Source organism: Streptomyces sp. NPDC002680 (genome assembly GCF_042889145.1).
In the GTDB taxonomy this organism is placed as follows: Bacteria; Actinomycetota; Actinomycetes; order Streptomycetales; family Streptomycetaceae; genus Streptomyces; species Streptomyces adonidis.
The window spans coordinates 113,467-171,137 of the sequence record NZ_JBIAQP010000021.1; the positions used below are offsets into that span (position 1 = coordinate 113,467).

General features: G+C 71.0%; 48 protein-coding genes (2 of these 48 only partly in view). 28 read left to right on the plus strand and 20 right to left on the minus strand.

Going from position 1 to position 57,671, the window contains the following annotated elements; translation table 11 throughout:
• Positions 1-663, plus strand: partial view of a DMT family transporter gene (locus ACFYXF_RS41660; RefSeq protein ID WP_389357838.1) — the 3' portion only. Its footprint begins 285 nt before the window's first position; 663 of the gene's 948 nt are visible here — the last part of the coding sequence; its start codon lies off the left edge, out of view; the stop codon is at positions 661-663.
• Between the two features lie 213 nt (positions 664-876).
• Here ACFYXF_RS41660 and ACFYXF_RS41665 read toward each other — a convergent pair whose 3' ends face one another.
• The 4 genes from ACFYXF_RS41665 to ACFYXF_RS41680 all read right to left on the minus strand — a co-directional run bounded on the left by ACFYXF_RS41665 (position 877) and on the right by ACFYXF_RS41680 (position 6,668).
• On the minus strand, positions 877-2,037 hold the full coding sequence (locus tag ACFYXF_RS41665; RefSeq protein ID WP_389357633.1) for an MFS transporter: 1,161 nt from the start codon (positions 2,035-2,037) through the stop codon (positions 877-879).
• 40 nt (positions 2,038-2,077) lie between these two features.
• Complete coding sequence (locus tag ACFYXF_RS41670) at positions 2,078-3,520, minus strand: CitMHS family transporter (RefSeq protein WP_389357635.1); 1,443 nt, start codon at positions 3,518-3,520, stop codon at positions 2,078-2,080.
• Positions 3,521-3,642: 122 nt separating this feature from the next.
• Complete coding sequence (locus tag ACFYXF_RS41675; protein WP_389357637.1) at positions 3,643-5,898, minus strand: molybdopterin oxidoreductase family protein; 2,256 nt, start codon at positions 5,896-5,898, stop codon at positions 3,643-3,645.
• A 152-nt stretch (positions 5,899-6,050) separates the two neighbouring features.
• Positions 6,051-6,668: a TetR family transcriptional regulator gene (locus ACFYXF_RS41680; protein ID WP_389357840.1), complete on the minus strand. Its 618-nt coding sequence runs from the start codon at positions 6,666-6,668 to the stop codon at positions 6,051-6,053.
• 163 nt (positions 6,669-6,831) lie between these two features.
• Between ACFYXF_RS41680 and hmgA the strand changes: the two genes are divergently transcribed.
• Genes hmgA through ACFYXF_RS41695 form a run of 3 tightly spaced genes read left to right on the plus strand, consistent with a single transcriptional unit; the run spans position 6,832 to position 10,138 of the window.
• Positions 6,832-8,157 (plus strand): homogentisate 1,2-dioxygenase, encoded by a 1,326-nt coding sequence (gene hmgA, locus ACFYXF_RS41685; protein ID WP_389357842.1) that lies wholly within the window; start codon positions 6,832-6,834, stop codon positions 8,155-8,157.
• 27 nt (positions 8,158-8,184) lie between these two features.
• Complete coding sequence (locus ACFYXF_RS41690; protein ID WP_389357639.1) at positions 8,185-8,934, plus strand: GntR family transcriptional regulator; 750 nt, start codon at positions 8,185-8,187, stop codon at positions 8,932-8,934.
• 28 nt (positions 8,935-8,962) lie between these two features.
• Positions 8,963-10,138 carry a type ISP restriction/modification enzyme gene (locus ACFYXF_RS41695; protein WP_389357641.1) on the plus strand — a complete coding sequence of 392 codons (1,176 nt, stop codon included), beginning with the start codon at positions 8,963-8,965 and terminating at the stop codon, positions 10,136-10,138.
• Between the two features lie 65 nt (positions 10,139-10,203).
• On the opposite strand, the gene ACFYXF_RS41700 is transcribed toward ACFYXF_RS41695, so the two are convergent.
• The gene (locus tag ACFYXF_RS41700; RefSeq protein ID WP_389357643.1) at positions 10,204-10,917 is read right to left on the minus strand and encodes a TetR/AcrR family transcriptional regulator; all 714 of its coding nucleotides are present in this window, start codon (positions 10,915-10,917) and stop codon (positions 10,204-10,206) included.
• Between the two features lie 64 nt (positions 10,918-10,981).
• On the opposite strand from ACFYXF_RS41700, the gene ACFYXF_RS41705 reads away from it, so the two are divergent.
• The 3 genes from ACFYXF_RS41705 (at position 10,982) to ACFYXF_RS41715 (ending at position 14,166) form a co-directional block, all read left to right on the plus strand.
• Positions 10,982-11,926 carry an ATP-binding cassette domain-containing protein gene (locus tag ACFYXF_RS41705; RefSeq protein ID WP_389357645.1) on the plus strand — a complete coding sequence of 315 codons (945 nt, stop codon included), beginning with the start codon at positions 10,982-10,984 and terminating at the stop codon, positions 11,924-11,926.
• Positions 11,927-11,949: 23 nt separating this feature from the next.
• The gene (locus ACFYXF_RS41710) at positions 11,950-12,735 is read left to right on the plus strand and encodes an ABC transporter permease (protein ID WP_389357844.1); all 786 of its coding nucleotides are present in this window, start codon (positions 11,950-11,952) and stop codon (positions 12,733-12,735) included.
• Positions 12,736-12,963: 228 nt separating this feature from the next.
• A complete protein-coding gene (locus tag ACFYXF_RS41715) occupies positions 12,964-14,166 on the plus strand; it encodes a CaiB/BaiF CoA transferase family protein (RefSeq protein ID WP_389357647.1) in 1,203 nt (400 codons plus the stop codon).
• 69 nt (positions 14,167-14,235) lie between these two features.
• Here the strand turns inward: ACFYXF_RS41715 and ACFYXF_RS41720 are convergent, their stop codons facing one another.
• The 3 genes from ACFYXF_RS41720 to ACFYXF_RS41730 form a co-directional block, all read right to left on the minus strand.
• Positions 14,236-14,505, minus strand: a complete 270-nt coding sequence (locus ACFYXF_RS41720) for a hypothetical protein (RefSeq protein WP_389357649.1) — start codon at positions 14,503-14,505, stop codon at positions 14,236-14,238.
• Positions 14,506-14,620: 115 nt separating this feature from the next.
• Positions 14,621-15,481, minus strand: a complete 861-nt coding sequence (locus tag ACFYXF_RS41725; protein WP_389357651.1) for an anti-sigma factor domain-containing protein — start codon at positions 15,479-15,481, stop codon at positions 14,621-14,623.
• Positions 15,478-16,020, minus strand: a complete 543-nt coding sequence (locus ACFYXF_RS41730) for a sigma-70 family RNA polymerase sigma factor (RefSeq protein ID WP_369032863.1) — start codon at positions 16,018-16,020, stop codon at positions 15,478-15,480. The genes ACFYXF_RS41725 and ACFYXF_RS41730 overlap by 4 nt, the downstream gene beginning before the upstream one ends.
• A gap of 281 nt (positions 16,021-16,301) precedes the next feature.
• Here ACFYXF_RS41730 and ACFYXF_RS41735 point away from each other — a divergent pair, with 281 nt between their 5' ends.
• From ACFYXF_RS41735 to ACFYXF_RS41750, 4 genes are all read left to right on the plus strand, one after another.
• Positions 16,302-17,840 carry a DUF4331 domain-containing protein gene (locus ACFYXF_RS41735; protein WP_389357654.1) on the plus strand — a complete coding sequence of 513 codons (1,539 nt, stop codon included), beginning with the start codon at positions 16,302-16,304 and terminating at the stop codon, positions 17,838-17,840.
• Between the two features lie 126 nt (positions 17,841-17,966).
• Positions 17,967-20,066: a tetratricopeptide repeat protein gene (locus ACFYXF_RS41740; protein ID WP_389357656.1), complete on the plus strand. Its 2,100-nt coding sequence runs from the start codon at positions 17,967-17,969 to the stop codon at positions 20,064-20,066.
• Positions 20,066-21,820, plus strand: coding sequence for a sulfite exporter TauE/SafE family protein (locus ACFYXF_RS41745; RefSeq protein ID WP_389357658.1), 1,755 nt, complete (start codon positions 20,066-20,068; stop codon positions 21,818-21,820). The genes ACFYXF_RS41740 and ACFYXF_RS41745 overlap by 1 nt, the downstream gene beginning before the upstream one ends.
• A gap of 106 nt (positions 21,821-21,926) precedes the next feature.
• Entirely contained in the window at positions 21,927-23,588 is a 1,662-nt protein-coding gene (locus ACFYXF_RS41750; RefSeq protein ID WP_389357660.1) for a serine/threonine-protein kinase, read from the plus strand.
• A 19-nt stretch (positions 23,589-23,607) separates the two neighbouring features.
• On the opposite strand, the gene ACFYXF_RS41755 is transcribed toward ACFYXF_RS41750, so the two are convergent.
• Complete coding sequence (locus tag ACFYXF_RS41755) at positions 23,608-24,414, minus strand: SGNH/GDSL hydrolase family protein (protein ID WP_389357662.1); 807 nt, start codon at positions 24,412-24,414, stop codon at positions 23,608-23,610.
• Positions 24,415-24,725: 311 nt separating this feature from the next.
• On the opposite strand from ACFYXF_RS41755, the gene ACFYXF_RS41760 reads away from it, so the two are divergent.
• The 7 genes from ACFYXF_RS41760 (at position 24,726) to ACFYXF_RS41790 (ending at position 34,568) form a co-directional block, all read left to right on the plus strand.
• A complete protein-coding gene (locus tag ACFYXF_RS41760; protein ID WP_389357664.1) occupies positions 24,726-25,937 on the plus strand; it encodes a S8 family peptidase in 1,212 nt (403 codons plus the stop codon).
• A 219-nt stretch (positions 25,938-26,156) separates the two neighbouring features.
• Positions 26,157-26,594 (plus strand): hypothetical protein, encoded by a 438-nt coding sequence (locus tag ACFYXF_RS41765; RefSeq protein ID WP_389357666.1) that lies wholly within the window; start codon positions 26,157-26,159, stop codon positions 26,592-26,594.
• Positions 26,595-26,631: 37 nt separating this feature from the next.
• Entirely contained in the window at positions 26,632-27,735 is a 1,104-nt protein-coding gene (locus ACFYXF_RS41770; protein WP_389357846.1) for a GNAT family N-acetyltransferase, read from the plus strand.
• A gap of 414 nt (positions 27,736-28,149) precedes the next feature.
• Entirely contained in the window at positions 28,150-28,989 is an 840-nt protein-coding gene (locus tag ACFYXF_RS41775; protein WP_389357668.1) for a glycosyltransferase family 2 protein, read from the plus strand.
• On the plus strand, positions 28,986-29,984 hold the full coding sequence (locus tag ACFYXF_RS41780) for a glycosyltransferase (protein WP_389357670.1): 999 nt from the start codon (positions 28,986-28,988) through the stop codon (positions 29,982-29,984). Before ACFYXF_RS41775 ends, ACFYXF_RS41780 begins: the two co-directional genes overlap by 4 nt.
• Positions 29,981-30,778, plus strand: a complete 798-nt coding sequence (locus tag ACFYXF_RS41785) for a polysaccharide deacetylase family protein (RefSeq protein WP_389357672.1) — start codon at positions 29,981-29,983, stop codon at positions 30,776-30,778. Before ACFYXF_RS41780 ends, ACFYXF_RS41785 begins: the two co-directional genes overlap by 4 nt.
• Positions 30,771-34,568 (plus strand): lipopolysaccharide biosynthesis protein, encoded by a 3,798-nt coding sequence (locus ACFYXF_RS41790; protein WP_389357674.1) that lies wholly within the window; start codon positions 30,771-30,773, stop codon positions 34,566-34,568. The genes ACFYXF_RS41785 and ACFYXF_RS41790 overlap by 8 nt, the downstream gene beginning before the upstream one ends.
• Before the next feature lie 26 nt (positions 34,569-34,594).
• Here the strand turns inward: ACFYXF_RS41790 and ACFYXF_RS41795 are convergent, their stop codons facing one another.
• A complete protein-coding gene (locus ACFYXF_RS41795; RefSeq protein ID WP_389357676.1) occupies positions 34,595-36,019 on the minus strand; it encodes a xylan 1,4-beta-xylosidase in 1,425 nt (474 codons plus the stop codon).
• Between the two features lie 101 nt (positions 36,020-36,120).
• On the opposite strand from ACFYXF_RS41795, the gene ACFYXF_RS41800 reads away from it, so the two are divergent.
• Positions 36,121-37,215 carry a DUF5925 domain-containing protein gene (locus tag ACFYXF_RS41800; RefSeq protein WP_389357678.1) on the plus strand — a complete coding sequence of 365 codons (1,095 nt, stop codon included), beginning with the start codon at positions 36,121-36,123 and terminating at the stop codon, positions 37,213-37,215.
• 107 nt (positions 37,216-37,322) lie between these two features.
• On the opposite strand, the gene ACFYXF_RS41805 is transcribed toward ACFYXF_RS41800, so the two are convergent.
• Positions 37,323-37,691, minus strand: a complete 369-nt coding sequence (locus ACFYXF_RS41805; RefSeq protein ID WP_389357680.1) for a GntR family transcriptional regulator — start codon at positions 37,689-37,691, stop codon at positions 37,323-37,325.
• 71 nt (positions 37,692-37,762) lie between these two features.
• Here ACFYXF_RS41805 and ACFYXF_RS41810 point away from each other — a divergent pair, with 71 nt between their 5' ends.
• Together ACFYXF_RS41810 and ACFYXF_RS41815 are read left to right on the plus strand one after the other, a co-directional pair.
• Positions 37,763-38,692, plus strand: coding sequence for a GNAT family N-acetyltransferase (locus ACFYXF_RS41810; protein WP_389357682.1), 930 nt, complete (start codon positions 37,763-37,765; stop codon positions 38,690-38,692).
• Entirely contained in the window at positions 38,673-39,173 is a 501-nt protein-coding gene (locus ACFYXF_RS41815; protein ID WP_389357684.1) for a DUF402 domain-containing protein, read from the plus strand. Before ACFYXF_RS41810 ends, ACFYXF_RS41815 begins: the two co-directional genes overlap by 20 nt.
• Before the next feature lie 6 nt (positions 39,174-39,179).
• Here the strand turns inward: ACFYXF_RS41815 and ACFYXF_RS41820 are convergent, their stop codons facing one another.
• A complete protein-coding gene (locus ACFYXF_RS41820) occupies positions 39,180-39,767 on the minus strand; it encodes a class I SAM-dependent methyltransferase (RefSeq protein WP_389357686.1) in 588 nt (195 codons plus the stop codon).
• Positions 39,768-39,904: 137 nt separating this feature from the next.
• Between ACFYXF_RS41820 and ACFYXF_RS41825 the strand changes: the two genes are divergently transcribed.
• Positions 39,905-40,039 carry a hypothetical protein gene (locus ACFYXF_RS41825; protein WP_105972665.1) on the plus strand — a complete coding sequence of 45 codons (135 nt, stop codon included), beginning with the start codon at positions 39,905-39,907 and terminating at the stop codon, positions 40,037-40,039.
• Positions 40,040-40,239: 200 nt separating this feature from the next.
• Complete coding sequence (locus ACFYXF_RS41830; protein ID WP_389357688.1) at positions 40,240-41,220, plus strand: lytic polysaccharide monooxygenase; 981 nt, start codon at positions 40,240-40,242, stop codon at positions 41,218-41,220.
• 63 nt (positions 41,221-41,283) lie between these two features.
• On the opposite strand, the gene ACFYXF_RS41835 is transcribed toward ACFYXF_RS41830, so the two are convergent.
• Both ACFYXF_RS41835 and ACFYXF_RS41840 read right to left on the minus strand, forming a co-directional pair.
• A complete protein-coding gene (locus tag ACFYXF_RS41835; RefSeq protein ID WP_389357690.1) occupies positions 41,284-42,168 on the minus strand; it encodes an esterase/lipase family protein in 885 nt (294 codons plus the stop codon).
• Positions 42,169-42,280: 112 nt separating this feature from the next.
• Positions 42,281-43,192, minus strand: a complete 912-nt coding sequence (locus ACFYXF_RS41840; protein WP_389357692.1) for a hypothetical protein — start codon at positions 43,190-43,192, stop codon at positions 42,281-42,283.
• A 391-nt stretch (positions 43,193-43,583) separates the two neighbouring features.
• Here ACFYXF_RS41840 and ACFYXF_RS41845 point away from each other — a divergent pair, with 391 nt between their 5' ends.
• The 3 genes from ACFYXF_RS41845 to ACFYXF_RS41855 all read left to right on the plus strand — a co-directional run bounded on the left by ACFYXF_RS41845 (position 43,584) and on the right by ACFYXF_RS41855 (position 47,954).
• Positions 43,584-45,842, plus strand: a complete 2,259-nt coding sequence (locus tag ACFYXF_RS41845; protein ID WP_389357694.1) for an MMPL family transporter — start codon at positions 43,584-43,586, stop codon at positions 45,840-45,842.
• A 142-nt stretch (positions 45,843-45,984) separates the two neighbouring features.
• Positions 45,985-47,301 carry a sensor histidine kinase gene (locus tag ACFYXF_RS41850; protein WP_389357696.1) on the plus strand — a complete coding sequence of 439 codons (1,317 nt, stop codon included), beginning with the start codon at positions 45,985-45,987 and terminating at the stop codon, positions 47,299-47,301.
• Positions 47,298-47,954 carry a response regulator gene (locus ACFYXF_RS41855; protein ID WP_389357698.1) on the plus strand — a complete coding sequence of 219 codons (657 nt, stop codon included), beginning with the start codon at positions 47,298-47,300 and terminating at the stop codon, positions 47,952-47,954. The genes ACFYXF_RS41850 and ACFYXF_RS41855 overlap by 4 nt, the downstream gene beginning before the upstream one ends.
• Before the next feature lie 52 nt (positions 47,955-48,006).
• On the opposite strand, the gene ACFYXF_RS41860 is transcribed toward ACFYXF_RS41855, so the two are convergent.
• From ACFYXF_RS41860 to ACFYXF_RS41870, 3 genes are all read right to left on the minus strand, one after another.
• Positions 48,007-48,654: a response regulator gene (locus tag ACFYXF_RS41860; RefSeq protein ID WP_389357700.1), complete on the minus strand. Its 648-nt coding sequence runs from the start codon at positions 48,652-48,654 to the stop codon at positions 48,007-48,009.
• The gene (locus ACFYXF_RS41865; RefSeq protein WP_389357702.1) at positions 48,651-49,817 is read right to left on the minus strand and encodes a sensor histidine kinase; all 1,167 of its coding nucleotides are present in this window, start codon (positions 49,815-49,817) and stop codon (positions 48,651-48,653) included. The genes ACFYXF_RS41860 and ACFYXF_RS41865 overlap by 4 nt, the downstream gene beginning before the upstream one ends.
• Positions 49,818-49,879: 62 nt before the next feature.
• Complete coding sequence (locus ACFYXF_RS41870) at positions 49,880-50,398, minus strand: hypothetical protein (protein ID WP_389357704.1); 519 nt, start codon at positions 50,396-50,398, stop codon at positions 49,880-49,882.
• A 161-nt stretch (positions 50,399-50,559) separates the two neighbouring features.
• Here ACFYXF_RS41870 and ACFYXF_RS41875 point away from each other — a divergent pair, with 161 nt between their 5' ends.
• Together ACFYXF_RS41875 and ACFYXF_RS41880 are read left to right on the plus strand one after the other, a co-directional pair.
• A complete protein-coding gene (locus ACFYXF_RS41875; RefSeq protein ID WP_389357706.1) occupies positions 50,560-51,192 on the plus strand; it encodes a TetR/AcrR family transcriptional regulator in 633 nt (210 codons plus the stop codon).
• The gene (locus tag ACFYXF_RS41880; RefSeq protein ID WP_389357708.1) at positions 51,189-52,844 is read left to right on the plus strand and encodes a CocE/NonD family hydrolase; all 1,656 of its coding nucleotides are present in this window, start codon (positions 51,189-51,191) and stop codon (positions 52,842-52,844) included. The genes ACFYXF_RS41875 and ACFYXF_RS41880 overlap by 4 nt, the downstream gene beginning before the upstream one ends.
• A gap of 54 nt (positions 52,845-52,898) precedes the next feature.
• Here the strand turns inward: ACFYXF_RS41880 and ACFYXF_RS41885 are convergent, their stop codons facing one another.
• The 3 genes in view from ACFYXF_RS41885 to ACFYXF_RS41895 are tightly spaced (at most 57 nt apart) and all read right to left on the minus strand, a layout consistent with a single transcriptional unit that may run on beyond the window.
• Positions 52,899-56,426 carry a S8 family serine peptidase gene (locus ACFYXF_RS41885; protein ID WP_389357710.1) on the minus strand — a complete coding sequence of 1,176 codons (3,528 nt, stop codon included), beginning with the start codon at positions 56,424-56,426 and terminating at the stop codon, positions 52,899-52,901.
• A 53-nt stretch (positions 56,427-56,479) separates the two neighbouring features.
• A complete protein-coding gene (locus tag ACFYXF_RS41890; protein WP_389357712.1) occupies positions 56,480-56,632 on the minus strand; it encodes a hypothetical protein in 153 nt (50 codons plus the stop codon).
• Between the two features lie 57 nt (positions 56,633-56,689).
• A protein-coding gene (locus ACFYXF_RS41895) for a LuxR C-terminal-related transcriptional regulator (RefSeq protein ID WP_389357714.1) crosses the window boundary here: on the minus strand, positions 56,690-57,671 show its 3' end. It continues 2,081 nt past the right edge of the window; only the last 982 of its 3,063 coding nucleotides appear in the window; its start codon lies beyond the right edge, outside the window; the stop codon is at positions 56,690-56,692.

A 57,671-nucleotide genomic window follows, 5' to 3' on the forward strand; every position in this document is an offset into this window, starting at 1 on the left:
GTCGTCCTCAACTGGGGCGAGCAGCAGGTGGACGCCGGGACGGCCGCCCTGGTCGTGAACGTCGGTCCGATCCTCATAGCCCTGCTCGGCACCCGGCTGCTCGGCGACCCGATGCCGCCCAGGCTGCTCGCGGGGATGGCGGTGTCGTTCGCGGGCGCAGTGACCGTCGGACTGTCGATGTCGGGCGGGGGCGGTACGTCCGTGCTCGGGGTGGCGTTGTGTCTGCTCGCGGCGGCGACATGGGCCACGGGTGTCGTCGCGCAGAAACCGGCGCTCGGCAGGGCGAGCGCCCTTCAGGTGACGACGTTCGGCTGTCTGGTCGGGGCCCTGACCTGTCTGCCGTTCGCCGGGCAACTGGTCGGCGAGGCGGCCGACGCGCCGCTCTCGGCCACCCTCAACATGATCTACCTGGGCGTCTTCCCGACTGCGCTGGCCTTCACGACCTGGGCCTACGCCCTGGCCCGCACGACGGCCAGCCGCATGGGCGCGACCACGTACGCGGTCCCCGCACTGGTCGTCCTGATGTCCTGGCTGGTCCTGGGCGAGGTGCCGGGGTTGCTCACGCTGGCGGGCGGGGGGTTGTGTCTGGCGGGGGTGGCGGTGTCGCGGTCGCGGCGACGGGTGGCAAAGCGGGTGCCCGCGGCGGCTGGGGAGGTGCCGTAGCTTTCTTCGCCCCCGCCGCCCCTACCCGTCCCATCCTTCTGGGGGCTGCGCCCCCAGGCCCCCCTTTCGGCCTGAACGGCCTCGTCCTCAAACGCCGGACGGGCTGGTTAGTCAGCCTCTCCGGCGTTTGAGGAGCGGGGGTTCGGGGGCAGCGCCCCCGAGGATGGGACGGGTAGGGGCGGCGGGGGCGAGGAAACCCATACCCAACCCCCCTCAGCTCCGGACCCGCGAAACCCCCGACGACACCACCAACAACACCCCCAGCATCACGAACGGCGCTCCCACCCCCGTAAGCCCGGCCACCATCCCCGCCGTAGCCGGCGCAGCCACCTGGCCGAGGCGGTTGCCCGTCAGGCGTAGCGCGAGGGCGGTCGAGCGGGCGCCCGCCGGAGCCGCCTGGACGACCGTCGTCATCGACAGGGGCTGGCCCACCCCCAGGCAGAACCCCAGCGCCGCGAGCATCAGCGCCAGCCCCCACACCGGCACCGGCACCGCGATCCCCGCACACAGCACCGCCCCCAACAGACAGGTCAGAGTGAGGAGTCGGCGCCGGCCCAGCAGCCGTACCAGAGGCGTCAGCACCAGCCGGCACGCGATCGTCGCCGCCGCCCGCAGTCCGAGGAGCACGCCGATCACGGCCGGTGCGATCCCCCGGTCCTCGCCGACCACCGGAAGGTACGCGGTGAGGATGTCGGTCGCGGACAGCACGGCGAGGCTGATGAAGATGCCCGCCGGTACGCCCCGCGTGCGCAGTATGCGGTGCACGGGGACACGATCGCCTTGCTCCGTACGGGACTTGACGACCGTACGATCCTCGACTCGCCACAACGACGTGAACGCGAACGCGGCGACCGCACCCGCGACGAGCAGGGCGCGGGCGCTGCTGGCCGCCATGTCCTCGCCGCCGATCAGCAGGCCCGCCGCCATCGGCCCGATGAACTGGCCGAGCGAGACGCCGATGGTGAAGTAGCCGAAGTTGCGGTCCTGTTCGTCCGGGGCGGACCGGCGGGCGACGAGCGACTGGCCGCCGATGACGAAGCAGAGGTGGCCGAGGCCGGTCACGCCGCTCCACGCGGCCATCGCCGCAAGGGAGTCGGCGGTGGCGCCCAACGCGCAGCCGCCCGAGATGAGGAGCGCGCCGACGGTCAGCAGGGGCGCGCAGCGGCCGTGGTCGGTGCGGCGGCCCAGCGGTACGGCGGCGAAGAGCGGGAGCAGGGCGAACGCGGCGGCGATCACGCCGATCGCCCGTTCGTCCGCGCCCAGCGCGAGAGCCCGGTAGGAGACGGCGGGCCGGGCCATCGACACCGCCCCTTGCGTGAAGCTGAAGGCGATGACGAGGCGGAGCAGCCAGCCGCGGTTCCCACCGGGCCTCATGTTCGTGTCCTTCCGGACGAATGTGCGGTTCGCGTGCGGATCAGATGATGCCGAACAGGATTCCCGCCCCGAGGATCGCCAGCGAGGTCAGGATCGCCCACTTGACCACGAACTTGGTGTGGTCGCCGAACTCGACCTTCGCCATGCCCACGAGAACGTACACGGCCGGGACGAGCGGGCTGGACATGTGCAGGGGCTGGGCGATGAGGGAGGCGCGGGCGATCTCCAGCGGGGAGACGCCGTGTGCCGCACCGGCTTCGGCGAGGACGGGCAGGACGCCGAAGTAGAAGCCGTCGTTCGACATGAAGTAGGTGAGCGGGATGCTCAGCAGACCGGTGACGAAGGCCATGTGCGGGCCCATGCCGTCGGGGATGTTGTCGACGAGCCAGCGGGCCATGTGGTCGACCATGCCGGTGCCGGTCAGGACGCCGGTGAAGACGGCGGCGGCGAAGACCATGCCGGAGACGTTGAGGACGTTCTCGGCGTGGGCGCCGAGACGGGCCTTCTGGTCGGGCATGTGCGGGAAGTTGACCGTCAGGGCGAGCGCGGCACCGAGCAGGAACAGCACCGGGATCGGCAGCCACTCCATGATCATGGCGGTGAGGAGCGTGACCGTGAGCAGCGCGTTGAACCAGTAGAGCTTGGGCCGCAGGGTGGTGCGGTTGGGGTCGAGGACCTTCAGCATCCGGTCGTCGTCGTCATCGTCGCTGTCCCCGGCCGTGGGGGCCTCGGCGGCCGAACCGCCGGTCGGCGCGGCCGAGTTGCCCGCACCGGAGCCCACGGCCGACTTGACACCCGAACCGGCACCGGCGAGGACCGTCTCCGTCTCCTGCTCCGGCTCCTCCACCAGGACCGCGTCCAGCGTCAGCACGCCGAGCCGCTTGCGCTCGCGGCGGCCGAGGACGTACGAGAGGGCGATGACGAAGGCGAGGCCGGCGGCGAGGGCCGGGATCATCGGGACGAAGATGTCGCTGGCGTCGAGCTTCAGGGCCGTCGCGGCGCGGGCCGTCGGGCCGCCCCACGGCAGGGTGTTCATCACACCGTTGGCCATCGCGGCGACACCGGTCATCACGACGAGGCTCATCTTCAGGCGCTTGTACAGGGGGTACATCGCCGAGACCGTGATCATGAAGGTGGTCGAGCCGTCGCCGTCGAGGGAGACGATCGCCGCGAGCAGGGCCGTACCGACGACTATGCGCAGCGGGTCCGCCTTGGCGAACTTGAGGATGCCTCGGACGATCGGGTCGAAGAGGCCGACGTCGATCATCACACCGAAGTAGACGATCGCGAACATGAGCATCGCCGCGGTGGGGGCGAGGCTGGTGACGCCGTCGATGACGTAGTCACCGAGCTTGGCGCCCTTCCCGACGAAGACGCAGAACAGCGCCGGGATCAGTACGAGCGCCGCGATCGGCGACATCTTCTTCATCATGATCAGGACCAGGAAGGTCGCGATCATCGTGAAGCCCAGGATGGTCAACATGAGTGGGTTACCTAACGTTCGCCCTTGAACTCCCACCGGAGTCGGCAGTGCGATGACGTTAGGGCGCCCACGCAAGTCTTAACAAGATGTTGACGTGCGAGCAATAAGCGCAAAACTCCAGGTCACAGCGTTGTGCCTGCTGGCGCGAGATCGATGGGTACACCATTCAGTACGGCGTTGCCCGACAGCGGGTCCAGCAGACTGCCGTCGAGGAGCTGGTTGACGTTGACTCCGGGGTCGACGGCGGCGTGCCCGAGCCGGGTGCCGGGCCGGTCGTGCCCCCACCCGTGCGGCAGGCTCACGACCCCGCGCCGGACGACGTCGGTGATCTCCGCCGGGGCCACCACCTCTCCTCCGGCGCCCTTGATCCGTACGGGAGCGCCGTCCTCGACTCCGAGGCGGGCGGCGTCCTCGGGGTGGATGTGCAGGGTGCAGCGGTTGGTGCCGCCGGTGAGGGCGGGCACGTTGTGCATCCAGCTGTTGTTGGAGCGCAGGTGGCGTCGGCCGATGAGTACGATCCCGGCGGGTCGCTCGCGGAGGGCCTGGCGGAGGCGGGGGAGGTCGTCGGCGATGGGCCCCGGCAGCAGTTCGATCCGTCCGCTGCGCGTCTTCAGGGGCTGCGGCAGGCGTGGCTTGAGTGCTCCGAGGTCGATGCCGTGCGGGTGGGCGAGCAGTTTCGTGAGGCTCAGGCCGTCCGGTCGTACGCCGAAGCCGTCGCCGTACGGGCCCAGGCGCAGCATCAGATCGAGGCGGCGCTCGGGGCCGGTGTCGCCGTCGAGCGACTTGGCCAGCTCCTGCGGATCGCGGCCGTGGACCGGGGAGTGGGGTTCCTTGACGGCCTTGCCGAGGGTCTGGTCGATGACCATGGCGTCCACGGCGGCGGGGTCGGCGCCGTGCATTCCGGTCGCGGCCAGGATCAGCCGCGCGAAGATCTCGGTCTCGGCCATCCTGCCCGGCTCCAGGGGGACCGCGGGGCGGTTGTAGCGGACCTGGTTGCGGACGGCGAGGGTGTTGAGGGCGAAGTCGTGGTGCGGGCTCTGCGAGGGCGGGGGCGGCGGCAGGACGACGTGCGCGTGGCGCGAGGTCTCGTTGAGGTAGGGGTCGACGCTGACCATGAAGTCGAGCGAGTCCAGCGCCTTGTCGAGCCGGTTGCCGTCGGGCGCGGAGAGGACGGGGTTGGCGGCGACGGCGATGAGCGCCCGGATCGGTTCGCCCTCCGCGGTCGCGGTGTCGATCTCCTCGGCGAGCGCGGAGAGCGGCAACTCACCCTTCGCCTCCGGGTGTTGACCGACCCGCGAACGCCACCGGCCCAGCGCGAAGCCGTGGCTGGGCCCGGCCGGCCGGGGTGTCCTGTCGGTGGCCGCCTGCGGGAAGAGGGCGCCGCCGGGACGGTCGAGGTTGCCGGTGAGGATGTCGAGGATGTCGACCAGCCAGCTGGCGAGGGTGCCGTGCGGGACGGTGCAGCTGCCGATGCGGCCGTAGACGGCGGCGGTGGGCGCGGCGGCGAGTTCCCGGGCGAGGGTACGGATGGCGTCCGCGTCCACATCACACGCTTCGGAGACAGCCTCGGGAGTGAAGTCCCGTACGGACTCGGCGAGTTCGTCGACCCCGACGACATGCGGCGCCAACTCGCCCAGGTCGACGAGGTGTTCGTCGAAGAGGACGTTCGTCATCGCGACGAGGAGCAGGGCGTCCGTACCGGGGCGGATCGCGATGTGCCGGTCGGCGAGCTTGGCCGTGCGGGTACGGCGCGGGTCGATGACGGTGAGCGTGCCGCCGCGCGCCTTGAGGGCCTTGAGCTTGCCGGGGAAGTCGGGTGCGGTGCACAGACTCCCGTTGGACTCAAGGGGGTTGGCGCCGATGAGCAGCAGATGGTCGGTGCGGTCGAGGTCGGGTACGGGGATCGCGTTGGCGTCGCCGTACAGCAGCCCGCTGGAGACGTGCTTGGGCATCTGGTCGACCGTCGAGGCGCTGAAGATGCTGCGGGTGCCGAGGCCGGCGAGCAGCACGGTCGGGTAGAGCGCCCCGGCCACGGTGTGCACGTTCGGGTTCCCGAGGACGACACCGACGGAGTTCGCCCCGTACCGCTCGACAGTGCTCCGGATTCCGGCGGCGACGGCGTCGAAGGCCTCCGCCCAGGTGGCCTCGCGCAGCTCGCCGTCGCGTCGTACGAGGGGGGTGCGCAGCCGGTCGGGGTCGCTGTCAAGGGCCCCGAAGGAGGCGCCCTTGGGGCAGATGAACCCCTGGCTGAACACGTCGTCGCGGTCACCGCGGGCCCGGGTGACCCGGCCGCTCTCGATGGTGAGCGTCAGTCCGCAGGTGGCCTCGCACAGGGGGCACACGCGCAGGGCGGTACGGGAGTCGGTGGGGCTGGACACGGGTCCTCCCGGAGGGTGGCGGCAGCGTTGACGCACGGCTGGAGACTGAGGCCGAGCATACCGACCGGTACGGATGGAGGGGAGGCCTTCAACGGGGTGAGGTCGCAAACCCGCGAGCCCGTCCGCCCGACGCCCACGTGAGTGCGGGTGCGTCAGTCCAGCACGCGCGCCAGATACGCCCGCAGCAGCTCCCGCATCTCCCCGATGATCCGCTCGTCCCCCTCCGGAGCGACCCGGAAGGCCAGGTGGACCAGGGTGTCGGCGGTCTCGACGGCGACCAGGAACGTACGGCGCAGGTCGTCGTCGGGTGCGCGGCCGATGACGTCGGCGAGGAGGGTGGTGAGGGTGTCGGCGACGCGGTGGTTGGGTTCGGCGTCGCGCTTGCCGACCGGGATCTGGTTGCCGAAGTCGACGAGCGAGAACCCGGGGGCGGTCCGCTTCATGACCAGGTACTCGTCGAGCACGGCGTCCATGGCCTCGCGCCAGCCACCCCCGCTCAGCTCCCGCAGCCGCTCGGTGACACGCGCGATGAACCGCTCCAGGTTCCGCTGGGCCAGCGCGTCCGCCATGGCGCGCTTGTTACCGAAGAAGCGGTAGACGGAACCTATGGGGACGCCGGCGCGTATCGCCACCGCGCGGGTGCTCAGGGCGTCGTAGCCGACCTCGTCGAGGAGGTCGGCGCAGGCGTCGAGGATTCGGGTCAGCCGTTCGGCACTGCGCCGCTGTACGGGCGCACGACGTAGCGAGGTAGCTGGGGGCACGCCCTTCATCATGCCGTTCCGCGGCGGTCCGGTGAACCGTGCCCCTGGCTTTCCGCCCTCTTGCGCCCGCGAACACCGAATCCTACGGTGAAGCATAGGAATGCGGGATCGGGAGTGAGGAAGCGAGGGAGCGCAGATGAGCGGGGACGTGAGCGAGGGCATCGACGGGGACATCGGCGGGGACGCCCGGAAGGCCGCCGAAGGGCTGACCCATCTCACCGGTTTCGGCAATGAGCACAGCTCGGAGGCCGTCCCCGGCGCCCTGCCCGAGGGCCGCAACTCCCCGCAGCGCGCTCCCCTCGGCCTCTACGCCGAGCAGCTCAGCGGTACGGCGTTCACCGAGCCCCGCGCCCACAACCGCCGCTCCTGGCTGTACCGCATCCGCCCGTCAGCGGCGCATCCCCCGTTCACGCCCGCCGACAACGGCCCGATCCGCACGGCACCCTTCACAGAATCCGTACCGGATCCCAACCGGCTGCGCTGGGACCCGCTGCCCGAGCCCCCGGCCGGGACGGACTTCCTGGCGGGCCTGTGGACCCTCGGCGGCAACGGCGACGCCACACAGCGCACCGGCATGGCCGTGCACCTCTACCACGCCGACTCCTCGATGGAGCGGGTGTTCAGCGACGCCGACGGGGAGCTGCTGATCGTCCCGGAGACCGGCGGACTGCTGCTGCGCACCGAGTTCGGCCTGCTGTACGTCGAACCGGGCCACGTCGCTCTCATCCCGCGCGGGGTGCGCTTCCGGGTGGAACTGCTGGACGCCTCGGCCCGCGGTTACGTGTGCGAGAACTACGGCGCCCCCTTCCAGCTCCCCGACCTGGGCCCGATCGGCGCCAACGGACTGGCGAACGCACGGGACTTCAGGGCGCCGGTCGCGGCGTACGAGGACGTCGAGGGTCCGGTGGAGGTCGTCAACAAGTTCTGCGGCAACCTCTGGACGGCGGTCTACGACCACTCTCCGCTCGACGTCGTCGCCTGGCACGGCAACCATGTCCCGTACGCCTACGACCTGCGCCGTTTCAACGTCCTCGGCACCATCTCGTACGACCATCCGGACCCGTCGATCTTCACGGTGCTGACGTCCCCGTCGGACACTCCGGGCCTGGCGGGCGTCGACTTCGTCGTCTTCGCGCCGCGCTGGCTGGTGGGCGAGGACACCTTCCGGCCGCCGTACTTCCACCGGAACGTGATGAGCGAGTACATGGGGCTGGTCGAGGGCGCGTACGACGCGAAGACGGCCGGAAAGGGGGGCTTCGTGCCGGGGGGCGGCTCGCTGCACAACATGATGTCCGCGCACGGACCCGACCGGGAGACCTTCGACCGGGCGAGCGCGGCCGAGCTGCGGCCCCAACGGATCGACGACGGGCTGGCGTTCATGTTCGAGACACGCTGGCCGGTGACCCTGACGGCACAGGCGGCACGGGCGGAGCATCTGCAACCCGGGTACGACGACGTGTGGTCGGGACTCCAGCGCCACTTCCGCCCGTTGCACTGAGCGTTGCCGACCGGTACGGATACCTCCGTGACCTCCTTCGCGCCGGACTCGATCGTCCTGAACCGCAAACTGCCGCTCTGGTACCAGGTTTCGCAGTCCCTGCGCGCCTCGATCCTCGGCCGCTCGGCGCGGGACCCGCTACGGCTGCCCACCGAGGAGCAGTTGGCGGGCCACTACGGCGTGAGCGTGCTGACCATGCGCCAAGCCCTGAAGGAGCTGGAGGACGAGGGGCTGATCAGCCGGCACCGCAGGCGTGGCACGTTCATCGAGCCGGACGCCCAACGAGGTGCTCCCGTACGGCTGTTGGGCTCGGTCGACGCGATCGTGGCCCAGCAGTCCGGCATGACGACGCAACTCCTCGACCACGGCAGCGCGCCCGTGCCCGCCGAACTCGCCGAGTACTTCCCGGACTTGGTGGAGGTGGCCACGTACCACCGGCTGCGCGGCGACGAGGAGACCGGCGAACCGACCAACCACGCCCGCAACTACGTCCGTCCGGAACTCGCCGAGCGCATCGACCGCGACGATCTGCTCCGCTGGCCGATGACCAAGGTGCTGCGGGACGCGGTGGGCGCGGACATCGCCCGCATCACGGACACGGTCCAGGCCCGCCTCGCGGACCCGGAGACTGCCCGTCTGCTCCGGGTCCCCCTTCTGAGCCCGATCCTGCACTACACGGGCGTCGCGTACGACGGGGGCGGCCGGGTCCTGGACGTGGCCGTCATCCACTACCGGGGCGACCGCTTCTCCTTCACGGTGACCCTGGATGCGACCTAGGGCAGGGGACGGCGGGGGTCGTCGTACGATGCCCAGCGTGCCGTACGACGACGATGCTCCGCTGCTCGCGGACCTCATGCCGTGGTCCGTCGCACCGCCACGGCTGGGCCGGGGGTGGCCGACGGCCCCCGACACCGCATCCCTGAAAGCACGCTGGGACGCCCTGCTGAAGGCCGAAGGCCCGGACCGCGAGACCCTGTTCGAACCGACGCGCTCACGCACCCCGCACTCGGCGGTCGCCCAACTGCCGGGCCGGCAGAGCGGCACGGAGAAGCTCGCACGAGCCATCGGCCCCTGCGCGGAGCCCGTACGGATCCTCCGGGCCCCCTTCGACGAACAGTGGCTGATCCCGGACCACCGGCTGATCGACGCGGCCCGCCCGGAGTTGTGGCGGGTGGCGGACGAACGCCAGGTGTTCGTGGTCGAGGCGCCGCCCCCTCCCCCGGCCTCCGACGGCCCACTGCTCCTGGCCTCACCCCTGCTGTCACTGATCCGCCCGGGCCGGATCCGCCCGCTGTACCGACGCCCCGGCGGCACCGAACCCAACCTGGCCCCGGGCCTGTCGGCCCACCTCACCGACCGCCTCGGCCACCGCCCCGACCCGCTCGACGTCCTCGCCTGGATCCTGGTCGCCGTACGCCCGGGACTCTCCGTCCCGCTCACCGCCGACCCCGAACTCTGGTCCCGGGGCGTCGAGTTGGGCCACCGGATGCTCTGGCTGATGCGCCGGGACGGCGACCGCCCCAAACTCCCCGGCGGCCGACGCCCGTACGTACGCGCCCCGTTGCCCTCCCGCCCGGTCACCGTCCACTACGACCGGGACGAGGAGACACTCCAGGTCGACGACGGCCGCATCTCCCCGGTACCGCCGGAGGCGTGGGACTTCGAGGTGGGCGGGGTGCGGGTCCTGGAGGAGTGGTTCGCGGCACGGATCGGGGATGCGGTCGATCCGGGAACGCTGGAGGCGATCCGCCCGACAACCTGGCCACAGACCTGGACCTCCGAGCTGCTGGAACTGATCACGGTACTGGCACTACTGGCGGAACTGCGCCCACAGCAGGCGGAGTTGACGGTGACAGACCCGATCACGGCCACTGAGCTGCGAGCGGCGGGTGTCCTCCCGGTACCAGACACGGCACGCAGACCGGCATCGGTTCTGGATCACCAAGAGGAGGGCCCAGAAGGCCAGTTCACGCTCATCTGACCAACTCAGGGGCGCGGGGAACTGCGCGACAAGCCACGACGGACCCGCACCCGGCAACGAACGGCTCACCCCCGCGGCGAAAACCCGTCCAGCACCCGCAAAACCATCCGCTCGAACACCGCCTCCAGATCAATCGGCCCCGAGTCCTCCATGAACGCCGCAGCCAACCTCGGATACCCCCCGCCGCCCACCTGCCCCCCGAGATAAGCACCCCGCACCGCGTTCTCCTGCTCCTCCGACCAAGGCAACGACCGCACCCGCTCAGCCGTCGCCAACTCATTGCCGACATACGTCGTCACCATGCCGTTGAGCATCGCGATCAACTCGAACTTCGTGCCGTACGCCCCCTCGAACGGGTCGAGACAGGTCAGACAGTGTTCGAGATAGCGCAGGGCATTGGGACTGAAGCCGTACACCGGTGACATCAGGCGCGGCAGCCACGGATGCCGAACCATCAAAGCGCGCGTCTGATGGGCCACCCGCACCATGTCCGCACGCCAGTCCCCCGACGGCTCCCACAACTCGTGCTCGCCACTGATCGCGTCAACCATCAGCTCGTACAGGTCCTCCTTGCGGGGGACGTAGTTGTAGAGCGACATCGTGCCGCAGCCCAGCTCGGCCGCGACGCGCCGCATCGAGGCCGCGTCGAGCCCCTCCGCGTCCGCGATCCGCACCGCGGCGGCCGCGATGTCGGCGCGGCTGTACGCGGCCTTGGGGCCACGGCCCGCACGTTCGGGACGCGCCCAGATCACTTCGGGTACGGCGGCTCGGCCGGCCATTGATCATCACCTCGACCACCCATCGTAGTTACGTACGGCGTACGTAGTGCGCTATGGTCACTCCATGACTACTACGTACGCTGTACTTAGTGAAGGGCTGGAGAAGTCCTTCGGGAAGGTCCACGCCGTACGCGGGCTGGACCTGGCCGTGGCCCAGGGCTCCGTGTGCGGGCTGCTGGGGCCGAACGGCGCGGGCAAGACCACGGTCGTACGACTGCTCACCACACTGCTGCGGCCCGACGCGGGCTCGGCGCGGATCGCGGGGCACGACCTCGTCCGGGACGCGGCCGCCGTACGGCGCCGGATCGGCGTCACCGGGCAGTACGCGTCGGTCGACGGGGACCTCACCGGCCGCGAGAACCTGCGGATGTTCGCCCGGCTGCACCGGGTCAGGGGGCCGGCGGCGCGCGCGGACGAGCTGCTCGACCGCTTCGGGCTGGCGGAGGCCGCCGACCGGCCCGCGTCCACCTACTCGGGCGGGATGCGCCGCCGCCTCGACCTCGCGGCGGGCCTGGTCGAGCGGCCCGAGGTACTGTTCCTGGACGAGCCGACGACGGGGCTCGATCCGGCTGCCCGGAACCAGATCTGGGCGGCGGTACGGGGTCTGCGGGACGAGGGAACAACCGTCCTCCTCACCACTCAGTACCTGGAGGAGGCCGACCAACTCGCCGACGATATCGCCCTCCTGGAGCACGGCCGGGTCGCGCGGTCCGGAACGCCCGCCCAACTCAAGGCGCTCATCGGGTCGTACGCCGAGGTCGTGGTCGCCGATGCGGACGCGCTGCTCGGGGCGGCCGGGGTTCTCGACCAACTCACCGGTTCGGAACCGGTGTTGGACCGGAACCGGCTCACCGTCGGCGCAGTCACCACCGATCCGACGGTCACGCTTCCGCGTCTGGTGCGTGAACTGGACGCGGCGGGCGTGGCGTTGCTCGACGCGAGCCTGCGTCCGCCGACCCTCGACGATGTCTTTCTCCGGCTGACGGAGCGCAAGGAGGTGGCGGCGTGAGCACGTCGACGTCCGCGACCTCCATGGCCTCTGCCCTGGCGTACGACGGCACGGCGATGCTGGGCCGGCATCTGCGCCGGCTGCGGCACAACCCCGGGCTGCTGATCCTCACCCAGTCCATGCCGATCACGATGCTGCTGTTCTTCGGGTACGTGCTGGGCAGTGCCCTCGCGATGCCCGGGGAGGAGTACCGGGCCTTCCTGGTACCGGGGCTGTTGGTCGCGACCGCCGCCAACGGCATCATGACCGGGATGTTCCAGGCTGCCCAGGACACCCACCGGGGTGTGACCGACCGGCTCCGTACGCTGCCCATCAGCCGGGCCGCCGTGCCCCTGGGGCAGGCCCTCGCGGACCTCGTCGTCACCGCTGCGGGGACCGTGCCGGTGCTGGTGGTCGGGCTCGCGGTGGGGTGGCGGGTGGAGGGGTCTGCCCTGCGGGCGGCGGGGGCGGTGGGGCTGTTGCTGCTCTTCCGGTTCGCGACGACGTGGATCGGGATCTATCTGGGGCTGCTGTCGCGGAGCGAGGAGGCGGCGGGGCAGTTGGGGGGTGCGACGTTCATCCTGCCGCTGCTGTCGAACGCGTACATCCCGACGGACGGTCTGCCGGGATGGCTGCGGACGCTGGCCGAATGGAACCCGATCAGTGCGGTGACGACGGCGCTGCGGACCCTGTTCGGCAACGCACCGACCCCGGCGGACGGCGCGTGGCCGGTCACGCACCCCGTCGCGGGGTCGCTGGCGTGGTGCGTGATCCTGATCGCGGTGTTCTTGCCGCTGGCGGTGCGACGGTACGCGGAGGGCGAGGGGTAGGGAGTTTCTCCGCCCCCGCCGCCCCTACCCGTCCCATCCCTGGGGGCTGCGCCCCCGGACCCCCTTTGTCCTCAAACGCCGGACGGGCTAAAAGATCAAACCCCGGCCGGCACCCCCAGCCCGTCCGGCGTTTGAGGACGAGGCCGTTCAGGCCGACAGCGGGGGTCTGGGGGCGGCAGCCCCCAGGGATGGGACGGGTAGGGGCGGCGGGGGCGAGGAAATACCGGCATGATCCCCCGCATGGAACCCCTCCCCCTCACCGGCCTCACAGTCGTCGCCCTCGAACAAGCCGTCGCCGCCCCCTTCGCCACCCGCCAACTCGCCGACCTCGGCGCCCGCGTCATCAAGATCGAGCGCGTCGACGGCGGCGACTTCGCGCGCGGATACGACACCACCGCCCACGGCCTCGCCTCGCACTTCGTGTGGTGCAACCGGGGCAAGGAGTCCCTCGCCCTCGATGTGAAGGATCCGCGTGGGCTTGACGTCGTACGGCGGCTCCTCGTCGGCGCCGACGTCTTCGTGCAGAACCTCGCCCACGGCGCCGCCGCCCGGCTCGGCCTCGACGCGGCCACCCTCTGCGCCGCCCACCCCCGCCTCGTCGCCGTGGACATCTCGGGATACGGGGCGTCAGGACCGTACGCCGGCAAGCGGGCGTACGACATGCTCGTGCAGTGCGAGGCGGGGCTGGTGTCGGTGACCGGGACGCCGGAGCAGCCGGTGAAGGCGGGGATCCCGGCGGCGGACATCGCGGCCGGGATGTACGCGTTCTCGGGGGTGCTGGCGGCTCTTGTGCGGCGGGGCACCACCGGGCGGGGCGGGCCGGTCGAGGTGTCGATGCTCGACGCGCTCGCCGAGTGGATGGGGCACCCCCTCCACCACGCCATGCACGACGGCACGCCCCCCGCCCGCACCGGCCTCGCGCACGCCGTCATCGCCCCGTACGACGCCTACGCCACGGGAGACGGTGGGCGGGTGCTGCTGTCCGTACAGAATGATCGTGAGTGGCGGCGGCTGGCCGAACAGGTCATCGGGCGGCCGGAGTTGGGAGCCGATCCGGAGTTCGCCACGAACGCGGCGCGGGTTCGGAACCGGGAGTGGACCGACGCCCACGTTGCCACGGCACTGGGCTCGCTGGGGGTCGATGACGCCGTCGCGCGGCTGGAGGGTGCCGGGATCGCCTGCGCGCGGCTGAGGGACGTACAGGAAGTGGCGGAGCATCCGCAGTTCGCGGCCCGGGACCGGTGGCGGGAAGTGGGTTCGCCGGTGGGGCCGTTGCGCGCGCTGCTGCCCCCGATCACCCTGCCGGGCGGGGACGAGGCGCGGATGGGTGATGTGCCCGCGCTCGGGGAGCACACCGAGGCGCTGCTGCGTGCCGTGGGGATGACGGGCGAGGAGATCGCAGCACTGCGCCGGGACGGTGTGGCCGCCTGAGCGCGGGCCTGGAACAACCGGACGGTGAACGGTGCTACCGGACCGGCGTGGGGACGCCGGGCGGTCCGCTCAGCGCCCGCCGAACAGGGTGCGGCTCAGGCGGCGCAGCGGGGCGAAGAGCGAGAGACGGCTCACGCGGGTGCCCAGGTCGCTGCGCTGCTTCACGGTGTCCCGTGAGGTGAGTTCACGCATCAGCGAGGTCGCCTCCGCCGTCTCGCGCTGTGGGACGGCGGGTCCCGACAGCACCGAGAGATGGCGGTCGAGGCGCGCCTTGGTGGCGCTGCTCCCGCACGTGATCGCAGGGACGCGTGCCCTGCTGTGCATCGTTATCTGTTCCATGTCACTCCCCACCCGTACGAGTCCACCCGGCCCGGGCAGGTTAACCCTATCGCTCCCTCGGGGCATGCGTGTATCGCGGTCACAGGATTCACCTTCCCCACAAGGGTGTTGACGATTACTCTCCGAATCCAACCGATTCCAGGGCGAGTTGGACAACTGGTGCGCTGGTGGGCTGCTCTGAGCCCCCGTCGGGTTCGACGGTCACAGCGAGTGATGTGGCCGTCTTGTCGAGACCGGTCGCGACCAAGGGCGTGTCGCCCTTGAAGAGTCCCAGGGAGCGCGGTTGCACATCAGGGCGCATGAGCCACAGTTGGCGCACGCGGTCGCTCGGCAGCTCCCCGTACCCACTGAGGGTCACCACCGCGCGCCCCTCGGAAGCGGAGGCGATGGCGGTGATTCCCTGCCCCTTGGCGTCCCGTCCGGAGGTCGCCCGGGCGTCGGGAGCGGCCAGAACGTCGGCAATCTCACGTGCCTGGGCCTGCGCGGTGTCCAACTTGTCCTGGGTCTGCGTGTTCTGGACGGCGAACAGCGCGGCGACGACGAGAGCGGCCGCCGCCGTGAGGGTGGCGAACGGGGCGAACATGGGGCGCATGCGGGGCGCACGGCGCGCGGGCGGCGGTTCGGTGCCCCACACATGCGCCGGCAGCTGATGGCTCTTGCGGCGGGGCGCTTCGGCCGCGCGTCCGGTGGCGTACGACGGGGACTGGCCCGGCGAGTGGCCCGGGGACTCCTGCGGAGTCGCGCGTACGGCGGACAGGACCCGGTCGCGCATGGCGAAAGGGGGCTGCGCGGCCGTGGACCAGGCCAGCCGGACCGCGTCCTCGGACAGCAGGCGCACCTCTGCGGTGCAGGCGTCGCAGCGGTCGAGGTGCTTCTCGAAGCGGCGGCGCTCGTCGCCCTCCAGGGCGTCGAGGGCGTAGGGGGCGGCGAGGGAATGGAGATCCTCGCGGCGGAACAGTCTGCCGAGCACGCTCATGCGACACCTCCCAGGCATTCGCGCAGCCGGGTCAGTCCGTCGCGCATCCTTGTCTTCACCGTGCCCAGTGGGAGCGAGAGCCGCTCCGCCACTTCACGGTACGTGTAGCCCTCGTAGTAGGCGAGGGTGACGGACTGGCGTTGCAGGGTGGTCAGCCGGTCCAGGCAGCGGCGCACCCATTCGCGCTCCATGCCGGCCTCGACCTCCTCGGCCACGTGGTCGAAGGCGGGACGGTGGGATCGCTGGGCCTCTCGCTGCTCGCGCTCACCGGCCGCGCGGGCGCTGCGCACCCGGTCGACGGCCCGACGGTGGGCGAGCGTGAGTATCCAGGACAGGGCGCTGCCCTTCCGGGGGTCGAACCGGGGGGCGGAGCGCCAGAGTTCGAGCAGAACCTCCTGGGACACCTCCTCCGACTGTGCCGGGTCCCGCACCACGCGCCTGACCAAACCGAACACCGGTCCGGACACGATCCCGTACAGCTCTTCGAAAGCCTTCTGGTCGCCCCCGGCCACGAGTACCAGAAGCTCGTCCGCTCCCACCCGCGTCCCCTCTCTATGGCCGCACACGGCCCCTCCCCGCTCCATCACGCTTGTCACCGTCACCTTAGGCATTCGTAGCGAACGCGCCTCCGGATGGGTACGGATCAACTGGCCCCGAAGTGCGGGTCGGTGGCCATCGAACATCCACCGAGCGTCTTCCGAACGCCTTCCAAACCCCCTCGGGAAGTTCTTCAAGAAAGTTTTCAGGTTCGACCAATCCGCATCCGGGAGGGCTCCGAATCCCCGTCGTCAGGCAAGTTGGCACGGTGAGGACGGACGGCATGACGACAACCATCTCCAAGGGTGGCGCGCGACGCAGGAGTATCGCGACCCTCATTTGTGGTGCGCTGGCCGCCGGTGGGCTCGCAGCCGCCGGCGTCACCGCGCTCATACCCGCGACGGCTTCGGCCTCCAGCCACCGCGAGGCACCGCTCATCTCGGGGACACCGCAGTACGACAACACGGACGTGTACGCGTTCGTGAGCCCGGACAAGCCCGACACGACGACGATCGTCGCGAACTGGATCCCGTTCGAGGAGCCCGCCGGCGGACCGAACTTCTACCAGTTCGCCGAGGACGCCCAGTACGACATCCACATCGACAACAACGGCGACGCGCAGGGCGAGATCCTGTTCCGCTACACCTTCAAGACGCACGTCAAGAACAAGAAGACGTTCCTGTACAACACCGGCGCGGTGGAGAGCCTTGACGACAAGGACCTCAACATCACGCAGACGTACGACATCGAGATGATCAAGCTCAAGAACCAGTACGTCGAGTCGAAGACGAAGATCGCCGACGACGTGCCGGTCGCCCCGTCCAACGTGGGCAAGGCGTCGATGCCGGACTACAAGAAGCTGCGCGACCAGGCCATCCACAAGCTGACGAACGGTTCGACGACGTTCGCCGGCCAGGCCGACGACCCGTTCTTCCTGGACCTGCGCGTCTTCGACCTGCTGTACGGCGGGAACCTCTCCGAGGTCGGCAACGACACGCTCAAGGGCTACAACGTCAACTCCATCGCGCTTCAGGTGCCGACGCACATGATCGTGGAGTCGTCGAAGCAGCCGATCGTCGGCATCTGGTCGACGACCCAGCGCGAGAACGCCAAGGGCCAGTACAAGCAGGTCTCGCGGCTCGGTATGCCGCTGGTGAACGAGGTCGTCAACCCGATCAAGGACAAGGACAAGTTCAACGCGTCCTCGCCGTGGGACGACGCCCAGTTCCTGAAGAACGTGACCAACCCCGAGCTGCCGAAGCTCATCGAGGCGATCTACAAGATCCCGGCTCCCAAGGAGCCGCGCAACGACCTGGTGGACGTGTTCCTCAAGGGTGTCGAGGGTCTCAACCAGCCGCCGCACGTGACTCCGGCCGAGGAACTGCGTCTCAACACCTCGATCGCCCCGGCGAAGAGCCCCAAGCGGCTCGGTGTCCTCGACGGTGACAACGCGGGCTTCCCGAACGGCCGCCGTCTGACGGACGACGTGATCGACGCCTCGCTCCAGGTCGTCGAGGGTGAACTCCTCGGCGCGAAGAACGACTTGGGCGACGCGGTCGACAAGAACGACAAGAAGTTCGAGAGCTACTTCCCGTACGTCGCTCTGCCGACCGAGGGTTCGCGTGGTCCGCTGGCCAAGGGCACGAGCGGCTCGAACGACGTCCGCAGCCAGCTCGGCGACGCGCTGCAGCCGGCGGGTACCTCCGGTGGCACCGACACCATGCTGATCGCCGGTTCGGCGGCGGCGGGTGCGGCCGGGTTCCTGCTGATCACGGCCGGCGTGGTCTGGTGGCGCCGGAACATGGGCAACCGGGCGTACTGACCGCTCGGCTCCCACCCCCAACTGGCGCGGCCCGCTCGTATCCATCCCCCACGGCGCGGGCCGCGCCGCACGGCACCGAAGCGGTTGATCCGCCGATCAACCGCCTGAACGACCTGAGGAGAGGGCATGCCCCCGCGTACGAACGACAACGCACCGGCCCCCGGCGGCCCGGGCGGAACGGACGCAGCCGAACCGGGCAGCGCCCCGTCGGCCGACGCTCCCGCGGGGGCCACCGAGCAGGACTCCCACGACCTCTCCGCAATTCTGTCCGTGTCCGGCGCCGGTCAGAAGGCCTCGTCGGCCGACACCGCGCCGGAGACCGCCCCTGGCGAAACGGCCGCGGCCGGGACGGACGCAGAACGTCCGCGCACGCTGCGTGCCGTGCCGGACCCCGAGCAGAACAGCTCCGAGCAGAACTCCGAGGACCTCTCCGCTTCCGGCACCAGCCAGGAAGCCCCGGCGGCCGAAGTCGCGCCGGAGACCGGCCTTAGCGGAACGGCCGCGGCCGGGACGGACGCAGAACGCCCGCCCGCGCTGCGCGCCTTGCCGGACCCCGAGCAGAACAGCCCCGAGCAGGACTCCGAAGACCTCTCCGCTTCCGGCACCAGCCAGAAAGCCCCGGCGGCCGACACCGCGCCGGAAGCCGAAGACGCGTACAGCGCCGGTGAAGCGCCCGCTGCCACCGGCTCCGAAGCCTCGCACGAGGGAGTGGGCGCCGGGGCGGCCGGGAACGAGCCGGGCGTCTCCGCCGACCAGGCGTCCCCCGCTTCGTCTCCCCTCGCCCCAGGTACCGAGGCCACCGCCTCCGACTCCACCGGCGACACCGAGACCGCCCCCGCCCCCTCCGACGAGCGTGTCGCCGCCGTTCGGCGGGTCGGGGAGGCGTCTCGGCGGTGGCGGGCGCTGCAACTCGGGGCCTGTGCCGCCGCGTTGGCGGTGGCGTTCACCGCTGGGGCCGTGGTGCTGGGGGCCGTTCGGGACGGGGGCGCGACCGCCTCCGTCTCTTCGGCGCCGGCCGCGATGTCGCCCGCGCTGCTCGCCAGTGGGGATCTCGACGCGAGCATCGCCTCGCTGCAGGCCCATCTCCGGTCGCAGCCCAAGGACTTCGGGAGCTGGGCCACTCTCGGGCTCGCCTATGTCGAGCAGGCCCGGACCAAGGGTGACCCCTCCCGCTATCCGCAGGCTCAGCAGGCCCTGGCGCGGTCCCTGGAGCTGCGGCCCGACAACGACTCCGCCCTCGCCGGGCGCGCCGCCCTCGCCGCCGCCCGCCATGACTTTCCCGGTGCGCTGAAGTACGCGGACCAGGCTCTCAAGCAGAACCCCTACAGCGAGCGCGCCCTGTCCACCCGTATCGACGCCCTGGTCGAACTCGGGCGCTACGACGAGGCGTCGAAGGCCGCCGACGAGGCCGACGACAAGCGGCCCGGGGTGCCTGTCTTCACGCGGTACGCGTACGTGCGTGAGCTGCGCGGCGATGTCGGCACCGCGCGAAGCGTGCTGGAGCGGGCGCTCGGCTCCGCCACCTCTCGCGGGGACGTCGCCTACGTGGCCACCGCGCTCGGGCAACTCGCCTGGAACCAGGGCGAGTACAAGTCCGCCCTGGAGTACTACGCCCGTGCCCTCGCCGCCGACGACAACTATCTGCCCGCCCTCGAAGGCCGGTCCCGCGCGCAGTTCGCGGACGGCGACCTGGCCGGTGCCGTCAAGGGCATGGAGGAACTCGTCGCCCGCTACCCGCTGCCCGGCCCGCTCGTCGAACTCGGTGAGCTGTACGAAGTCCGGGGCGGCGACGGCGACTTGGCGAAGGCCCGCGACCAGTACGCACTCGTCAACGCCTGGACGGCCATCGCCCGCGCCAACGGCGTCAACGCCGACCTGGACACGGCGCTCGCCGCCGCCGACCACGGCGACAGGAAGTCGGCGCTGCGCGCAGCCCGCGCCGAGTGGGACCGCCGCGAGACCGTGCACACGGCCGACGCCCTCGCCTGGGCTCTGCACGTCAACGGCCAGGACGAGGAAGCGCTCCCGTACGCCCGCCGCGCCACCGCGACCGGCTACCGCAACGCCTCGTTCCTCTACCACCGCGGCATGATCGAGCAGGCCACGGGCAACGCGAAGGATGCCCGCGCCTCGCTCTCCGCCGCCCTCGAACTCAACCCCGGTTTCTCCCCGTTGGGCGCCCAGAAGGCCCGTACGGCTCTCAAGTCCCTGGAGGCGGCGAAGTGATGCCCCGTCGTTTGGCCGCTTCCGGCGCCGCCGTGTTCGCGGCCGCCTGCGCGCTCGTGGTCGTTCCCGCCGGAGCGGCGAGCGCGCATCCCCTCGGCAACTTCACCGTCAACCGGTACGACGGTCTCGTCGTCGCCCCGGGACAGCTCCGCGTCGCCCATGTCGAGGACCTCGCGGAGATCCCGGCGACCCAGGCCAAGCCCGACATCGAGAAGCTGGGCCTGACCGACTGGGCTGGGCAGCGGTGTGTGACCGCCGCGCAGGGCAGCAAGGTGACCGTCGCCGGTCAGGCCGTCACGCTCTCCGTCGGCGGCGCCAAGGCGAGCGTGCGGCCCGGTCAAGCAGGCCTCAACACCCTGCGCGTCGAGTGCGACCTCACGGCGTCCCTGCCCGAGGTCGCCGAAGGGGACACCGTCTCCCTCGGTTTCCACAGCGCGGGCACCGAGTCCGGGCCCGGCTGGCGGGAGATCACCGCGCGGGGCGACCGGATGACGCTCGCCGAGTCCGACGTACCGGAGAAGTCGCTCTCCGGTGAACTGACCAGCTATCCGCAGGAGTTGCTCTCCTCCCCCGCCGACACCGCGACGGCCGCCCTTCAGGTGGGTCCGGGCGGCCCGGCGCTCTCCGAGAGCGGCGAGCAGGACGCCCCGGCCTCCTCCGTGCTGCCGCGCGGCGCGGACCGCTGGACCCGTGCGCTGGACAACCTCGTTGCCCGGCACGACCTCACGATCGGCTTCGCCGCGCTGGCCCTGGTCATCGCGGTCTTCCTCGGCGCGATGCACGCACTCGCCCCGGGCCATGGCAAGACCCTCATGGCGGCCACGGCAGCCGCCCGGGGCGGCAGGGCACGCCTGCGCGACGTCATGCCGCTGGCCGCCTCGGTGACGGTCACCCACACCCTCGGCGTGGTCGGCCTGGGCCTGCTGGTGACGGCCGGTTCGGCGGCGGCGCCCTCGGTGATCGCCTGGCTGGGCGTGGCGAGCGGCGTCCTGGTGACGGGCGCGGGCCTGACCCTCCTGCGCCGGGCCTGGCGCCACCGCGCCCACGAACGCGCGCACCAGCAGCAGCACCAGCCCCATCCGCACCCTCATCCCCACCCGCACGACCACTCCCACGACCACGATCACGATCACGACCATTCGCACGACCACGACCACGAACACCCCCACAGCCACACCCACACCGCCGACAAGGCACCGGAGCGCGAACTGGTCCTCGCGCACGCGGCGCACGCCCACACGGACACCGCACACGCCCACGCCGCCACTCCCGCACACACGCACGACCACGACCATCACCACGATCACGAGCACGACCACACGCACGACGACCAAAAGCACCAGCACAAGCACTCCACCACCACCCTCGAACACACCCACGGCGGCTTCACCCACACGCACGCCGTCGCGCCGACCGTGCGCGGCACGATCCTGCTCGGGTTCGCCGGTGGGCTGGTGCCGAGTCCGTCCGCCGTGGTCGTCCTGGTGGGCGCCGCCGCGCTCGGGAAGGCCTGGTTCGGGTTCCTGCTCGTGCTGGCGTACGGCGTCGGGCTCGCGCTCACCCTCACGGGCGCCGGGTTCCTCGTCGTGAAGCTGGGCAGCGGGGCGAACCGGCTCCTCGACCGGCGTCCGGGGCTGGCCGGTGGCCCGGTGGTCGCGCTGCTGCGGCGTACCGCGCCGCTGGGATCCGCGCTCCTCATCGTGGCGCTGGGGGCCGGATTGGTGCTCAAGGGGGCGGCAGCCGCGATCGGCTGAGCTACTTTTGGGAAGAAATCAGGCGGTGTGCGGAAAACCGGCGTGCGGTATAGACGTGCGGTGAGACCGAATCCAGTGAACGCGCGGCTGCGATGGGGGGACGTCCGTGTCCGTAGAGCCGGGCAGTGAACGTGTGATCGCGGGACGCTACCGACTGCTCTCGCCGCTCGGCGAGGGCGGAATGGGCACGGTGTGGCGGGCCCGCGACGAGGTGCTGCACCGCGAGGTCGCCGTCAAGGAGGTGCGCGCGCCCGCCGGACTGCTGACCTCCGACGTCGAACGGATGTACGCCCGACTGGAGCGCGAGGCCTGGGCCGCCGCCCGTGTCTCCAACCGCAACGTCGTGACGGTGTACGACGTTGCGACCGACGACGGCCGGCCCTGGATCGTCATGGAGCTGATCCGGGGAGTCTCGCTCGCCGATCAGCTGGACGCCGAGGGACCGCTGTCCCCGCAGCGGGCCGCGCACATCGGCGCCGAGGTACTGGCCGCACTGCGGGCCGCGCACGAGGCAGGGGTGCTGCACCGGGACGTGAAGCCGGGCAACGTCCTGCTGTCCAACGACGGCCGGGTCGTGCTCACCGACTTCGGGATCGCGACCGTCGAGGGCAGTTCGGCGCTCACCATGACCGGCGAGGTCATCGGTTCACCCGAATTCCTCGCACCCGAGCGGGCGTTGGGGCGCACGCCCGGCCCCGAGTCCGACCTGTGGTCGCTGGGCGTGCTGCTGTACGCGGCGGTCGAGGGCAACTCGCCCTTCCGGCAGAACACCCCGCTCAGCACCCTGCGCGCCATCGTGGACGAGGAGTTGCCGCCGCCGCTGCGGGCGGGGCCGCTGACCCCCGTCATCGAGGGGCTGCTGCGCAAGGATCCGGCCGAACGGCTGGGCGCCGAGCAGGCCGAGCACGATCTGCGGATCATCGGGGCTGGGGGTACCCCCTCTGGGGGAGGCACGCTGCGTGCGGATGCCGGTCCGACGGCTCCGTACACGCCGACGATCGCGGGCCTCCCGCAGCAGCCGCCAGCTCAGCCTCCCACTCCTCCGCAGCCGACTCCCGTCCCCACGGCGGCGGGCCAGTTCGGCCCCCCTCCCCCGGACACGCGCCCCACCACCCGTACGGCCGAACCGGACCGAAACCGCCGCGCGGCCGTCGTCCTGGTCGCGGGCCTCGTCGCCGTAGCGCTGGCGGTGGCCGGGCTGACGTACGCGCTGCTGAACGGCAACGGCGACGGCGGGGACAACAACGGTTCCGGGGCCGGGAGCAGCACGCAGCAGAGCAACGCCGGTACGGGCGGGGCGAGTTCGCCGAAGAACAGTCCCAGTGACTCCGGCGGCGAGGAGACGAGCGAGTCTCCGAGCGGCGACGACGGCGGTACGACCTCGAAGCCGGCGCAGACCGTCGAGGTCAATGTGGTCGGGTCGGACACGGAGTACTCGGGGACCTGTCCGCCGCCCCAGTCCGAGGCGCCCGGCTTCACGGCGACCTTCACCGTGGGGAGCGTGCCCGCGAAGCTCTCCTACCGCTGGGTGACGGAGACGGGCGAGGCGCCGGAGCAGGGCTGGCGGACGCTGTCGTTCCCGTCGGGGGGCGGGAAGACCAAGCAGAACAAGGTCTTCGTGACGACGTACGACGAGAGCGGGACGATCGAGAACGCGATCGGGGTGGAGGTCCGCGACCCGGTGAGCGTGAAGTCCAACACGGTGCCGTTCACGGTCACTTGCGAGACGGAGACCCCGACGGACGGGGCCTCCACTCCCACCGGTTGAGCCGGTCGGACTCGGCCGGTCAGGCGGCGCTGGTGAACACCGGCAGATAGCCGCCCGACTGGCCGGCGGCCGTCGGGTGGTACGACTCGCCGATGTTGAGCAGGTTGAGGCTGTGCAGCCATGAGCTGCCGGAGCAGATCTCGTGACCGGTGAAGGCCGTCTTGACGTCACCGTAGGTGAAGCCGTGGTCGGCGGCCCGCTTGGCGAGGGCGCTGTTCAGGTAGTCGGAGGCACTGTTGATCGCGGACCGCTTGGTCTCGGAGAGGCCGAGGCAGGTCTGGCCGAGCTTGTAGAAGCGGGGGTAGCCCAGGACGACGACGTGGGCGGCGGGCGCCCGGGAGCTGATGGCGTTGTACACGGTGTCGAGCTGACCGGGGAGGGTCGAGTCGACGTACGCCTTCGCGGTGTTGATGCGGGCGACGCAGGAGCTGTCGGACTGGAGCACACAGGTCGTCATGACGTCGGCGAAGCCCGCGTCGTTGCCGCCGACGCTGATCGAGACGAGGCCGGTGGAGGAGCTGAGCGGGGTCAGCTGACTCGCCAGAACATCACCCGTTCGGGCGCCCGAGCAGGCCGTGAAGTTGAAGCTGGAGGGGGCGTGGGCGGCGGCCCAGAGGTACGGGTACGCCTTTGTGCTGCGCTTGCAGTCGCCGCTGGAGCTGATGTAGCTGCCGGCGCCGACGCCCGAGGAGTAGGAGTCTCCGAGGGCCACATAGCCGGTGGCTGCGGCGAGTTGGGATGCCTGCGCCGACGTTGCCCCGGTAAGGGCGAGGCCGGCGGCGAGGAGGAGCGAGGTCACGTATGCCGTAATTCGGGAACGTCTCATGGAACCTCCCTTTAGCAGGATCTCTGCCACAACGTTCGTACCAACTACGCGTGTTGATTGGAAGTGTCCATGCCAATACTTTCTCCCTCTTAGCGGAGCGGATCACCCCCGTTCACGTTTCGTTGGATTGCGTGCTCATGACATGCATGTGACAAGGCGTCAGACCTCTTGAGCAACTCCCGTTCATGACCGAGTCTTTACTTCGGCCCGGACGGAACGCGACGCTCCGGGCTGTGCCCGCACTCGCGGGCACCCCCCACAGACGCGCCCCCACCCAGGCGTGTGCTGCCTAAGAGGAGGACTCCCTCGTAATGGCACAACTGCGTAGCAAGAAGCTCAGGACCGCCGCGACCACCGTCGTGGCAGCCGCCGCTCTCGTCGGCGGATTCACCGCGCTCCCCGCCCAGGCCGCCCCGGCACCCGCCGAGGGCAAGGTGCTGGCCGCCGGCTCCCCCACAGCCGTCAAGGACAGCTACATCGTCACGCTCAAGAAGACGACCGGCCTCAAGGCCGCGTCGAGCGCAGGCAAGAGTCTGATCAGCGAATACGGCGGCACGGTGAAGAAGACCTTCAGCACCGCGCTGAACGGCTACTCCGCGACCCTGTCCGCCACCGAGGCCCGCAGACTCGCCGCCGACCCGTCGGTGGCCTCCGTCGAGCAGAACCAGACGGTGCACGTCGACGCCACGCAGACCAGCGCCCCCTGGGGCCTGGACCGCATCGACCAGGCGGCCCTGCCGCTGTCCGGCACCTACACCTACCCGGACACGGCCGGCGCGGGTGTGACGGCGTACGTCATCGACACCGGCGTCCGCATCACGCACACGCAGATCAGTGGCCGCGCGTCCTACGGCTATGACGCCGTGGACGGCGACACCACCGCGCAGGACGGCAACGGCCACGGCACGCACGTGGCCACCACCATCGCGGGCTCGACCTACGGTGTCGCCAAGGCGGCGAAGATCGTGGCCGTGCGCGTGCTCAACAACAGCGGTTCCGGCACCACCGCCGGTGTCGTCGCGGGCATCGACTGGGTGACCGCGAACCACAGCGGCCCCTCCGTCGCCAACATGTCGCTCGGCGGCGGCGCGTCCACCGCCCTGGACACGGCTGTCGCCAACTCCATAGCCAGCGGCGTCACCTACGCGGTCGCGGCGGGCAACAGCAGCGCCAACGCCTCCTCGTACTCCCCCGCCCGGGTCGCCGCCGCGATCACGGTCGGCGCCACCACCAGCACGGACGCCAAGGCGAGCTACTCGAACTACGGCTCGACCCTGGACATCTTCGCCCCCGGCTCCTCCATCGTCGCGGGCTACAACACCAGCGACACGGCCACCGCCACGCTCTCGGGTACGTCGATGGCCACACCGCACGTCGCGGGCGCGGTCGCCGTCTACCTCGCGGGCCACACCTCGGCCACCCCGGCCCAGGTCGCCACGGCGCTGACGGGCGGCGCCACCACCGGCGTGGTCACCAGCGCCGGCACCGGCTCGCCGAACCGCCTGCTGAAGCTCGTCTCGTAACACCCGCCCCACAGCGGTGATCCGCCCGATCTGAACGACAGTTCCCCGGAGGCAGCCGGCGCCTCCGGGGAACTCGTCCGTTCACCCATACGTTCCCCTCCGGGGAACATCGCGCATGCCTTCGGGCAAGGTGGCGTACTGGTTGCGCATCTTGACTCGCCCGTCGCGCTGCGCGACATTGAAGCCCGGCATCCGGCGCGTCGGGGGGCAAAGTCGCCAATGCAGACCATACGTATCAAGCCACCTTCATCCGGCAGCGGACCGGGGGACGGTGAGCCGCCACCGCGGGGGCTCGGGAAGGACCTGTTCCCGCTGCTCGCGGGCGTGGCCGCGGCCGTCGCGGCCGTCGGCGCGGGCCTCGCGCTGACCGACACCGCCTCACCGCTGCGCGGTCCGTTCACGCTGTTCTTCCTTCTCGCCGCACCGGCGGTCGCCGTGGGCGCCGCGCTGCGCGGACTGGAGCCGTTCGGCCGGATCGTGACGTCGGTCGCGGCGGCGGTCGCGCTCGATCTCCTGGTCGCCCAGGGCATGCTGGCGACGCATCAATGGTCCATCCGCGGCGGGGTCGTGGCCGTGACCGTGATCAGCTCGCTCATCCTCCTGCTGGTTCTGGTACGGCGCCGGCGCGGCCGTACGGCGAGAAGACGGACCTCCTGACGTGGCTGGTGACGTGGCTCGAAACCTGACCTCCGACGTGACCCTCACCGTGTACCGGCCCGGCGAACTGACCGCAGCGGACCGGGCCGCCTGGACGGCGCTGCAGGCCAAGGCCCATCTGCACGGCTCGCCCGAACTGGCGAACCCGTTCCTGTCCCCGGAGTTCACGCTCGCGGTCGGCCGCTGCAGACGCGGCGTACGTATCGCGGTGCTCCGTGAGGGCGGGGAGCCGGCCGCGTTCTTCCCGTTCCAGAGATCCGCCGCGGGCGTCGGCCGGGCGATCGGGCTCGGTGTCTCCGACTGCCAGGGGCTGGTGCACCGCCCCGGATTCACCTGGGACTCACGGGAGTTGCTGCGGGCCTGCGGGCTCTCGGTGTGGGAGTTCGACCACCTGGTGGGGGGCCAGGAGCCGTTCGAGGCGGAGGCCTCCGGCACCTTTCCGTCCCCGGTGATGGACGTCGACCAGGGGTACGAGGCCTATCTGGCCGGACTCCGGGCGCGCTCACCCAAGTTCACCCGCACGACGCTCGCCAAGGAGCGCAAGCTGGGCCGGGACGCCGGCGAGGTGCGCTACGTCCACGACGAGCGTGATCCCGAGGCGCTGCTCAGGCTGATGGAGTGGAAGTCCGCCCAGTACCGCAGGACCGGCCGCAGCGACCGGTTCGCGCACCCCTGGATCACCCGGCTGGTGCAACAGCTCTTCCACACCCGTTCCGACCCGTTCGCGGGCATCCTGTCGGTGCTCTACGCCGACGGGAAGCCGGTCGCGGCCCACTTCGGGCTGCGTACGGAACGTGTGCTGGCCTGCTGGTTCCCGGCGTACGACCCGGCGTTCTCGAAGTACTCGCCGGGCCTTGTCCTGCATCTGCGGATGGCCGAGGCGGCCGCCGCCGACGGGATCGCGTACCTGGATCTGGGCCGGGGGCAGAAGGAGTACAAGGATTCCCTGAAGACCCGTGAACTCATGGTGTCCGAGGGGTGGGTGACACGGCGTCACCCGGTGGCGGTCGGACACCGGGCGCGGCGCGCCCCGGTCCGGGCGCTGCGCAATGTGGTGCTGTCCCGGCCGGAGCTGTTCGAGCCGGCCGACAAGGCGCTGAAACGGATGGGACAGCTCCGTTCACGAAATCGATCAAAGTAGCTGTCAAACGATCAAAGTAGTTGTGTAACGGGCAAACCAATAAAAACGTGAGGCTCGTTCCAGGTCTTGCCATAAGGACGCAATAGTCAATACCGTCATACATCTCACCCGCATCGGTACGTCGTCCTGTGACTCAGGGGAGGGCTCAGGGTCCACGACGACCGTCGGAGCGGGACGCGGTAGGGGGGTGCCGCGCTCGGTGAACGTACGTCTCGCCGAGCCGTGCCGCGAGACCGGACACCTGTTCAGGCGTTCGGCCAGCTTTGCCAGCTCACCCGGCATGCACGAAGCCAGTAAGCAACCGATACGGAGAAACCATTCGTCATGCCGTGAGTGAGAACCCCCCTTTCGAACCGGACACATAACCGGGCCGCCCAGGGGCGGGCGGTCCACCGGACGAGAGGGACCAGACTCATGAGTTCCGTTCTGCGACCGGCGATTTCGGGCGAGGAGCCCGCGGTCGCCAACCAGCAACCGATCAAGGCCGACGTGTACCGGCCCATCTCCTCCCATCTGGCGATCACGCCACCGGTGAGTGTGGTGATCCCCGCCATGAACGAGGCGGAGAACCTGCCGTACGTCTTCAAGACGCTGCCCGACTGGATCCACGAGGTGGTCCTGGTCGACGGCAACTCCACCGACGACACCGTCGCGGTCGCCCGTGGGCTGTGGCCGGACGTCAAGGTCGTCGAGCAGCAGGGCAAGGGCAAGGGGGACGCCCTGATCACCGGGTTCGAGGCCTGCACCGGCGACATCATCGTGATGGTCGACGCGGACGGGTCGGCGGACGGCAACGAGATCGTGTCGTACGTCTCCGCGCTCGTCTCGGGCGCCGACTTCGCGAAGGGCTCGCGCTTCGCCAACGGCGGTGGCACCGACGACATGACGCCGATCCGCAAGCTCGGCAACTGGGCGCTGTGCACGGTCGTCAACAAGAAGTTCGGCGCCCGCTACACCGATCTCTGCTACGGCTACAACGCGTTCTGGCGGCACTGCCTCGACAAGATCGACCTCGACTGCACCGGCTTCGAGATCGAGACCCTGATCAACATCAGAGTCGTCAAGGCTGGGCTCAAGGTGCAGGAGATCCCGAGCCACGAGTACCTCCGGATCCACGGCGCGAGCAATCTGCGGGCCGTGCGCGACGGGCTGCGCGTACTGCGGGTGATCCTGAAGGAGCGCTCCAACCGGCGTGACCTGCGCAGCCGTTCGCACTCCCGCATCCTCAGCGCGAGCCGGGGAGAGGTGTCTTGAACGAGCCGGACGTCTCGGTGGTCGTCTGCGTCTACACCGAGGACCGCTGGGAGGACATCCTCGCGGCGGTCGCCTCGGTGCGGGCGCAGTCACGGCCTGCCCTGGAGACACTCCTGGTCGTCGACCACAACCAGGCTCTCCTGGAGCGGCTGGCCAAGGAGTACAAGGAGACCCACGAGGTACGGGTGCTGGCCAACGCGGGCCCGCGCGGCCTGTCGGCCGGCCGCAACACCGGCATCGCCGCCTCGCACGGGGAGATCATCGCCTTCCTCGACGACGACGCCGTGGCCGAACGCGACTGGCTGCGCCACTTCGCCGACGGCTACACGGACCCCCGGGTGATGGCCGTCGGCGGCCGTACGATGCCGATCTGGGCGTCGGGCCGCCGGCCGGCCTGGTTCCCCGAGGAGTTCGACTGGGTGGTGGGCTGCACCTACAAGGGGCTGCCCGAGGGCCGCGTCCAGGTCCGCAACGTGCTCGGCGGGAACGCCTCCTTCCGGCGTACGGCCTTCGACGCGGCCGGCGGTTTCGCCACCGGCATCGGACGGGACGGCGACAAGCGTCCGCTGGGCTGCGAGGAGACGGAGCTGTGCATCCGCCTCACCAGGGCCAGACCGGACGCGGTCCTGCTCATCGACGACCGCGCGGTGATCCACCACCGGGTGCCGCAGGTCCGCGAGCACTTCGGATACTTCCGCACCCGCACCTACGCCGAGGGCCTGTCGAAGGCGCTGGTCGCCCGAAGTGTCGGCGCGGACAAGGGACTCGAGTCCGAACGCCGGTACACCACCCGGGTCCTGCCCGCCGGGGTCGCACGCGGTCTGCGCGACGCCCTGCTGGCCCGTCCGGGCGGCGCGGGCCGGGCGGGCGCGATCGTCGCCGGGGTGCTGACGGCGGCGGGCGGCTACGTCCTCGGGAGCGTCCGGGCGCGCCGGGGCGGGGCCACGTTCACGGTGGTGGAGATCGAGCGGAGCGGCGAAGGGGGTACGGCATGAGCACGCCCGTACCGATCCTCATGTACCACTCGGTCGCCACCGAGCCGAACGACGCGACCAGGACCCTGTCGGTGACGCCCGAGGCGTTCGCCGAGCAGCTGGCGCTCCTGGCCGACCAGGGCTTCACTCCCGTCAACACGGCGGAACTGGCGGCGAGTTGGCGCTCCGGCCGCCCGCTCCCGTCCCGCCCGCTGCTGATCACCTTCGACGACGGCTACGAGGGTGTCCACCGGCACGCGCTGCCGGTGCTCGCCAAGTACGGTTTCCCGGCCACCCTGTTCGTGTCGACGGGCTGGCTCAGGGGCCCGTACGACACCGGGGGCGGCCTCGACACCATGCTCGACTGGGACCAGGTGCGCGAACTCGCGGGCGGCGGCGTCGAGATCGGCGGCCACAGCCATACGCATCCGGAGCTGGACCAGCTCGACGACGACACGCTGCGCTTCGAGCTGACCCGCTGCCGCGAGGTCGTCGCCGGTGAACTGGCCGCCGTACCCGTGTCGTTCGCCTACCCGTACGGCTACTCCAGCCGCCGGGTGCGGACGGCGGTGCGGGCGGCCGGGTTCATGCAGGCGCTCGCCGTGGGCAACGGTCTCGCGCGCCGGGAGCAGGGGCCGTACGCCCTGCGGCGCGTCACCGTGCGCCGCTCCACCGGTATCGAGGAGTTCGCGCGGCTGGCCGAAGGCCGGTCCACCGCCCGCGACTTCGTCCGGGACCGTGCCCTCACCAAGGGGTACGCCATGGTCCGCAGAGCACGTCAGGTCCGCCGGAAGGCCATCGGTTCCCGTGTCTGACACGACGACCACACCCACGACCGAGGCCGAGGCTCCCTCGGCCGATCCAACCGGACAGCGGCCGGGGCGGCGGCTGCGGCTGCCCGGCCTGGGCAAGGGCAAGGGCGGCGGCAGCCAGCTGTTCCGCAACGCCTACGCGCTGATGCTCAACACGGGCATCTCCGCCGTGCTCGGGCTCGGCTTCTGGCTGGCCGCCGCCCGCTACTACTCCGAGTCGGCGGTGGGCCAGAGTTCCGCCGCGATCGCCGCCATGAAGCTCCTCGCGGGTCTCACGGCGGTGACGCTGACGGGCGCCCTGGCCCGCTTCATCCCGGTCGCGGGCCGCGCCACGGGACGGCTCATCTTCCGTACGTACGCGGGCAGTTCGGTGATCGTGGCGCTGGCCGCCGGGGTCTTCCTGCTGACGCTGAACATGTGGGGGCCTTCGTACCGGTTCCTGCACGGTCCTGTGCCCGCCCTCGGGTTCGTCGGCGCCGTCGTCCTGTGGAACCTGCTCACGCTCCAGGACGGGGTGCTGACCGGGCTGCGCAGCGCGCTGTGGGTGCCGGTCGGCAACACGGTGTTCTCGGCGGTCAAGCTGGGGCTGCTGGTGGCCTTCGCGGTGGCGATCCCGACCAGCGGCGTGTTCGTGTCGTGGGTCGCCGCGATCGCCATGTCGGTGCTGCCCCTCGGCTGGCTGGTGTTCCGGCGCCTGGTTCCCCGCCACATCAAGGCGACCGAGGAGCACGCGAAACCGCCGACACCGAAGGAGATCGGCCGGTTCCTGGCGGGCGACTACACGGGTTCGCTGTTCTCGTTGGCCGTGGTCTACCTGGTGCCGGTGATCGTCGCCTCGCAGGTCAGCTCCGCCGACAACGCGTACTTCTACATCACCACGACCATCGGCGGCACGGTCAACCTGCTCGCCATCAACATGGGCGCCTCCCTCACGGTCGAGGGCTCGCACGATCCGGCCCGGCTGGCCGCCAACACCCGGGCCGCGCTCAAACGCATGGCGCGGATCATGCTGCCGGTCGCCGGGGTGCTGTTCTTCGGCGCGCCCTGGATCCTGGGCGTCTTCGGCTCGGGCTACGCGGACGCGGCGACCCCGCTGCTGCGCTGGTTCGCGGTCGGCGCGGTGCTGCGGGTCGTCATGGAGACGTACTTCGCCGTCCTGCGCGCCCAGAGCCGGACGGCCGGACTCGCCTGGATGCAGGGCCTGTTGTGCGCCCTGGTGCTCGGTCTGACGCTGCTGCTGCTCCCCCGGATGGGGCTGACGGGAGCGGGCGTCGCGGAGATCTCGTCCCTCGCGGTGATCGTCGCGATCGCCGCGCCCAGGCTGTACCGGACGGTCAGGGCGGCACCGGCCGACGCGATCCCCGAGGACTCGGCACCGGACGGGGACCTCGCCGACCTGACCGCGGGCTCGCGGGGGCGCGGTCAGGGCTGGGCACGTTCGCTGGACTCGGACACGCTCGCGCTCGGCGTCCACCTCGACTTCGACCACCAGGAACGCCGCCCGGACGTCCGCCCGGGTCCGGGGACCCCGCCCACGGGGACACCGGCGCCGCGCGTGGACCGTCGGCCGACCTGGGCGTTGAAACAGCCCGAGGCGGTGGGGCTGCCGGTGGAGGAACGCGAGCCGACAGAGGGCTCGTTGCGGCAGCCGGCCGTCCCGGCGGGCGCGGACGCCGAACTCGTACGAGCCGCCCAGGCGTCCCTCGTACGGGAGTTGCGCACCGCGCACACCTCGCCCGACCTGCCGGAGCCACCTCCCCCGACCCTGCGTGAGCGTCTGCTGCCCACCCGTGGCGGAGTGGTCCTCGGCTGTCTGCTGATCGCCGCGCTGCTCCTCTACTGGGTGCCCGCGTCCCGCCTCGGCGAGGCCGACCTGGACCGGATGGGCGGGCTCGGCCTGATCTCCATCCTGCCGCTGCCGACGCTGATCGGGGCCGGGCTGCTGGTCCTGGTGTTCGCGTCGCTGCTGTGGGGCAACCGGGAGCACCGGGCGCTGCTGGCTCTCACCCTGCTCGCGACGGTCGTGTCGCTGCACGCGCTGCCCGCCGTGATCGAGGCCGAACCACGGTTCGCGACGGCCTGGCAGCATCTCGGGTTCCTCGACTACATCGACCGGACCGGGACCGCCGTACCGGACCTGGACGCACGCTGGAGCTGGCCGGGCTTCTTCGCGGGGGCCGCGTTCGTGGCGAAGGCCTGTGGGGTCAACGACCTCACGGAGGTCATCCGCTGGTGGCCGCTGGCCATGCAACTCCTGTACCTGGCACCGCTGTTCCTGCTGACCCGTTCACTGCGGGCGAGCTGGCGGGCCAAGTGGACAGGGGTGTGGATCTTCGTCCTGAGCGGCTGGGTCGGCCAGGACTACTTCTCCCCGCAGGGGTTCACGTACCTCCTCTATCTGGTCTTCGCGGCGATCCTGCTGGTGTGGTTCCGGGCGCCGCGAGTCCTCTGGGGGAAGATGCGACCGGGCGAGGCGGAGGTAGAACCGACGAACCGCCGCCAACAGGCCGTACTGCTGGCCGTGTTGATCGCCCTGTTCGCGGCGACGGTCCCGGCCCACCAGCTGACGCCGTTCGTGATGCTGGGCGTGCTGGCGGTCCTGGTCGTCATCGGCAAGTCCGAACTGCGGGGCCTGCCCATCCTGTTCGGTGTCATCGTCGCGGTGTGGGTCGGTTTCATGGCCGAGCCGTACTGGTCGGGGCACTTCGACGAGCTGTTCGGCGGGATGGGCGGAGTGGGCGGCAATGTGTCGTCGAGCGTCTCCGGCCGTATCGAGGGCGGCAGTTCGAGCCACAAGCTCGTCCTCTACACCCGCGTGCTGCTGGCCGGCGGGGTCATGTCCCTGGCCTGCTACGGCTGGTGGCGCCGCCGCGACCACAAGTACCGCGAACGCTCCCTGCTCGTCCTGACCTTCGTCCCGTTCCTGGGCTTCGGCATGCAGTCGTACGGCGGCGAAATGGCCCTGCGCGTCTTCATGTTCGCCCTGCCGGGCGCGGCGCTGCTGGCCGCGCTGGCGCTCTTCCCCCGCACGGGGGTGACGGCGAAGGAACGGGACAGGGACCGCATCAGCCTCGCTCCCCTGGCGGCCCTGATGGCGGGCCTGATCCTCATGGGCGGCTTCCTGGTGGCCCGTTGGGGCAACGAGTCCTTCGAACGGACCCGCCCCGGCGAGGTCGCCGCGATGAACTACGTCTACGCGCACGACGATCCGACGGTCCGGTTGCTGTGGCTGAGCAACGACCTGGTCGACAACGTCACCCCGGCCCTGCCGTGGGGCGCCAAGGACATGGAGAAGGTGCAGTACGTTCCGACGCTGGCCCCGGCCGACCCGGTGCTGGTGTCGGGGCTGGTGAAGGCGCTCAAGGACGCGGGCCCCAACTCGTATCTGATGGTCAACCGCAGCCAGGTGATCTATCTCCAGCTGGACGTGGGCTACTCGGCGGCCTGGGAGGGCCGACTGCTCCAGAACCTGGACGGCCGGGACGAGCTGAAGAAGGTGTTCGTCAACTCCGACGTGACGATGTACACGCTGCGGCAACAGCCGGAGGGCAAGGTCGCGAAACCTGATCCCGGCCCGATCGGCCCCCAGGTGACCTGGACCCCATGGTCGGTGGTGGGCGGCCTGGCAGCCATCGCCCTGATCCTCCTCCTCACGGCCAGAGAGGTCGTCCGGGTGGCACTACGCCCGAGCGTCCGCCAACTCCGCTGGCTACAGAGCAGCTTCTGGTTCTCACTGCCACTGCTGGCGGTGCTGTTGGCGTCGCTGGTGCAGCGTTTCTTGACGATGAAGTGAGGCAGGTAGGTGGGTGGCTCAGTGGACTATCGGCTGAGCCACTTCACCTCATACGCCCCCATCGAGAACCGCTTCCCATCAACCTGCGCATCGATCGGCCGGTCCAGGACGTTGACGACGAGAACAACCCTGTCGTCGGCAAGCACCCGCACGTTGGGCACATCATCCGCGGCCACCGCAACCGTCTCGTACCGCGTCCCCGGCGGGAAGGCCGCACCGAACCGCGATACGAGATCGAACATAGGAAGTGCCGCTCCCCCACTGCCACTTGAGGTGGGAGTCCACAGACACCCGGCGCAGCCGGTCCCCTTCTCCTCCTCCGGGTTCCAGTAGAAGCCGGACGAGGCACCCCCCTTGACCATCGCGATCAATCCGGCCGCCTGGACGGCCTCGCGACGGGCCTCGGACCACCCCGTACGGTCGTCGTTGCCGTCGGCGGGCTCGACGTAGTACTCGGCCCACCACAACGGCAGCCCACGCGTCCGCGCCCGCACCCACTTCCCCACAGCCGTGAACTTGTCGGTCGCCGCGAACTCGTCGGGCAGCAGTTCGTCGTCCTTCGTATAACTGGAGCCGTCCACGACCACGAAGTCCGCGCCCACCTTGTGCTTGTTCCAGTAGTCGAAGGCGTCGAGGACCCGCTGGTCCATGGCGCCCCAGGGCCCCTTGAAGGTCGTCGAGGCGTCAGACTTCTGCCGAGGATCGAGACTGTCCATGACGAGGTACGGCCCGCCGACCATGATGTCCTTGTCGACCTTCTTCAGCGCCTTGTAGACGAGGTTGTACAGCTCGGTGTAGCCCTCGTAGTCCCAGCGGGCCTCGGCGTTGTTCCAGAAGCCCTTGAACTCGTTCCACACGATGAAGTGGCGTACGTCCGGATAGCGCTTGGCAACGGTCGCGGCGAGCGCGGCGTAGTCCTTGTAGTGCGCGCGGGTCGGCGCCGTCTCCAGCGCGGCCTGGCTCCAATTGGTGTTGTCGGAGCCGGACTTGCCGCCCTTCATCCAGTCCGGGGCACAGCACAGGGTGACCACCGGGGTGGCCCCGGAGGCCCGCATGAAGTCGATACGGCGGTCCATCTCCGCGAAGTCGTAACGCCCCTTGACCGGCTCGGGGTTGCCCGCGCCCCAGCCCATGATGTGCTGGTTCTGCGGCAGCCCCGGGTCCTTGGAGAGCAGCCCCTCGACCCGCGCGACGGCCGCCCCGGCGCCCTCGTCGGCGCTGAACTGGGTGTGCGTGAACCCCCACCCGACGTCCGGCTCCGAAACCGCCGGAGAGGCGGCGGGCGTGCCGTGCACCTTGTCACCGTCGCGGGAGGTGCCCGCGGTGCTGCCGCCGTTCGACGGCAGTGTGTTGATCAGGGTCAGGATCAGGGCCAGCGCGACGGCCCCCACACCGAGCAGGGCGGTGAGCTGCCACCGCCGAGCCCCCGAATTCCACCCATGACGTCCCATCAAGGGCAACAGTAACGGCGGGACACGGCCGGAGGGCAGCCCTCCGCAGCGCACCGCGGAAACCGGGTGCACGCCGCGTCCGTGTGCCGGATCATGGCGGCATGTCCGGTAACCCGCACGACGCGCTGCCGATCCGGCTCAACGTCGACGACAGCGACTCACCGTCCGACGTCGTCGACGCGCTGTTCCTCGGCCGCTTCGCGACGGGCGAGCAGCCGTATTCGCACGCGGCGAACATCGACCGCGTACGGTCCGGGGCGACCCTTCTCCCACCGGGCGCCCAGGTCCTGCGCGCCGCCCGCGACGACGACCGCAGCGCCACCCTGGCGGAGGGCGACGGATGGACGCTCCTGGTGTCCCGCTGGAACCGGGGCGCCGACGTCACGGTGACGGCGACCACGCCCGAGCTGGCCGCGAAGGTCCTCGACCAGGCGACGGACGGCGCGGCGGACGAGCCCGAACCCCAGCCGGAGAACGTGACGATGGGCTTCTGGTACGTCTCCCCGCGCCGGGGCCCGCACCGTACGACCCGCCAGATCTCGGCGGGTACGTGGGACGAGGTCCGCGCCAACTACACGGCACCGGTGGCGGACGCGATGGACGGCCTGATGAAAACCACCCCCGAGGACATCGCGGGCCGCCTGCTCCTGCTCCACGGCCCGCCGGGCACCGGCAAGACGTCCGCGCTGCGCACCCTGGCCCGTTCCTGGCGGGACTGGTGCCAGGTGGACTGCGTCCTCGACCCCGAGCGCCTCTTCTCCGACGTCGGCTACCTCATGGACATCGCGATCGGCGAGGAGGACAGCACCGGGAAGGGCCGCTGGCGCCTGCTCCTCCTGGAGGACTGCGACGAACTGATCAGGGGCGAGGCCAAACACACGGCGGGCCAGGCCCTCTCCCGCCTCCTGAACCTGACGGACGGCCTCCTCGGCCAGGGCCGCAACGTCCTGGTGGGCGTGACAACGAACGAGGACCTGGAACGCCTCCACCCGGCGGTGGTACGCCCCGGCCGCTGCATGGCCCGCATCGAGGTCGGCCCCCTGACCCACCGCGAGGCAACAACCTGGCTGGGCACGGAGGAGGGAATCCCCCGCGAGGGAGCAACCCTGGCCGAGCTGTACGCCCTACGCAGAGGCACCACCCCAACAACAGTCCCAGACCAGAGAGATGGAGCAGACGCAGGCCTGTACCTGTAAGTCGGGTGCCTCGTGAAGTGGAGTGCGGGAATCGTGCCGGCTTTTAGGGGCGCGAGGAACTGCGCGACAAGCCCCCACCGGCCCGCAGCCGAAGCACGTACCCCTCCTCACCCCTCGTAGGCCGCCCGCAGGGCATCCCGCACGGCATCGAGTGCCGCCCCCTGACCCAGCCCAAGCCTCTGCACCCGCTCCGCATACGCCTGCGCAGCAGAAGCCGCCTCACGATCCGCCGCCGAGCCCGCGGCAGCGACAAACGTCCCGTTACGCCCCCGCGTCTCGATCACCCCGTCCGCCTCCAACGCCCGATACGCCTTGGCGACCGTATTCGCGGCCAGCCCCAGCGACTCCGCAAGCCCCCGAACGGTCGGCAACCGGTACCCCACCGGCAGCACCCCCGCCCGAGCCTGCTCGGAAATCTGCGCCCGCACCTGCTCGTAAGGCGGCGCACTGTCATCGATGCGGATCTTCAAGGTCACCCCCCGATTCTCCCGCACGGCCCGGAAAATGAGAGGCATCCGCGCATCTCCCCCGCGTAACGTCCCAGCTCATGACAGTGACCGTCCGTGCACTCCACCCCGACGACACCACCGGCGTCGAGGGCTTCGCCCACGTCCGGCGCCTCTCCCTCCCCTTCTTCCTGATCACCCCGAAATCCCTCGCGTACGACATCACGCACGCCCACCCCGACGCCCACTACCAGGCACTCGTCGCCGAACAGGACGGCGAGGTCATCGGCACCGCCCAGACCGCGGCCGTCCACGACAGCCCGGAGCCCGGCCAGGGCTTCGTGAACGTGTACGTGCACCCGGAGCGCACGGGACGCGGCGCCGGCTCGCTCCTCGTCCGCACCGCCGAGCGGCACCTCGCCGCCGCCGGGGTGACGAAGTCCTTCGCCTGGGTGCTGGACGCCCCCGGCAACCGCGCCTTCGCCGAACACCACGGCTACCGCTCCAGCCGCAGCGCGCACTTCCTCCGCCTGGACCTGGCGAACGGCACCCTGCCCCCGCTCCAGGACCCCCCGCCCGGCGTCGAACTCCGCCCGGCCTCCGACTTCGCCGCCGACCCACGCCCCTTGTTCGACCTGGACGCGGAGACGACGTCGGACGAACCGAGCGATGTCGACTACGAGTTCACGGACTACGAGGCCTGGCTCCGCGAAACCTGGCACCACCCCCTGCTCAGCCACGAACTGACCACGATCGCCCTCGTCGACGGCCGCCCCGCCGCCTTCAGCGCGGCCCGCACCGACGGCGCCACCCGCTACGGCACCGTGATGACCGGCACGGCCCGCGACTTCCGTGGCCGGGGCCTGGCGAAGCTCGCCAAGAACGACTCCCTGCACCGCGCCCGCGCCGCCGGGTACACAGAGGCACTGACAGGCAACGACGCCGGAAACGGCCCGATGATCGCCATCAACAAGTGGTTCGGGTACGAGATCTGCGCAACGGAGGTGCGGTATGTCCGCGAACTCATCTGAGCCCACACCCACACTGAACGTCGTACTCGTCAAAGCCGGCCGCACGAAGATCAGTTACCCGGCCGAGCTGCTCCACGACGACGGCACACGACTCGCCGTACGCGCCCCCTGGGCCGGCGACACGGTCCGCGACTTCGGCTTCGTCCGCTTCGAACCGGGCGACATGTTCACGGAGTACTACTGGCGCGACCGCTGGTACTCGGTGAAGGAGGTGCGTGCCGCGTCGGGCACGCTGAAGGGCTGGTACTGCGACATCGCCCGCCCGGCCACGCTCACCGGCACGGACCTGGTCGTCGAGGATCTCGACCTGGACCTGTGGCGCTCCGCCGACGGCAAGGACGTACGAAGGCTGGACGAGGACGAGTTCGAGGAGAGCGGTCTGGCTCAGGCGGACCCGCGGGCCGCGTCCGCCGCCGTGGCGGCCCTGGACGAACTGGAGTCGCTGGCGCGCGAGGGCGGCTTCGAGAAGCTGCTCGCCTGAGAGGCCCTACAACCGGGCCAGCACCACGTACCGCTCGTCCTCCACCTCGCGCCCCCACAGCCGCGCATCCCCGGACAGCCGTTCGACTCGGACATCCGTGGCGAGGGGCGCGAGCAGCCCGGCAAGGGTGTCGGCGGGTATGCCGACCGGACCGACCGTCCCCCACACCCCCTCGACCAGCACCAGCCGTCCGCCGGCCCTGAGCAGCCCCTGCCAGTGGCGCAGCACGCGCGCGGGGTCGGGCAGGGTCCACAGGACGTGTCGTACGAGCACGACGTCGAAGCGCTCCTCCCCCACCGGAGGCGCCACCGCGTCGCCGACGAGGAACACGGCGGCCCGGCCCGCGAGCTTGCCCCTGGCCTGCTCGACCATCGCCCGGGACGCGTCCACGCCGGTGACGCGGTGTCCCTGTTCGGACGCGAGGAGCGAGAGGCTGCCGGTGCCGCAGCCGAGGTCGAGGACGTCGGCCGGGCGGTCGGGCAGCCAGGACCGCAGCCGGGCCGCCCAGGCCTCGCGCACGGCCGGATCGCGCAGGCCGTGGTCGGGTTCGTCGTCGAAAGTCGCCGCTTCCGCGTCCCAGTCGGTGTTCGTCATGCGGCCAAGAGTGACACCCACCACTGACAATCGAATCGTGACCGCCGCCACTGACAGACCGGCGCCGATGAGTCACCCTCCCGGGAACGGTCTATCTCCGTGAAAACGCGGAACCCGGTGGACCGAAGGAGGCAGCCATGCGCCGCGTAACCGTGCAGAAGCCCCTGAAGAAGTCGGACGCCCGCCGTGTGCGGGAAGAGGTCGACGAACGCGTCACCGAGCGTCCCGAGGTCCGAAAGGACATCGCACGCACGTGGTGGCCGGACGGCTGAGGTCCGCCGGCCGTCGAGGACCGGGCCGCCCGTCGGGCGTGCGCCCACTAGTCGCGCACGCTCCCTACCTGAGCGCAGTCCGAACCCTTCCTTAAGCCGACCATAAGGATCTCCCTCACCCGCCTCCAGCAGGCGATTTCGCGGTTTCTTGGGGCTAGCTTTCTGAGCGCCCCCCGAGAACCGTTCCGAGGAGATCCCGCATGCGCGCACGCCGCCGTACGGCCGCCGCGATCACCGCCGTCACCACCCTCGGCATCGCCCCGCTGGCCCTGCCCGCGGCGCCCGCGTCCGCGCACGGCTCGATGGGCGACCCGGTCAGCAGGGTCGCCCAGTGCTACGCGGAGGGCCCCGAGAACCCGTCGTCGGCCGCGTGCCGGGCGGCGGTCGCGGCGGGCGGTACGCAGGCGCTGTACGACTGGAACGGCATCCGCATCGGTGACGCGGGCGGGCGCCACCAGGCGCTGATCCCGGACGGCGAGCTGTGCAGCGCGGGCAACGCCGAGTTCAAGGGCCTCGACCTGCCCCGCGCCGACTGGCCGACGACCGGCGTCAGCAGCGGCCCGTACACCTTCAGGTACCGCGTGACCGCCCCGCACAAGGGCACCTTCGTGGTGTACGTCACCAAGCCGGGCTACGACCCGGCCCAGCCCCTGTCCTGGGCCGACCTGGACTTCGAACACCCGGTCGCGACGGCGACGGACCCGGTCGCGGCGGGCGGCTTCTACACGTTCTCCGGCACCCTGCCGCGACGTTCCGGCAAGCAGCTCCTGTACGCGATCTGGCAGCGCTCGGACAGCCCGGAGGCCTTCTACTCGTGCTCCGACGTGACGTTCGGCGCGGACGAGGATGCGAGCGGCGGTCCGGACGAGAGCCCGTCGAGCAGTGCCTCCGCGCCCTCCGAGGAGCAGATCGAGGCCGGTGCCGACGAGTCGACGGTCGAACACGCGGGTCACTCGGCGGAGCCGAGCGCGGAGCCGAGCCCTGAGGCGACCGAAGCGACCGAAGCGGTCGCGCAACCCCAGGCAGCCGGCGCCGTGGCGAACCTCGCCGAGACCGGTGGGGACAGCGGCACCCCGTATCTCGCGGTGGGCGGCGCGGGCGCCCTGGCGCTGGGCACGGCGGCCCTGCTGCTCTCGGTCCGTCGACGCTCGATGGGTGGCGGCGGACGACACGGCCACTGAGTTCGCCGGGGCCTGACTGGCGGCTCAGGCCGGCCAGGCCCCGGCGGACGCTCCCTGACCAGGTCAGCCGATCGCCGACAGACAGGTGGTGGCGGTGGCGTGCGCCGGGTCGAGGGCGTTCGTCACCTCGTGGAACGCGATCCGGTCGAGCAGCCCGACGGCGGCGTGCTCGGAGAGGTCCAGCGGGCACAGGTCCTGGATCAGGACGTTGTGTACGCCGGTTCCGCTCAGGAACTGGCTGCTGTACGGCGTGACCACCTCGTCGTACCGGGTGGCGATGACCGTGTAGCGGACGCCCGGGACGGTGTCGCCGCCCGCGTTGAGCTTGGTGAGGAAGGCGGACCCGACGACCTGGTCGGCGAGGGCGGGAGTGGCCGTGGTGAGCAGGTCCGCGGCCCCGGGGAAGTACGTCAGCAGGTTGGTGAGACCGTTCAGGGTGGTGCCGTGGTTGCTGGGCGCGATGCCGACGAAGGCGTTCACCTCGGCGGCGCCGCCGAGGAACTTGAGGTAGTAGCGGGGCATCATGCCGCCCTGCGAGTGGCCGACGAGGTCGGCCTCGGCGGCGCCGGTCGCGGCGAGCACCTTGTCGACGAAGGCGTCGAGCTGTTCGGCCGACTCGTCGATGGGGCCGAGGCCGTAGAAGAGGGGTACGCCGGGCAGTTGGCCGTAGTCGAGCGAGAAGACGCAGTAGCCACGGTTCGTCAGATACGGCGCGAGGGTGAGCCAGTTGTCGATGCCGTTGGCGAAGGTGCCGTGGACGAGGACGACGGGGCGGGGGTGAGCGGCGGACGGCTTGCAGGAGTAGTCGTTCCAGCCCCAGCTGACGGCGGCTTCGGCCTGCGTTTCGGCTTGCGCGGTGGCGACGGGTACGAGGGTCGCCGCGGCGGTCATCAGCAGCGCGGCGAGAGGTCTGGCGAGGGGTCTGAGGACGCGTTTCCAGGGCAGCATCGAGTGATCTCCTTGCGGCTCAAGGGAGTGACGACGGCTCTACGCCCTGTGATCCGGATCACGAGGATGCTGTTCACTCGTCAAGTTACGGACGAGTAGCGCAACGTGGAAGTTACGCGTCGGTAAAAACTTTCAGCGGCAGCCAGTTGCTGTGATATTGGGCCCCCGATCCACTCGCCCAGGGTTCGGTCGACGCCAACTCCTCGGCGTGCAGGGCGAGTCCGTGGACCCGGGCGGGCTGCGGGGTGAGCGCCTCGTACATCCCGTGGGCGGCGCGGGTGAGGCCCGGGGAGTGGGCCGTCGGCTCCCTGAGCCTGCGACCGCGGGTCTCCGCCGGGTGGTCGGCGTAGCGCAGGGTGAGGGTGAGCGTGCGGCACGTCCTCTCCAGGGCGCGGAGCCGGGCGCCGAGTTCCTCGGCCGCCGAGCACAGGGCGGTGCGCTGGTTCTCCCCTGCGGACAGGGCGCGTTCGGCGGTCAGGCGGTGGGCGGGGAGGGTGTTCGGCACGACTCGGCCGCGGTCGATGCCGGACGCCTTGTCGTGCAGGTCGCGACCGGTCTCCGTACCGAGGAGGCGGCACAGGACGGAGGGCGGTGCCGCCGCGATCCGGCCGAGGGTGTCGAGGCCGTGGCGGCCGAGAAGGCGGGCGGTGGTGTCGGGGGTTCCGGGGAGTGCGGTGACGGGGTGGGGGGCGAGCAACTCCGCGAGGGCGTCGGGGTGTTGGGGCAGGACACGGGTCGTCCCGGGAGCGGCTCCGTCCAGGGCGAGCCGGGCCAGCGCCGGCCCGGGGCCGATCCCGACGGCGCAGTCCACGCCGTGACGGGACAGGGCCCGTGCGCGGATCGCCGCGGCCAACTCCACTGCGTCCCGCCCTGATCGCCGTACGCCATCGCCCGGACCGAGCAGCGCGCCGACGGGCGGCAGCGCCTCCACAACGGGCGTGAACTCGCCCAGCAGAGCGAGGACTTGCGGCAGGAGAGGCTCGCACATCGGAGGCGGTTCGAAGCGCACGCAGAGGACGGTCACACGTTCACTTCGCGCCTCCCGGGTATCTGGATGTCGTCGAACTCCCGCTGTACGACGTCTACCCGGGCAGCGGCCTCAAGAGCACCGGCGAGGCACTGCGCGAGCTGGCCAGTCTGGGGGGCGGCCCGTCGCCGTCTCGGCGCCCGTCGTCCTGCCCGAACCGACCGTGCGCGCGGACCTCGAACCCGTCCTCGGCTCATCGAGGTCACCCCGGGCAACGACACCCCTGAGGACGAGCCGAGCCAGTACCCCGGTACCGCCCGCCCGCCGGATTCGGTCCCGCGGTGCCGGAAGGTGACGGAAAAGCGCTCCTAGCGTGAGTGCGGGGTCGATCAAAGCCCCGCCCTCCAGTGATCCAGCTCCTGGATCCCCTCCTGCTGGGAGTACTTCCGTGGCCACGTTCCTCTACCGGCTGGGCCGGCTCGCCTTCCGGCGCCGACGGCTCTTCCTGATGTTCTGGATCGTCGTCCTCGCCGCCGTTGGTATCGGTGCCGCCGGCGTGTCCGGCAAGACGACGGACGACTTCACCCTGCCCGGCACCCAGTCCCAGCGGGCCATCGACCTGCTGGGCAAGGAGTTCCCGCAGGCCGCCGCGGGCGGTGCCACGGCCCGGGTCGTCTTCGAGGCGCCCGGCGGGCAGAAGCTGACCTCCACGGCCAACAAGACCGAGATCTCCGCCCTCGTCGCCGACCTCGACAAGGCACCGCAGGTCGCGAGCGTCACCGAGCCCTTCAGCAACAGCCTGGTCAGCGAGGACGGCACGATCGCCTACGCCCAGGTCACCTACGAGGTGCCGAAGGCGGACCTCACCGACGCCGCCTCCGAGGCCCTGAACCAGGTCGCCGAGAAGGGCGAGCGGGCCGGGCTGACGGTGAGCCTGGGCGGCAACGCCGTGCAGGAGAAGGCCGCCAGCAAGGCGGCCGAACTGATCGGCCTCGCGGTAGCCGCCGTGGCGCTGGTCATCACCTTCGGCTCGATGATCGCCGCCGGACTGCCGCTGCTGACGGCGCTCATCGGGGTGGGCGTGGCGATCCTGTGCATCACCATCTCGACCCAGTTCTTCGACATGGCCTCGGCCTCCTCCACCCTGGCGCTGATGCTGGGACTGGCGGTGGCGATCGACTACGCCCTCTTCATCGTCTCCCGCTACCGGGGCGAGATACGCGACGGGCACGAGCCGGAGGAGGCCGCCGGACGGGCCCTGGGCACCGCCGGATCCGCGGTCGTCTTCGCCGGGCTGACCGTGGTCATCGCGCTGGCCGGCCTGAGCGTCATCGGCATCAAGATGCTCACCACGATGGGTCTGGCCGCCGCCTTCGCGGTCGCCGTCGCGGTGGTCATCGCGCTCACCCTGCTGCCCGCCGTACTGGGGTTCGCCGGGATGCGGATCATGAAGGGGAAGCTCACCAGCAAGCGTCATCGCGCCGAGGAGCGCGGCGAGCGCGAGGCGATGGGCGTGCGCTGGGGCCGGTTCGTCACCCGCAACCCGGTCAAGATGCTCGTCGTCTCGGTGGTGGGCCTGGGGCTGCTGGCCATACCGGCGATGTCACTGCGCCTGACCCTGCCCGACGACAGCATGGCCTCTCCCGGCTCCACCCAGCGCGTCGCCTACGACACCCTGAGCAAGGGCTTCGGTCCGGGCTTCAACGGCCCGCTGACGGTGGTCGTCGACGCCCGCGACAGCGACGACCCGAAGGCGGCGGCCGAGAACGCGTACGCCACGATCAGCGAGCTGCCCGACGTGGCGGCCGTCCGTCCGGCCGCCTTCAACGAGGCCGGTGACGTGGCGCTGATCACGGCGATCCCCAAGAGCTCGCCGACCAGTCAGGCCACCAAGGACCTGGTCGCCGACATCCGCGACCACAGCGACGCCCTGCACAAGGACACCGGCGCCGATCTGATGGTCACCGGCACGACCGCCGTCAACATCGACGTCTCCACCAAGCTGGCCGAGGCGATGGTGCCGTACCTGGCGATCGTGGTCGGCCTGGCGCTGATCCTGCTTCTGCTGGTGTTCCGCTCGATCCTGGTGCCGCTCAAGGCCGCGCTCGGCTTCCTGCTCAGTGTGGTGGCCACCCTCGGGGTCCTGGTGGCGGTCTTCCAGTGGGGCTGGCTGAAGGACGTCTTCGGCGTCGACCAGACCCAGCCGATCGTCAGCGTGCTGCCCATCCTGCTGATCGGTGTCGTCTTCGGCCTGGCCATGGACTACGAGGTCTTCCTCGTCACCCGGATGCGCGAGGAGTACGTCCACGGGGCCGAACCCACGGAGGCGATCGTCGCGGGGTTCAGGCACGGGGGCCGGGTGGTCACGGCCGCGGCGATCATCATGATCTCCGTCTTTTCCGGGTTCCTGCTGGACGACACCGCGCTGGTCAAGTCGATCGGCCTGGGCCTCGCCTCCGCCGTCCTCTTCGACGCCTTCGTCGTACGGATGACCATCGTCCCGGCGGTGATGACCCTGCTGGGCCGCCGCGCCTGGGCCCTGCCCGGCTGGCTCGACCGGATCATGCCCGACGTGGACGTCGAGGGCGAGAAGCTGCGCCACGCGCTGGAGGCACGGCAGACGTCCACGGCGCCCGCAGGCCATGAGGAAGCAGGCCAGGGCGCCGACGACGCGGGCGACACCAAGAAGCTGGCCCGCAAGCACTGACGCGAAAGCGCCGACCGCACGGCCTTACGATCCCCATCTGGGCGTCGGGACCCGGCCGGCCGTGCCCCCGGAGCCCCCGTCCGCCGGTCCACTCCCCCGAGGCCGGCGGGCGGGCCCGCCCGATCCGTGAAGGGCGTACAGAGTGACCGCATCGAACGCAGGCGCGCCGACGGCGCCGTCCGACGGTGTCCGGCTGCCCCGGCCGCTGTCGGACGATCCCGATCAGCGGGCGATCGTCTCGATCATCACCCGGCTGGCGGGATGGCGGCTGGCCGACCGGGCGCATCCCCGTATCCGGCGCTGGACCGTGCCCGCGTTCTGCGCCCTGCTCGGTATCTCCGAGGTGTTCGACCCGGACTTCGGTCCCAACATCCCGGTGAAGCTGGCGCTGACCCTGGGACTCACCGTTCCGCTGCTGTGGCGGCAGCAGCGGCCGACGCTGGTCTGGGCCGTCATCACGGTCGTCTCGATGCCCGTCGCGTTCCTGGGGATCCTGACCGGGGCGAACTCGTCGTGGGTCGTGGCCCTGTACAACATGGGCCGCTTCGCCTCTCCTCGGATGGCGGCGCTGGCCACCGGCGTCACCCTGGCGCAGATCACCGTGGCGGGCACCGTCTTCTGGGACGCGGGCCAGGTGGATCACGCCACCCGCCCCTGGGTGGTGCTGATGCTGGCGCTGCTCGTCGTGACGGCGTTCGCCTGTCTGGGCCTGGCCGGCCGGCTGGCGAACACCGTCATCCTCGCCCTGGAGAAGGAACGCGACCAGCAGGCCCGGCTGTCGACCGCCCGGGAGCGGGCCCGGGTCTCCCGGGAGATGCACGACATCCTCGGTCACACCCTCGCCGTCATCGTCGGCCTCGCCGACGGCGCCGCCTCCCTCGCCCGGACCAGGCCGGAACGCGGTGCGGAGACGCTCCGCATCATCGGCGACAGCGGCCGGGACGCACTGGCCGAACTGCGCCGGCTGCTCGCCGTCGTCGGGGACGAGCAGGACATCCGGGGCGAGGCGCCGCTCGCCCCGCAGCCCGGGCTGGCCGATCTGAAGGCCCTGCTGGAACGGGTCAGGGCGGCCGGCCCGACCGTCGCCTTCCGCACCGAGGGAGAGCTGACCGGACTGCCCCAGGGGCTCCAACTGGCCGTCTACCGAATCGCCCAGGAGGCACTCACCAACACGCTCAAGCACGCCGCCCGCGACACCGACGTCACCGTCTCCCTGGCCGTCGACCCCGGCGCGGTTCACCTCACCGTCGAGGACACCGGCCCCTCGCACCCCCTGATGACAAACCTCACCAGGACAAGCAGCGGTCAGGGCCTGGTCGGCATACGGCAGCGCGCCGCCCTCTACCAGGGCAGTGTCACCGCGGGCCCCAACGACCTTGGCGGCTGGAGCGTCCGTGCCCTCCTCTTCACCGACCCCCCGTCCGGCACCGCCCACACCACGGAGAAGCACCCGGCATGACCACCGTCCTGATCGTCGACGACCAGACCCTGCAACGCCTCGGCTTCCGCATGCTGCTGGAGGCGGAGCCCGACATGACCGTCGTCGACGAGGCCACCAACGGCAGCGAGGCGGTCCGCAAGGCCGCCGAACTGCGCCCCGACGTCGTCCTGATGGACGTACGCATGCCCGGTATGGACGGCATCGAGGCGACCCGGCGGATCGTCGAGTCCGGGGGCCGGTCCCGTGTCCTGGTGCTGACCACCTTCGATCTCGACGAGTACGCGTACGACGCGCTGCGCGCCGGAGCCAGCGGTTTCTTCCTCAAGGACGCGCGGCCCGAGGAACTCGTCGTCGGCATCCGCGCGGTGGCCGCCGGGGACGCCGTGATCTCCCCCGGTGTCACCCGCAAGCTGATCGACACCTTCACCAGCCGGCGGGCCGGCCCCGCCCCCGGCCATGAACTCCGGCTCGCCGACCTCACCGACCGCGAGCGCGAGGTCCTGACCGCCATGGCGGGCGGCGCGAACAACACGGAGATCGCCGAGCGGCTGCATCTCGCCGAGTCCACGGTGAAGTCCCACGTCAGCCGTATCCTCGCGAAGATCGGCGCCCGGGACCGTGTACAGGCGGTGATCTTCGCGTACGACGTCGGCCTGGTACGCCCGGCCTGAGCCTGCGTTCGTCGGACACGGGTCGGACTTCGTTGGACACGGGTCGGAGGGGTCAGCCGAGTCGGTCGATGCCGTGCCGGTGTGCGTAGGCAATGGCCTGGCCCCGGTCGCGGCTGCCCGTCTTGGCGAAGACGCGGTTGACGTGGGTCTTGACCGTGGCCTCGCTGACGACGAGGGCACCGGCGATCTCCCGGTTGGACAGTCCACGGGCCATACAGCCCAGGACCTCGGCCTCCCGGGCGGTCAGCCCGTCGGGCAGCTGGTCCGGTGCCTCGGCCGGCTGCTGCCGGGACACCAGTGCGACCAGGCGGGCGTGGACGGCGGGGTCGAGCAGTGCCTGTCCCCGGGCCGCGGCCCGCAGCGCGCGGTCGATGTCGTCGCGGCCGGCGTCCTTGGTGAGGTAACCGAGCGCGCCTGCGGCGAGTGCGGCGCTGATCGACTCGTCGTCGCTGTAGGTCGTCAGCACGACGACGTGGGTGTGCGGGTGCCCGGCGGTGATGGCGCGCGTGGCCTCGATGCCGTCCATCCGTGGCATGCGCAGGTCCATCAGCACCACGTCGGGGGCATGTTCCTCGACCGCCGCGAGGGCCTGCTGCCCGTCTCCGGCAGCGGCCACGACCTCCACGTCGGGCAGGCGTTCGCAGATGGTGACGAGCCCGTCGCGGATCAGCGTCTGGTCGTCGACGATCACTACCTTCACCCCGGGACCTCCGCCTCGACCCGCCAGCCCTCACCATCGGGCCCCGCACTGAACGTGCCGCCGACCAACTCCACCCGTTCCCGCATGCTGTGCAGACCGTAGCCGCCCCCGGTCGCCGCCAGCTCGTCCGGCGGCTCCTGCCCGGGCCCGGGGGCCGCCGTGTTGGTCACCGTCAGGCCGATGTGCCCGTCGCCGTAGGCGAGTTCGACGGTGACCTGCGCGTCCCGCGCGTGCTTGCGGGCGTTGGTCAGCGCCTCCTGGGCCACCCGCAGCAGGGCCATTCCGGCGGCGGGCGGGAGAGAACGCGTGGGCCCGCTCGTCCGCAGGGCGGCGCCCTCCCCGGTGGCGAGGACCGAGAGCTGCTCGTCGAGGGCGACCGGCTGGTCGCGCAGTGCCTGCACGGCACGGCGGGTCTCCTCCAGGCCCTCGACGACCAGACGGCGGTTCCGGCCGATCGCCGCCCGTACCGCAGGGGCGTCCGCTCCGCTCTCGACCAGGCTGTCCAGGGCGGTCATCTGGACCGACAGCGCGGACAGCGTGTGCGCCAGCACGTCGTGCACCTCCCGGGCGATCCGGTTGCGCTCGGCCAGCAGTTCGGCCCGCTCGTGCTCCACGGCGCCGCGCTCCCGCTCGACCACCAGTTCGGCGTCGGCCCTCGTCCGCGCCTGCTGCTGACGCCGTGAGACGCCCAGGAGCAGGCCGACCATCGCACCCGCCGCCGCTGCCAGCGTCCCCACGTTCCCGTGCCCGATCACCGCGAAGGCGACCCAGGCGGCGACCACTCCCGCCCCTGCCAGCACCACCGCGTACTTCAGCTCGACCCGGGTGGCGGCGCACAGGCCCGAGACACCGACGACCACCGCTCCGAACCCCGACAGCGGCACCATCGCGCCGCCGCTGACAGCCAGCAGCAGGATCGCCCCGAGAGCGAGGGCCACGCGCTCGGTGTTCCGCCAGGCGAGCCACCCCGCCCAGCCCAGGCCCACCCCCGCGGTGAGCAGCAGGCCGCCCGGATACCAGCCCCCGAGGGAGATTCGGGTCGCCGTCGCCGCCCCGTAGACCAGGCCTGCCAGCGCGAGGAGGCTCACCGTCGGGCCGAGCGACCACGGGCCGTCGGCGGGCCCCACGCGGTCAGGTGCTGCCCGGGGGCGATCAGCGCTCACCGGGCAAGCATGCCTCACCCGAAGCCGTCCCGACCGCGCTCCCGGCTGCCGTGGGACGCCGCTCACGCGGAGGACATCCGCCGCAGGTGGGAGCCCCGGCGCGCGACCTGTCCACGCCACCCCACGATGGCCGTACGGGCTAGCACTTCGGCGAACGCCATGAGCAGGATCGCCGGTACCCAGGCGGCCACGTCGATGTCGTGCCGCATCGAGAAGCGGCCTATCGACTCCCCGCCGCCGTGGGTCGCGTACAGCTGGAAGGCGAGCCGGAAGCCCACGCCCAGCACCCACAGAACGGCGGCGGCGACCGTGGCGCGGACGATGACCTCGCCGTCGGGTGTTCTGTCGACCCGGGTCAGCACACCGGCTCCCACCCCCAGCGCCAGTCCGATCAGCGTCGCCGGCACGATCAGCAGGAGGTCGTTGCCCGCTGTCGGAACGGCGTGCAGGTACTGCGAACCCGCCCAGCAGACCAGCACCAGCGGAAGCACCAGCATCCGTGTCGTCAGCCGCCGGCCGCGCAGTTGCAGCACCACCAGCCCGATGAGAGCGAGATCGATCGCCCAGTCCGTAAAAGTCATGCCACGATCGTCACGCCGAGTGACCGTCGGGCGCGTCAACCCACAGGTTGGCCCCGGGTGGACTTCTCTCTCCACCCACGCCCACGCATGGCGTGCCACTCGGGCCGGAAGGCAGCTGTTCAACACTCGCACACTAATTAACACCTGTATATCATCGTGGTATGCAGCCCGACCTCACCGCCCCGCCCCGCAGTCAGGACCGCCGTGCGCTTCGCTCTCGCGCCGCCCTGATGGCAGCCGCCGTACGGCTGGTGTCCGAGCGTGGCACCACCGCCGTCCCGGTCACCGATCTCACCGAGGCCGCGGACGTCAGTCGGCAGGTGCTCTATCTGCAGTTCGGCGACCGGGACGTACTGCTCGTGGAGGCAGCCGCCGACCTGGTCCGGCGGGAACTCCTCGCCGAGGCCGAGGCCAAGGCCGAAGACGACGGTGACAGTGACGCCTTCTCGGGAGTGCTGGCGATGGCGCGGCACTTCGCGGCGCACCGGTCCTTCTACCGCGCGATGCTCACCGGTTCGTGCGCGTTCGCCATGACCAGGACGCTGAACGGCCTGTTCGGCGCCGCCAACGCGAAGACCGTGCGGGAGCTGTTCGGTGAGCTGGACGAGCAGGTCGCGCGTGATCTGGGGGCGTTCGTCGCGGGCGGCACCGGTGCGGTGGTCAACGACTGGCTGATCGACGGCGCCGATCCCCTCGACCCGCTCGACCCCGAGGAGCTGGCGCGGCGCCTGCTCCGGCTCGCCCCGGTGTTCACCGGCAGAGGCCGTACCGCACCCTTCGGAGGTCCCGAATGACCCGGCTCAGCAGCCGCCTCGTCCAGCGCATGCTGCGCCTGCCCCCGCCCCTGACCAGGGATCTGACCGTCGAACGCGATCTGCGTGTCCCCCTGCGTGACGGAGCCGAACTGCTGGCCGACCGCTGGGTCCCGAAATCCGGCGGCCAGGGCCTGCCGACCGCGCTCGTCCGTATCCCGTACGGCCGGTCGGGCATGATCGCGGCGCAGCTGGTCAGGCCGCTGGCCGAGCGCGGCTTCCAGGTGCTCGTCCAGAGCACCCGCGGCACCTTCGGCTCCGGCGGCGGCTTCGACCCGCTGCGGTGCGAGCGCGAGGACGGCCTGGACACACTGGGCTGGCTGGTCGAGCAGCCCTGGTGCGGCGAGGCGGTCGTGCTGTACGGCGGCAGCTACCTCGGCTTCGCCCAGTGGGCGGTGGCCGACGCCGTACCCCCTCAGGTCAAGGCCATGATCCCGTCGGTGTCGGAGTCCGCGTTCACCCTGGAGTTCCTGCGCACCGAGTCCTTCTCACTGGAGGCCACGCTCGGCTGGGGCCTCCAAGTCGCCGGCCAGGAGCGCCGGTTCGCGCTGCTGCACCAACTGCTGCGGCTACGGAAGGAGCGGCGCGCCTGGTACACCCTGCCCCTCGGCCGGGCGGACACCGCGGCGACCGGCCGCCGTTCCCCCTACTTCCAGGACGTCCTCGCCCATGACGCCGACTCACCGTTCTGGCAGGTCCTCGACCACAGCCGACGGGTCGCCGACATCACGGTTCCGGTCAGTACGGTCGGCGGCTGGTTCGACATCTTCCTGCCCGGCCAGATCCGCGACTTCCGCACCCTTCAGGAAGCCGGACGGACCGCCCGGCTCACCGTCGGCCCCTGGGCGCACATCTCCCTGGGCGTGGGGCAGGCGGCGGCAGCCGAGGCCCTCGACTTCGGACTGGCCCACGCCCACGGCCGACAGCCCGCCGACCGGGCGCCGGTCCGCCTGTTCGTCATGGGCGAGGAGAAGTGGCGCGAGTTCCCGTCCTGGCCGCCGCCCGGCTACGAACCGCGCCGTTTCCACCTCCAGCCGGACGGCGGCCTCTCCACCGAGGCGCCCACCGAATCGGCCCCCGACGGCTACCGCTACGACCCGGCCGATCCCACCCCGGCCGTCGGCGGCGTCCGTATGGCCGTCGGGGTGCGATCGGGCCGCGCGGACAACACCGCGCTCGAAGCCCGCCCCGACGTCGTCACCTACACAACTCCCGTACTGGACAACGACGTCGAGGTGATCGGCGAGGTCGCCGCCGAGATCTGGTTCCGCTCCGGCCTGCCGTACGCCGATGTCTTCGTCCGCCTCTGCGACGTCGACGGGCGGGGACGGTCCACCAATGTGTGCGACGGCCTGACCGGCCTCACCGACGCCGACACTGACCAGGCGTCGAGGGCGGACGTACGGCTGTGGCCGACGGCTTACCGCTTCAAGCGCGGCCACCGCATCCGCGTCCAGATCTCCAGCGGCGCCTTCCCCCGCTACAACCGCAACCCCGGCACCGGCGAACCCCGCGCCACCGCCACCACCCTGCGCGCCGCCGACCAGCAGGTCTTCCACGACCCCGCACACCCCTCGGCGATCGTCCTGCCGGTACGGGAAGTGGGCCGTGAAGACCACCTGGGGGCCGGGTAGGAACCCGACCCCCAGGCCGATCTCAGTACCTCCGTACCTCCGCACCTCCGTACCTCAGCCGATGGGGTACGCCCGAGTGATCGTCTCGCTGAACGTGTTGCCCGAGCGGTCCTCACCGCCGGCGCGCAGGGTCACCCAGCCGCTGGTGGCGGAGGCCGCCGGGTGGGTCAGTACGGCCCGCCCGGTGGTGCCCCTGACCCGGGTGGGGACGGTCGTCCAGGTCGCGCCGTCGTCGTACGACACCTCGACCTTCACCGTGTCGAGGCCTCGGTGGCGGCGGGGCCCCTGCTGCTGCACGGTGAACGGGATCGTGAACTCCGTGTCCGCCGGGGCGATGCCGTTCGGGTCGGTCGGCGGCTGGAAGCGCAGCACGGTCAGCGGCAGCGGGGCGGTCGCGTCGGTGGCCGCCGACCGGAACGTCCAGCTCGCCTCGATGCGCTGCGAGCGCTGGCCGTGCCAACTGGTGCTGCGGGTCCCGGTGACGTCGAGCCGGTAGTCGGCGGCTTCGGACGGCACGGTCCAGAAGTTGGTGAAGTTGTCGAAGTTCTCCTCGTCCGGCCAGGGGCGGTTCAGCCTGCCCACCTCGGTGCCGTCCCGGTAGAGGGTCGCCACGCCCTGGCTGAACGCGCGGTCGTTCCAGTTGTAGTGGCTCGGATCCGAGTCCCCCCAGAGGGAGAACGCCGGTGCGACGCGGTTTCCGGTGCGGGTCAGGAACTGCCCGTTCGAGGGCAGCGCCGGACCGACCACCGGTCGGTTCCAGGTCTCCTTCGTGGTCGTACCCGGCTTGTAGGTACGCGGGTCGGAGTGCTGCCGCCCGAGCGAGTAGTAGGAGCCGTCGTCCGGGGTCATGTACTGCCCGAGGACTCCGGTCCAGGTGACATCCGGATCCGCGCTGTAGTACTCCACCCGCGTGGCGGCGAGCGGAGCGTTGCGTACGACCGAGATCAGGCTGGTCTGGCCGCCCACGAAGCCCGAGACGATCCGGGCTCCTCCGGCACGCGAACCGTCACGCTTGCCGTACGAGGCCTCCACCTTGGCCAGTCGCCGGAGCGGGACGTCGTAGGAGAGGCGGCCCGGGATTCCGCCCTTCTTCTCCTCCACCAGCGCGTAGACCGGACCGCCGATCAGCGCGCCGGGCTCCGCCGGTGCCGCCAGGGTGGAGCGGTAGAAGTAGCGGTAGGTGCCGTCCCGGTCCGCGGGCGGGGTCGGTACGGCGGACAGTGCCGTCGTCGAGTAGTACGGGGTGAAGACGCCGAACCCCGAGGTCTCCCGGGTGCCGGTGGGGTCGACGGAGGTGTGCTGGGCGCCGAACTCACGGAACCAGGGCGCGACCGTGTCGTCCGGGACACCGACGGACGCCGGCCTGCCCTTGCGGGCGTCGAGTTCGATCGAGGTGTTCCGGTCGAGCGCGATCCCAGGCCTGCTCTCCAGGGTGAGGTCGGTGGGCCTCTTCGTCTCGGGGTCCACGGTGTTGATGAGGGCGGTGAGACCGTACCGGCCCTTGGGCAGCCTGAGGTGTGCCTCGGGTCGGACCGTGTTGATCGACGCGAAGACCGAGGCGCCGGTGCGGTCGAGCCGGTCGACGGCGATCGTGGCCGAGTACGGCGACAGGGGTGTGCTGCCGTTGCGGTCGAGGGCGGTGAGGTCGAGGTCGTAGCTCTCCTCCTCGAACCGCGCGCCGACCGTCGTCTGGACGCGGGTGGCGCCGTCGGCCGTCGCCGCCACCAGCCGCCAGGCGTACGAGGCGCCGGTCGACGGGATGCCCGCCGAGGGGTCGATCGTCACGTCCACCGTGGACTCGCCGTGGGCCGGCACGGTGACCTCGGTGGCGGAGAGGCTCAGGGTGCCCTCGGGCGGTGTCGCTCCGTCCGGTGACGGAGTGATCGTCAGGGTGACCGGCGCGTCGGTGTCGTTGCGGTAGGTGATGGCCTTGGTCTCGGCCGGGTTCGCGGTGTGCGGCCAGGTGAACGGGCCCGTGTTCAGGCCGGCCGGGGACGCGGTCACCGTCCTGCTGGTGCCCCTGGCCACGTCGACGAGTCCGTTGCCCTGGACGTGGACGCTCTGCTCCGGCTGCGGATTCGCCGTGGACCTGATCCCGTCCTTGAGCCGCCGGCCGCCCCAGTCCGGGTGCGCCTGGGCGAGCAGTGCCACGGCGCCCGCCGCCGCCGGGGTCGCCATCGAAGTGCCCGACAGCGCGGTGTAGTTGTCGTCGATCGGGCCCTGCGGGCCTGTCGGGTCGATGTCACCGATGGGCGTGCCCTTGGCGCGGGGCGCGACGACCGCCACACCGGGGGCGGTGATGTCGGGCTTGATGGCACCGTCGCCGAGCCGGGGGCCCCGGCTGGAGAAGGACGCGATCGCGCCCGTGGAGTCCACCGCGCCGACGGTGAGAGCGGCGTCGGCGGCGGCCGGTGCGCCGATGGTGGTCGTACCGGGACCGGAGTTCCCGGCGGCGACCACGAACAGCGAATCCCCTTGTGCGGAGAGGGAGTTCACCGCCTGGGACAGTGGGTCCGTGCCATCGCTCGGCAGCCGTGAGCCGAGGCTCATGTTGACGACGTCGGCGCCCTGCGCCACCGCCCACTCCATGCCCGCGATGATGTCGGAGCTGAAGCCTGAACCGCCGGCGTCCATGACCTTGCCGATCAGCAGATCGGCGCCGGGCGCCACCCCCTCGTACCGGCCGCCCGAGGCCGCTCCGCTCCCGGCGACGATGCCGGCCACATGGGTGCCGTGGCCGTTGTCGTCCTCGGCGTTGTCGGTGCCGTTGACGAAGTTGTGCTCCGTGATCACCTTGCCCAGCAGGTCGGGGTGGTCGTGCTTCCATCCGGTGTCGAGCACGGCGACCTTGACGCCCTCACCGGTGTAACCGGCCGCGCGGGCCGCCGGGACGCCGATCTGGACGTTGCCGATGTCGTCGCGGGTGTCCACCGGGGCGTCCAGCCACACCTTGGACAGGCCGGACTCCAGCTTCATCGCGGAGGCGGACACGGACACGGACGCGGACGTCGGTTCGCGGACGATGTCCGCCCAGAACTCGCCCGCAACGTCGGGCAGTTCCTCGACGGCGGTCGCGTCGATGCTCTTCAGCCTCTTCTCGCCGGTGGCACCGTCCGCGCGGGCGAGTACCGAGGGCGTACGGTCCCCGGTGTGCTGGACGATCAGCGGCAGCGTGTCGCGGTCGGCGTAGCCGTTCCGGGTCAGGGCGGTGATGTCGAACAGCCGGGCGTCGAGAGTGCCGTCGGTGACCAGGCCCAGCGCGTCCGACGGGATGACGCTGAAGCTCCCGGCCTCCTCCCGCTGGTAGAAGACGATGTCCGAACGGCCTTCCCCGGCCTCCACCTGCACCGAGCGCCGACCACCGCCGAGTTCGGTGACCTGGACGACGTCACCGGTGATCAGGGTGACCGACGTCTGTCCGTCGGCGGTCTCCGGCACGGTGTCCGAGGCGCCGGCGGGAGGTGAGGCGGCGAGGGCCGCGGCGGTCAGGGCGGCGGCCAGGACCGAGGCGGTGAGGGCGATGGCCGGGCGGGGGAATCCGGGGCGCCGGCCGTGGCCGTGATCGGGGGTGGGGGGTATCAAGGGGTTCCTTTCCGAAGCGTCGGCAGTGCCGAAGGTGGGGGGAGGACGGTGGCTCAGAGGGGTTCGAACCGGTCGTCGTCGCAGCTCTCGGGGAGGGGTTCCTCCTCGCCGGAGGAGTCCTGGGCGCAGAGCCGCTCGGGCGTGTTCTCCGCGTTCTGCTCGCTCTGTTCCTCGGCGTGCGGTGGCTCCCGCGGGTCGACTCGCATGACACACCAGCCTCGTACGCGGCAGGCCGCACGGCGATCAGTCAGGTGCCCGAAAAATTAGCCGTGGGGCGCCGAGTCCTCGGACTCCAGCGGCAGCACCCCGGCCTCAACCGCCGCCCGAACAACGGCCGCTCGCGACGACACCCCCAACTTGCGCATGGCGGCGCTGAGTTGGGTGGACACCGTCTTGGGCGAGACGAACAACGCCTGCGCCGCCTCCCTGTTGGTCATCCCCTGCGCGACCAGGGCGACGACCTGCCGCTCCCGTGGGGAGAGCCGTGGGCCGTAGCCGCGCGGCCCTCTGCGCCAGGCACGGGCCACCTCCACCCCGTGCCCGCGCAGGAGTTGGGCGACGCGGTCCGCGTCCGTGCGCGCGCCCAGCGTCCACAGCCGCTCCTGCACAGTGCCCAGCTGCGCGAGCGCCTGCCCGGTGTCACCGTGCCGGAGCAGACAGCGGCCCCTCCGTTCGAGGGCGAGCAACTCGTCGTACGGGCGCGGCAGGGCGGCCCACGCCGAGGCCGCCGTCGCGAACTCCTCGGCGGCCGGGGCCGGTTCGCCGTGGGCCTCGGCCAGGATCGCGCGGCCGAACGACAGGGCTGCGACGGCCGCGGGCGCGTTGCGGCCCTCGGTACCGTCGGCGTACCGCCGCAGCAGTTCGCCGGCGCGGTCGACGCGGCCGGCTCCGGTCAGGGCGTCGAGGTGGGCCGGGAGGATGTCGGTGGCCCACAGCCAGACGTCCTTGCGTTCGATCAACTCCAGTATCCGGCCGGTGACTTCGAGGGCCGCGGCCCAGTCGCCGTCGGCCAGGTGCGACCGGGCGAGTGCCGCCGCGGAGAGCCCGGCCTCGGGTTCGCACAGACCGCCCTCGGCGAGTTCGTCGACGACCTTCCGCAATCCGCCCCGGGCCGCCGCGCCGCCGCCCTGGGCGAGTGCCAGCACCGCCTGGATCTGCCGGGCCAGCCGCGAGCCGTAGGGGTTGACGTCCCGGTCGGCGGCCAGCGCGGCGACGGTCCCGTCCAGGCCCGCCCACGCGCCGGTG

Coding starts and splice junctions, on each gene's coding strand:
- ACFYXF_RS41665 (WP_389357633.1), bottom strand. CDS start 2,037: ATGAGGCCCGGTGGGAACCGCGGCTGGCTGCTCCGCCTCGTCATCGCC.
- ACFYXF_RS41670 (WP_389357635.1), bottom strand. CDS start 3,520: ATGTTGACCATCCTGGGCTTCACGATGATCGCGACCTTCCTGGTCCTG.
- ACFYXF_RS41680 (WP_389357840.1), bottom strand. CDS start 6,668: ATGAAGGGCGTGCCCCCAGCTACCTCGCTACGTCGTGCGCCCGTACAG.
- ACFYXF_RS41695 (WP_389357641.1), top strand. CDS start 8,963: ATGCCCAGCGTGCCGTACGACGACGATGCTCCGCTGCTCGCGGACCTC.
- ACFYXF_RS41700 (WP_389357643.1), bottom strand. CDS start 10,917: ATGGCCGGCCGAGCCGCCGTACCCGAAGTGATCTGGGCGCGTCCCGAA.
- ACFYXF_RS41705 (WP_389357645.1), top strand. CDS start 10,982: ATGACTACTACGTACGCTGTACTTAGTGAAGGGCTGGAGAAGTCCTTC.
- ACFYXF_RS41710 (WP_389357844.1), top strand. CDS start 11,950: ATGGCCTCTGCCCTGGCGTACGACGGCACGGCGATGCTGGGCCGGCAT.
- ACFYXF_RS41715 (WP_389357647.1), top strand. CDS start 12,964: ATGATCCCCCGCATGGAACCCCTCCCCCTCACCGGCCTCACAGTCGTC.
- ACFYXF_RS41720 (WP_389357649.1), bottom strand. CDS start 14,505: ATGGAACAGATAACGATGCACAGCAGGGCACGCGTCCCTGCGATCACG.
- ACFYXF_RS41725 (WP_389357651.1), bottom strand. CDS start 15,481: ATGAGCGTGCTCGGCAGACTGTTCCGCCGCGAGGATCTCCATTCCCTC.
- ACFYXF_RS41735 (WP_389357654.1), top strand. CDS start 16,302: ATGACGACAACCATCTCCAAGGGTGGCGCGCGACGCAGGAGTATCGCG.
- ACFYXF_RS41740 (WP_389357656.1), top strand. CDS start 17,967: ATGCCCCCGCGTACGAACGACAACGCACCGGCCCCCGGCGGCCCGGGC.
- ACFYXF_RS41745 (WP_389357658.1), top strand. CDS start 20,066: ATGCCCCGTCGTTTGGCCGCTTCCGGCGCCGCCGTGTTCGCGGCCGCC.
- ACFYXF_RS41755 (WP_389357662.1), bottom strand. CDS start 24,414: ATGAGACGTTCCCGAATTACGGCATACGTGACCTCGCTCCTCCTCGCC.
- ACFYXF_RS41760 (WP_389357664.1), top strand. CDS start 24,726: ATGGCACAACTGCGTAGCAAGAAGCTCAGGACCGCCGCGACCACCGTC.
- ACFYXF_RS41765 (WP_389357666.1), top strand. CDS start 26,157: ATGCAGACCATACGTATCAAGCCACCTTCATCCGGCAGCGGACCGGGG.
- ACFYXF_RS41775 (WP_389357668.1), top strand. CDS start 28,150: ATGAGTTCCGTTCTGCGACCGGCGATTTCGGGCGAGGAGCCCGCGGTC.
- ACFYXF_RS41785 (WP_389357672.1), top strand. CDS start 29,981: ATGAGCACGCCCGTACCGATCCTCATGTACCACTCGGTCGCCACCGAG.
- ACFYXF_RS41795 (WP_389357676.1), bottom strand. CDS start 36,019: ATGGGACGTCATGGGTGGAATTCGGGGGCTCGGCGGTGGCAGCTCACC.
- ACFYXF_RS41800 (WP_389357678.1), top strand. CDS start 36,121: ATGTCCGGTAACCCGCACGACGCGCTGCCGATCCGGCTCAACGTCGAC.
- ACFYXF_RS41810 (WP_389357682.1), top strand. CDS start 37,763: ATGACAGTGACCGTCCGTGCACTCCACCCCGACGACACCACCGGCGTC.
- ACFYXF_RS41815 (WP_389357684.1), top strand. CDS start 38,673: ATGTCCGCGAACTCATCTGAGCCCACACCCACACTGAACGTCGTACTC.
- ACFYXF_RS41820 (WP_389357686.1), bottom strand. CDS start 39,767: ATGACGAACACCGACTGGGACGCGGAAGCGGCGACTTTCGACGACGAA.
- ACFYXF_RS41825 (WP_105972665.1), top strand. CDS start 39,905: ATGCGCCGCGTAACCGTGCAGAAGCCCCTGAAGAAGTCGGACGCCCGC.
- ACFYXF_RS41830 (WP_389357688.1), top strand. CDS start 40,240: ATGCGCGCACGCCGCCGTACGGCCGCCGCGATCACCGCCGTCACCACC.
- ACFYXF_RS41835 (WP_389357690.1), bottom strand. CDS start 42,168: ATGCTGCCCTGGAAACGCGTCCTCAGACCCCTCGCCAGACCTCTCGCC.
- ACFYXF_RS41855 (WP_389357698.1), top strand. CDS start 47,298: ATGACCACCGTCCTGATCGTCGACGACCAGACCCTGCAACGCCTCGGC.
- ACFYXF_RS41870 (WP_389357704.1), bottom strand. CDS start 50,398: ATGACTTTTACGGACTGGGCGATCGATCTCGCTCTCATCGGGCTGGTG.
- ACFYXF_RS41875 (WP_389357706.1), top strand. CDS start 50,560: ATGCAGCCCGACCTCACCGCCCCGCCCCGCAGTCAGGACCGCCGTGCG.
- ACFYXF_RS41880 (WP_389357708.1), top strand. CDS start 51,189: ATGACCCGGCTCAGCAGCCGCCTCGTCCAGCGCATGCTGCGCCTGCCC.
- ACFYXF_RS41890 (WP_389357712.1), bottom strand. CDS start 56,632: ATGCGAGTCGACCCGCGGGAGCCACCGCACGCCGAGGAACAGAGCGAG.